Source organism: Azospirillum sp. SYSU D00513 (assembly GCF_017356015.1).
In the GTDB taxonomy this organism is placed as follows: Bacteria; Pseudomonadota; Alphaproteobacteria; order Azospirillales; family Azospirillaceae; genus Azospirillum.
The window spans coordinates 1-57671 of record NZ_JAFIQV010000031.1 but is presented as its reverse complement, the minus strand read 5'-3'; the positions used below and the strand labels follow the sequence as shown (position 1 = coordinate 57671).

The following is a 57671-nucleotide window of genomic DNA, read 5'->3' as shown; positions in this document are numbered from 1 at the left end:
GGCGCCGTGATGCACTTCGCCGGCAGCATCGTCGTGCCGGAGTCGGTCGTGAAGCCGCTCGACTACTACCGCAACAACACGATCAACGCCCAGACGCTGCTGGAAGCCTGCCTGTCGCGCGGCGTGGACCAGTTCATCTTCTCCTCCACCGCCGCCGTCTATGGCGCGCCGGAAACCCAGCCCATCGCCGAGGACACGCCGCTGGCGCCGATCAACCCCTATGGCTGGTCGAAGCGGATGTTCGAGCAGATCCTGGCCGATGCCTCCAACGCCCATGGGCTGCGCTACGTCGCGCTGCGCTATTTCAACGTCGCCGGCGCCGATCCGGCGGGCCGCGCCGGTCAATGCTCGCAGACGGCGACCCACCTCATCAAGATCGCCTCGCAGGTGGCCGTCGGCAGCCGGCCGGAGATCGCGGTCTACGGCGACGACTACCCGACGCAGGACGGCACCTGCGTGCGCGACTACGTCCATGTCACCGACCTCGCCGAGGCGCATGTCCGGGCGCTCGAACATCTGGAGCGCGGTGGTGCCAGCCGGGTCTTCAACTGCGGCTACGGGCGGGGCCGGTCGATCCTCGAGGTGCTGAAGGCCTTCGAGGAGGTGCTCGGCAAGCCGCTGCCGATGCGCTTCGCCCCGCGCCGCGCCGGGGATCCGCCGGAGCTGGTGGCCGCCGGCGACCGCATCCGCGCCGAGCTGGGCTGGACCCCCCGCCACGAGGACCTGCGGGGCATCGTCGAGACGGCGATGGCTTGGGAGCGACGCCTCCTGGAACAGGTGGACTGACCGCCCGCACTCCGTCGGCCGGGCCGTTTCCGCGGCCCCGAGCAGCGCCCCCGCCGATCCGGCGCCGGGGCGCTGTTTCGTTTTCAGCGTTCCGATTCTGCATGTTCCCGCTGCGTACTCTTGCGATCAGGCCCCACCGCCGGAGGCCGGGAGACCGGCCGGATGGAGCGGGCAGGGGTGCCGGCGTACTCTTGCGATGAGAATCCGCCGCAGGAATCGGAAACCGACTCATCGCAGGAATATGCTGGTCGAAAGGGCGGCGCGGCGGGAAGCCCGGACGGTGCAAAAAAAGCCGGCTCCGATTGGGGAGCCGGCGGATTCGTACTTTCGCGATGAGTCGTTTTGGCGCCCTTATCCCAACAGTACGCTGTGCCGCTCGGGCACCGGTGCGCGCGAGGGCAGCAGGGTGATGCCCGTCTCGTCCACCGTCACCTTGGCGTCGGGATAGACGGCCAGCGCCGCCTTCAGCGCGTCCAGGAAGCGCGGCTTGAACTGGAAGACGTTCTTGTAGCCGGCGCCGAACTGCCCATGCAGGGCCACCCAGGTGACCGGCGTGGCCGCCGACAGCACGTGCAGCCGGTAGGCCAGCCAGATGTAGAGGTCGATGGCCATGCTCTTGTTGCTGATGAGCTTGACCGCAGGCTCCCAGATCGGCACGGGATGCTCGCGCAAGGCCCGGAAGAAGCTGTCGCTGAGCCGCACCGTGTCCACCCACAGGCGGAGTTGCTGCTCGTCGTCCGTGTCGTAGAGCTGGATGCCGCCCTTGACAATGCTGTCCTTCGCGAACTCCGACTTCCGGTTGCCGCGGTCCCAGATGAAGGTCAGGTTGCAGGCGGAGATGCGGTTCGCCTGCTCCCGCACGTCCTTGTAGGATTTTCCGCCCGTGGACACGTTCATCCGGCTCATCCAGTCGCGCATGGATCCGCCTAGCTCGACCTCCGGGCTGCCGGTCTGAATCGCACGGGTCTGGAGATAAAGGAGAATCAGCCGCGCGCGGCTGCCGTAGGGCACGCCGTAGAGGCGTGTCCCGCCGTCGCTGTCGGGCAGCCGGCCGGGCTCGATCAGCAGCTTCACCTTGTGGCCGGCGCGCTCCCAATGCTGTTCGTCCGGCAAGGCCTTGTGCGGCAGGCTCGTCAGGCAGAATCCGGCATAGGTGATGCCCAGCGCCTTGCTTTCCGTGGCCAGGGCTTCCGCCGCCAGATCGACGAACGGCCGTTCCTGCTCGGGAACGAGCCGGCGTGCGTCTTCCAGACCGTGGGTCCGGATCAGCTCATGAAGGGTTCCCATGCGTCGCTCCTGCCGAATTCCTCCGGCGCATGCACCGCCGGAAGGCTTTCATCCAATGTGCCCGGAGTGTGAACGGGCCGGTCCGGGGATTCAACGCGTACTCTTGAGAGGAGGCCTAGTAGGTAAGCTAGTAGATTCTCTATTAGTTGATTCATCCCAAGAGTACGGGGGAAAACCCGAGTCGTTCCGAGTCGCTGATCCCAGGAGTACGAATCCTCATCGCAGGAGTTCGCGGGACAAATTCCGGGGCTCGGGGCGACTCATCGCAAGAGTGCGCGGAATCCGGGCGACTCCATTCAGGCCTTTCCCGAATCGGGGCGAATCGCGGCGACTCGGATTCTTGGCCGAATCCCTTTCCGGCGGCTTTTCATCGCAAGAGTACGCGGGATCCCTGGAAGATGCGACTCATCGCAAGAGTGCGAATGGCGGAAACCCTGGCGGACCGCGACTCATCGCAAGAGTACGAGATGGGTGGGGCGCGGGCCGCCATCGCAGGAGTTCGCGGTCCGCGGCGCCCCTTCGAAGCCCTCGCGGGCCGGGGACTCATCGCAAGAGTACGCGGAGAGCGGGACCGGTGGAGCGGACCGGGCCGTGTCGGGACACCGGCGGGAGCGCTTTGCGCCGGGGCGGAGGGGGGACGTCATCGCAAGAGTACGCGGGCGCCGGGATCCTCGAAGGGGCGTGAGCCGCGTCATGGGGCGGTTCACGGACGGCACCGTCCCTGCCTCAGGTGGCCGGGCGGAGGGCGGGCATGAAAAAGCCCCGGCAGCGCGGGGCTGCCGGGGCTTCTCCGGGTGTCCGGACGGACGGGGCTTACTTCGAGCGCTGGCCGGCCACGGAGGCCAGGAAGCCGTCGAAGGGAAGCTCGGCGACGCGGAACCAGGGCTGGGTCTCGTCCAGGAACGGACGCCAGCTCTCATAGACCGTCTTGAACTCGGGGTTCTTGGCGGCGGTCTCGTCGTACAGCTCGAAGGCAGCCTTGTGGGCGGCCTCCATGACCTCGCGCGGGAAGGCGCGCAGGAGCGCGCCCTTGCCGATCAGCCGCTTCAGCGCCTTCGGGTTCTCGGCGTCGTAGCGGGCCAGCATGTGGCCGTTCGCCTCGGCGCAGGCGACCTCGAAGGCGGCCTGGTAGGACTTGGGCAGGGCGTTCCACTGGTCCATGTTGACGTACATGGACACCTGCGGGCCGCCTTCCCACCAGCCCGGGTAATAGTAGTACTTGGCGACCTGGTGGAAGCCGAGCTTCTCGTCGTCGTAGGGGCCGACGAACTCGGTCGCGTCGATGGTGCCCTTCTCCAGCGCCGGGTAGACGTCGGCGCCGGCGATCTGCTGGGCGGTGACGCCCATCTTGCCCATGATCTGCCCGGTGATGCCGGCGATGCGCATCTTCAGGCCGTTCATGTCGGCGAGCGACTTGATCTCCTTGCGGTACCAGCCGCCCATCTGGGCGCCGGTGTTGCCCGCCGGGAAGGCCTTGACCCTGTGCTTGGCGAAGAAGGCGCCCATGACCTCGCGGCCGCCGCCCGCCTGGTACCAGGCGTTCATCTGGCGCGCGTTCGGGCCGAAGGGCAGGGCCGTGTCGAAGGCGAAGGTCGGATCCTTGCCCACATAATAATAGCCGCAGGTGTGGCCGACCGGGATCGTGCCGTTCTGGACGGCGTCGAGCACCTGAAGGCCGGGCACCAGCTCGCCGCCGGCGTGGGGGCGGATCTGGAACTTGCCGTCGGTCAGCTCGGAGACGCGGCGGGCCACCAGCTCGGACGTGCCGAACAGGATGTCCGTGCTCTTCGGGAAGCTCGACGCCAGCTGCCAGCGGACTTCCGGCTGCGACTGTGCGACGGCCGGCGCTGCGATGGTCGCGGCGGCCAGCCCGGTGCCCGCCGACGTCAGGAACGCTCTTCTCTTCACAACCCTTCTCCTCCGGATGCGGCACGACGGCCGTGGCGTCACCCGGCTGTCTTTTTTCATGAGGTGGGAGAAGTTAGCCCCGTCCCGGCCATTCGAGCAAGATTTGTTTGTTAAACCCGCCAAGCTTTGCCGAACATGTCAGGATTGCTGCCCTTCTTTGCGGAAAAGATCGCTGCTGGCGAGCAGCGAGCCGCCGGCGATCAGCAGGCAGGCGGCCCACACCGTCCAATGGCCGGCCGCCAGCCCGAAGACGACCAGAAGGATGGTGGAGAGCAGGGGCGCCGCGTAGGACAGGGCACCCAGCGCGCGGATGTCGCCGTGCCGCACCCCATAGTCCCAGACGAAGAAGGCGGCCCCCACCGGCCCGATGCCGAGTGCGGCCAGCGCCGCCCAGCCTCCGGCCGTGTCCGGCCAGACCGTCGTCTCCCAGGCCAGATGGCACAGCGCCGCCAGCGCGGAGGTGGCGAGGCAGAAGCCGGTCACCGCCTCGGTCGGCGCCTCGCCCAACCGGCGGCGCAGCACCGAATAGCCGGCCCAGGTGAAGGCGCTCGCCAGCGCCAGCGCGTAACCGGGCAAATGTTCGAGGCTGACCGTCAGGCCGGCGCCCCGCGTGATCAGCAGCATCGTGCCCCCCAGCCCGAGCAGCGCACCGACGACATGCCGCGCCTTCAGCCGCTCCCCCGGCAGCAGCGCCGAGAAGAGAACGATCAGCAGCGGCCACAGATAGTTGATGAGGTTCGCCTCGACCGGCGGAGCCAGGCGCAGGGACAGGAAATAGAGGAAGTGAAAGCCGAACAGCCCCCCGACGCTGATGCCCCATAGCGCTGCGGGCTGCCGGAAATGGCGAAACGGGCTCTCCCCATGCGCCAGCGACCAGAGGGATCCGATCAGGAAGGCGATGCCGAAGGACAGGGCGACCATCTGGAAGGGCGGCACCATGCGCGCCAGCGTCGCGAGCGGCGCCAGCGTCGCCCACATCAGGATGGCCACGGTCCCGATGGCCGTGGCGCGCAGGACGGAGGAGCGGGCGGGGGAGAGGACGGCGGTCATGGCGGCGGGTGCTTTCCGGGACGGGTGACGTTTCGCTTGACGGCGCCGCTCTACCACGCGCCGTGCCACGCCGTCTTGACCCGTTCTCCGGCGCGCTTTGACCGGAACTGCGGCCGCTTTGCAGATGCGCCACACCCGGCGACCCCGGATCCGCCGCTCCGGCTTCACGGGCGCGGTCCGGCATGGATCGTGGAGAAGGCGCGCAAAAGCAAGGATTCCTTCTAAGATATTGACAGAATTGATGTTGTGCCTTCATGCTCGCTAAAGGCCATAGCAAGGCACAACGCCATGAGTTTCAGTGACTTAACCTCGGAACAGACACGTCAGCTGATCGACACCGAACAGATCTTTGGAACGTGGCGGACCACCGAGGCGGAGCTGAAGAGCCGGTATGCGGGCTCGATGCACTGGCAAACGGCCCGTGGTCGGGAGTACCTGTACCGGAAGATCGGCCGGGTTCGGCACAGTCTGGGCCCGCGCTCGCCGGAGACGGAAAAGGCCTATGCCGCCCACACCGAGGGGCGGGAGCGTCTGCAACGTGTCCTGCGGGGCACGGCGGCGCGTCTGAACAGGATGGCACCAGTCAACAAGGCGCTTGGCCTGGGCCGCGTGCCGACGATCGTGTCGCGCATCGTTCGCCGGCTCGACGAGGCCGGACTCCTGGGCCGGAACGTCCGGATTGCCGGCACTCACGCTCTGTTTGCCTACGAGCGGCTCTGCGGTGTCCATGTCGCCCGCGACCTCGTTGCGACCGACGATGTCGATCTGCTCTATGATCATCGCACGAGATTGCGCCTCACCATTCAGGACCTGCGTATCGAGGGCATCATGGGCGTGCTGCGGCAGGTGGACGACACCTTCACCGTCATCGCCAACCGACCCTATGCCGCCGCGAATAGGGACGGGTTCATGGTGGACCTGATCACCCCTCCGGAAAGCAATGACCTGATCGCCTCGAAACCGAGATCGCGCATCGGCAAGAACGCCGAGGACCTTGCTGCCGCCGAGGTTGGCGGGCTGGCGTGGCTCGTGAACAGCCCTTCCTTCGAAGGCACCGCCATCGCCGCGAATGGCTTTCCCGTGCGCATGGTCTGCCCCGATCCAAGGGCATGGGCCGTTCACAAGCTTTGGCTCAGCGAGCGGGATGATCGCGACGCCCTGAAGAGGGGGCGAGACCGGGCGCAGGGGCTCCTGCTTGTCGGGTTGATGCGCGAACGACGGCCCGACATGCCGTTTGAGAGCTTGGAATTGTCGGCACTTCCCAGAATGCTTTTTTCCTATGTATTGGGCGAACCGGAGAGCGGCGACCACAAGGACGATGACCGCCTGGAGCCCGACTGGTGAAGCATCGCTGTTTGGTGTCGGGCGGAAGAGCCGGAAGCGGCCCGGTTCCAATAGCGTTCGCGAAGGAGGACGGACATGGCGGATGAGCGGGCGAGGGTGTCGCTGCGGTCCTATGACGGGCGCGAGACGCTGCACGCGCACGGCTTCCACCAGGTCGTGCTGCCGGTGGCTGGCTGCCTGGAGATGCAGGTCGGGGCGGTCGGGGGTTGTGTCGCGGCGGGGCGGGGAGTGCTGGTCGCCGGGGGCGTGGAGCACAGCTTCCGGGCGGCTGGCGACAACCGCTTCGTCGTGCTCGACCTGCCGGACGGCGGGGACGCCCTGCTGCGGAGTGCTGCGGCCCGGCCCTTCTTCGCGATGGACGGCGCGCTCGACTCCCTCGCCGGCTATCTGGCCTTCGAGGCGGGCGCGGCCCCGCTCGACGCTGCGGCGGCGCACCACGCGGTGCATCTTTTGCGCCGCTCGCTGGAACGGCGGCTGGCCTTGCCCGAACGCACGGAACCGGCCGGCCCGGTCGGGGCGGCCCTGGCGATCATGCGCGCGCGGCTGGACGAACCCTTGAGGGTGGAGGAACTGGCGCGCGCCGCTGGCCTCGCGCCGAGCCGCTTCCACGAGCTGTTCCGGCTGGAAACCGGCGAAAGTCCTGCCCGGCGGCTCGCCGAGCTGCGGCTCGACCGCGCCGAGGAACTCCTGCGCGACGGACGCCTTCCCATCGCCGAGGTGGCGCTCGCCACCGGCTTCTCGGACCAGAGCGCCCTGACGCGCAGCCTGCGCCGCGCCCGCGGAACGACGCCCGCCGCCCTGCGCCGACGGGCCGCTATGCGCAGGGATTAGGCAATTCGAGAGCTGCGGAAAAAACAAGCAGGGCGCTGTCGCAATTCGTGGGTTGACTGTCGCAAATCACACGTGTTGGGTATTGATTGGGCGTACGATCAAAAAAATAGGGACCCCAGCGCGGGTCCGGAATGCCGACGCGCAATGTGACCCACGACGCGACAGGGGGCGAGCCATGGTACCGGTGACTTCTGGGACGGAAACGATCGGTTTCCTGCTGGTGCCGAAATTCTCGATGATCGCCTTCACGGCGGCGATCGAGCCCCTGCGCCTCGCCAACCATCTCAGCGGGAAGGAGCTTTACCGCTGGGTGCTGATCTCGCCACTCGGCGTGTCCGAGCAGGCGAGCAACGGCATCAAGGTCGCGGTGGACCATGGGCTAGCCGACGCTCCCGCCCTGTCCACCATCCTCGTGTGCAGCGGCATCGACGGCCACTGGTACGACGACAAGCCGGTGCTGAGCTGGCTGCGCCGCCGGGCGACGCAGGGCACCGCCTTCGGGTCGGTCTGCACCGCCAGCCACATACTGGCGCGGGCCGGGCTGCTGAACGGCTACCGCTGCACGATCCATTGGGAGAACATGGCGGGCTTCTCCGAAAGCTTCCCGGACATCGAGGCGACGGGCGAGCTGTTCACCATCGACCGCAACCGCTTCACCTGCGCGGGCGGCACGGCGGCGACCGACATGATGCTCCACCGCATCGCCACGGCCCACGGCGAGCAGCTGGCGCTCGACATCGCCGAGCAGATGCTGCACGACAAGATCCGCCCCGGCGCCGTGCGCCAGCACGCGGCGGTCCAGCACATGCCCGGCTTCGAGCGGGAGGAGCTGCACGCCGCCATCCTGATGATGCAGGAGAACATCGAGGAGCCGCTCGATCTGCTGACGCTCTCCTCGCGGCTCGGCCAGTCGCGCCGCAACGTGGAGCGGCTGTTCCGCAAGTTCATGAACTGCTCGCCCGCCCGCTATTACCTGGGGCTGAGGCTGAAGCGGGCGCGGCAGCTGCTGTTCCAGACGCGCATGTCGATCACCGAGGTAACGGTCTGCTGCGGCTTCGTCTCGGCCACCCATTTCAGCAAATGCTACCGCGATTATTTCGGCGTGCCGCCGCGCGTCGACCAGACCCGCCACCGCACCCAGCCGATCGGCCTGTCCGAGGGCTTCGGCGCGCCGGCCCGGCGCCGGCCGTCGCGCGGCAACGGTGCCGTGGGCACGGAACTTCTGGAGGAGGTGGCGGGTGGAGCGGAGGATGGCGAGCGTGACGGTCTCGGCGCGTTCTGACGGCGCCCCCGCCAGGGCCGGCCTGTCGGTCGGCTTCATCCTGACCAACAACTTCACGCTGACGGCGCTGTCCAGCTTCCTGGACGCGCTGCGGCTGGCCGCCGACGACGGCGACGGCAGCCGCCCGATCCGCTGCCGCTGGACCATCATGGGCACGAAGCCGGAGCCGGTGATGTCGAGCTGCGGCGTGCCGGTCGCCCGCTGGACCGGGTTCGAGGACCCGAAGGGCTTCGACTACATCGTGGTGGTCGGCGGTCTGCTGAACCGCGGGCCGCAGCTCGACGCCGAGGCCGTCGCCTATCTGCGGCGGGCGGACGAGGCGGGGGTCACGCTCGTCGGCGTCTGCACGGGCAGCTTCGTGCTGAGCCGCGTCGGGCTCATGAAGGGGCGGCGCTGCTGCGTCAGCTGGTACCATTACCGCGACTTCGTGGAGGAGTTCCCCGACCTGACGCCGGTCGCCGACCAGCTCTACGCCGTGGACCGCGACCGCATCACCTGTTCCGGCGGGTCGGGCGTGGTGGACCTCGCCGCCTATCTCATCGAACGGCATCTGGGCCGCGCCGCCGCCCAGAAGTCCATGCACATCATGCAGATCGAGCGCGCCCGCCCCGCCAGCGAGCCGCAGCCCCAGCCTGCCGTGGCCGCCGTCGCCGGCGAGACCGGCCGGGGCGAGATCACCGACGAGCGGGTGCGCCGGGCGGCGCTGCTCATGGAACAGCACCTGAACGACCCGCTGGCCATCGAGGAGATCGCCCGCCGGCTCAACGTCAGCAGCCGCCAGTTCGAGCGGCTGTTCCACGCCTCCACCGGCATGAGCCCCGCCGCCTTCTACAGGGCGCTGAGGCTGCGCTACGGCCTGTGGATGCTGAAGAACTCCTCGCGCTCCGTCACCGCCATCGCGCTGGAGGCGGGCTTCGCCGACTGCGCCCATTTCTCCCGCCAGTTCCGGGATTTCTACGGCTTCAGTCCGTCCGACGCGCGCCAGCCCGGCGGCGGCGGCGTGGAGACCCCGCCGGTCGAGGCGCTGTGGCTGGCCCGCGATGTGCTGCCGCCGGACCGCCGCCTCTTCGACTGACGGAAAGCGTGGCCTCTGCCGTGGTGGACCGCGCCAAGGAGTGCTAAAAGAGGCGCCTTCGGCGGGAAAAAGAGGTTGGTCGTGAAGATCGCGCACAAGCTGGGCGCCGGCTTCGGCGTCATGTGTCTCCTGGTTCTTCTTCCCCTGTTCTATGAATCGCGCAAGGTGGACGACGCCCTGACCCTCGTCACCGTCGTTTCCCAGCACGACGTGCAAGCCACCGAGCTGCTGAAGGAAATCGCCGTCCTTCAGTCGGACCTGCGCAGCAGCCGCGAGCGCGCCATCACCGAGACGGTCATCGCGCGGGCGGAAGGGCGCTCCGCCGACATTGAACCCTTCCGCCGCGCTTATCTGGAGGAGGCCGAACGGGTGAGGGTGGCGGTGACGCGGCTTCATTCCCTCGCGCAGGAAAGCGCCGACCTGCGTGTCTCGGAGGAGCGGGCGGGGCTCTGGACGGAGCTGGTCCGGCGCGCCGGCACCCTCGGCGATGCCTTCCAGAGCGTCCAGCGGGAGGCCGCCACTCTGTTCGACCTCCTCCTGCAGGGGCGCGACGCCGAGGCGCGCGGGCTCCAGCCCCGGCTCGACTCCCTGCGCGAGATCATCGATGCGAACATCGAGGCCGGCAGCGCCATCACCCGGCAGCTCGCACGGGCCGGCGAGGAGAACATCCGCCGGATCCATGACGAGGTGATCCGCTCCGCCATCCTCGCGAGCCTCGTGGCGGTCGCGGTCGCCACCCTGATCGCGGTCCTCACCAGCCGCTCGATCACAGCGCGGCTGCGCGAAGCCGTCAGCCTCGCGGCCCGTGTGAAGGAGGGCGACCTGACCCGGAGCCTCGAGGTGGACGGCGACGACGAGCTGGCGATGCTCGGCCGCGACCTCAACGACATGACCGCCAAGCTGCGCGCCGTCGCCACCACCACACGGGCGACCGCGGAAAGCATGCACGCGGCCACCGCGCAGATCCGCGCCTCCACCCAGCAGCAGGCGGCCAGCGTGTCGCAGCAGCTCGCCGCCGTGGAGGAGACGACGGCGACCTTGAGCGAGATCACGGAGTCCGGCGCGCAGATCAGCCGCCGCGCCCGCGAGGTGTCGGCGAGCGCGCAGACGGCGTCGGCGACAAGCGAGACGGGGCTGAAGGCGGTGGAGGACACCAACACGGCCATGGACGCGATCCGCGAGCAGGCGGAAGCCGTGGCGGAGAACATCGTGATCCTGTCCGAGCGCACCCAGGCCATCGGCGAGATCATCGTGACGGTCAACGACATCGCCGAGCGCTGCCACCTGCTGGCGCTCAACGCCGCCATTGAGGCGGCGGCCGCCGGCGAGCATGGCCGGACCTTCGCCATCGTGGCGGCCGAGATCAAGAGCCTGGCCGACCAGTCCAAGGAGGCCACGGTCCAGGTCCGCTCCAACCTCAGCGAGATCCAGCACGGCATCAACAGCTCGGTCATGCTGACCGAGGAAGCGGTCAAGCGCGTGGCCGCCGGCAAGCGCCAGACCGACGCCGCCCAGGGCACCATCCGCGACATGGCCGGAAGCATCCAGGAAAGCGTCATCGCCTTCCAGCAGATCGTCACCGGAACCAACCAGCAGCAGATCGGGCTGGAGCAGGTCACCCAGGCGCTCCAGAACATCCGCTCCGCCGGCAGCCAGACCGCCGCAGGCACCCGGCAGCTCGAGGGTGCGGCCACCAGTCTCAACGACCTCGGCCAGGGGCTTGTCGAGGCGGTGCGCTACTACCGCGTGTGACCGACATCCGGCAACGGCTGCTCGCACGACCTGTCGCCCGTACGAGCTTTCGTCCACGGCTCGCGCCCTCCCGCCGGACCGCTCCGGCGGGAGGGCGCTTCTTTTTGTTCCAACAGCGCTGAACCGATCCGCCATAGGCCTGTCCCGGCGGAAACGGGGCCATGCCTTGACCTGACGGAAGCTCGGCCGTTCGGCGATGTCGGATTCGTTCAATCACAAAGGCTGTTGCGTTCTATGCAGGCCCCGCCCTCCGCAGGCACTCTGATCCCATCAGAAGGGCGAGGCTGTCATGTCGACCTATTCCGTATTTTCCCTGATCAAGAACGCCTTCTCGAACCACCAGGAGTGGGACCGGGCCTGGCGCGACGCGGCGCCGAAGGCGTCCTACGACGTGATCGTCATCGGCGGCGGCGGGCACGGCCTCGCGACGGCCTACTATCTCGCCAAGGAACACGGCATCACCAACGTGGCCGTGATCGAGAAGGGCTGGCTCGGCGGCGGCAACACCGGCCGCAACACGACCATCATCCGCTCCAACTACCTGTGGGACGAGAGTTCGGCGCTCTATGAGAAGTCGCTCAAGCTCTATGAGGGGCTGAGCCAGGAGCTGAACTACAACATCATGTTCAGCCAGCGCGGCGTCATGAACCTCGCCCACAATCTCCATGACGTGCGCGAGGGCATGCGCCGCGTCAACGCGCTGCGCCTGAACGGCATCGACAGCGAGTGGATGACGAAGGAGCAGGTGAAGGAGTTCGTTCCGGCCATCAACATCGACCAGAACGTCCGCTACCCGATCATGGGCGCCACGCTCCAGCGCCGCGGCGGCACCGCCCGTCACGACGCGGTGGCCTGGGGCTACGCCCGCGCCGCCAGCGCGCGCGGCGTGGACATCATCCAGAACTGCGAGGTCACGGGCATCCGCCGGCTGGGCGGCCGCGTGGTCGGCGTCGAGACGACCAAGGGCTTCATCGGCGCCAAAAAGGTCGGCATCGTCACCGCCGGCCATTCCAGCGTGCTCGCCGCCATGGCCGACTTCCGCCTGCCGGTGGAGAGCCACCCGCTCCAGGCGCTCGTGTCGGAGCCGGTGAAGCCGATCCTCGACACGGTCGTCATGTCAAACGCCGTCCACGTCTATGTCAGCCAGTCCGACAAGGGCGAGCTGGTGATCGGCGCCGGCATCGATGCCTTCCACAGCTACGGCCAGCGCGGCAGCTTCCACATGATCGAGCACCAGATGGGCGCGCTTCTGGAGCTGTTCCCGATGTTCAGCCGCCTGCGCATGCTGCGCCAGTGGGGCGGCATCGTGGACGTCTGCCCGGACGCCAGCCCGATCATCGGCAAGACCCCGGTGGAGAACCTCTTCATCAACTGCGGCTGGGGCACCGGCGGCTTCAAGGCGACGCCGGGCTCGGGCTGGGTCTTCGCCCACACCATCGCGACCGGCCAGCCGCACGCGCTGAACGCACCCTTCGCGCTCGACCGCTTCACGTCGGGCAACCTGATCGACGAGCATGGCGCCGCCGCCGTTGCTCACTGAAACCTTCGCCCACTAAGACATTCGGCCCAGTCCCGGAGTACTCGGCATGCTTCTCATCAATTGCCCCTGGTGCGGTCCCCGCGACGAGACCGAATTCTCCTACGGCGGCGAGGCCCACCGCGTCCGCCCGGCCGACCCCTCGGCCCTGACCGACGAGCAGTGGGCCGATTTCCTCTTCATGCGCACCAACCCGAAGGGCGCGCACAAGGAGCGCTGGGTGCACAGCCACGGCTGCCGCCGCTGGTTCAACGTCGAGCGGCACACCGTCACCCACCAGATCCTGAACGTCTATCCGCCGGCCTCGGCGCCGCAGCCCGTGCAAGACATCGAGGCCGCGAACGGTGACGCCGCGCCGGCTTCCAGCCAGAAGGGCGCCCGGTCATGACCAACACGCACCGCACCCCCACCGGCGGCACGGTCGACCGCTCCAAGACCATCAGCTTCACCTTCAACGGCAAGAGCTACCAGGGGCATGCCGGCGACACGCTGGCCTCGGCGCTGCTCGCCAACGGCGTCCATCTGGTCGGCCGCAGCTTCAAGTACCATCGGCCGCGCGGCATCCTGTCCGCCGGCTCGGAGGAGCCGAACGCGCTGATCCAGCTGGAGCGCGGCGCCCACACCGAGCCGAACCTGCGCGCCACCCAGATCGAGATCTACGAGGGACTGACGGCGTCGAGCCAGAACGCCTGGCCGAGCGTCGAGTTCGACGTCGGGGCCGTCAACAACCTGTTCTCGAAGATCTTCGTCGCCGGCTTCTACTACAAGACCTTCATGCACCCGCAGAGCATGTGGATGCGGGTCTACGAGCCGATCATCCGCCGCGCCGCCGGCCTCGGCAAGTCGCCGCAGGAGGCCGACCCGGACATCTACGACAAGATGCACGCCCACTGCGAGGTGCTGGTGGTCGGCGCCGGCCCGGCCGGCCTGGCCGCGGCGCTGGAGGCGGCGCGCGGCGGCGCCCGCGTGATCCTGGCGGACGAGCAGCCCCGCTTCGGCGGCTCGCTGCTCGGCAGCCGGGGCGAGACCATCGACGGCATGCCGGCGCTGGAATGGGTCGCCAAGGCGGAAGCCGAGCTGCGCTCCCATCCCGAGGTCACGCTGCTGCCGCGCACCACGGTGACCGGCTACTTCGACCACAATTACCTCGTCATGGCCGAGCGCCGCACCGACCACCTCCCGCGCGGTTCCAAGCCGGGCGTTTCCCGCCAGCGGCTGTGGAAGGTGCGCGCGGCGCAGGTCGTCCTGGCGACCGGCTCGCACGAGCGTCCGCTGGTCTTCGCCGACAACGACCGTCCGGGCGTGATGCTGGCGGGTGCTGCCCGGACCTACGTCAACCAGTTTGGCGTCCTGCCGGGCCGCCGCGTCGTGGTCTTCACCAACAACGACAGCGCCTACCAGGCGGCCCTCGACCTGCATGATTCCGGCGCCGCCGTCCCGGCCATCATCGACCTGCGCAAGTCGGTCGACGGGCCGCTGGCGCGCAAGGCCCGCGCGCAGGGCATCCGCATCATCACCAACTCGGCCATCTCCGAGGTGGAGGGCGGCAAGAAGGTGCGCGGCGTCCAGGTGCAGGCGCTGGCCGCCGACGGCGAGACGGTCACCGGCCCGGCGGAGAGCATCGCCTGCGACCTGATCGCCATGTCCGGCGGCTGGAATCCGGCGGTCCATCTCTTCTCCCAGTCCATGGGCAAGCTGCGCTACGACGAGGCGCTCGCCGCCTTCGTGCCGAACCTGTCGGTCCAGGCCGAGCGGTCGGCCGGCGCCTGCAAGGGCAGCTTCGCCCTGCCGGCCTGCCTCGCCGAGGGGGCCGAGGCCGGGCGCGCCGCCCTGGCCGCCGCCGGGCTGGATGCCGCCGAGCCGGCCCGTGTCCCGACGGCCGAGGCGCTGGAGGAGCAGCCGCTCCGCCCGCTGTGGATCGTGCCGGGCAAGAAGCCGGTCGGCCAGAAGGGCAAGCATTTCGTCGATTACCAGAACGACGTGACCGCCGCCGACGTGCTGCTGGCGTCCCGCGAGGGCTACCAGTCGGTCGAGCATCTGAAGCGCTACACCACGACCGGCATGGGCACCGACCAGGGCAAGACGTCCAACGTCAATGCCCTGGCCATCCTCGCCAAGTCGCTGGCCTCGCCGATCCCGCAGGTCGGCACCACGACTTTCCGCCCGCCCTACACGCCGCTGACCTACGGCACCATCGCCGGCCGCGACGTGGGCGAGCTGGCCGACGTGGCCCGCGTCACCCCGATCCACGCCTGGCACGTCGAGCAGGGCGCGGTGTTCGAGGATGTCGGCCAGTGGAAGCGCCCCTGGTACTTCCCGCGCGGGGCCGAGACCATGGAGGAGGCCGTCCGCCGCGAGTGCCGCGCCGTGCGGACGAGCGTCGGCGTGCTGGACGCCAGCACGCTCGGCAAGATCGACATCCAGGGTCCCGACGCCGCGACCTTCCTGAACCGCATGTACACCAATGCCTGGCTGAAGCTGGACATCGGCCGCTGCCGCTACGGCGTCATGTGCAAGGAAGACGGGATGATCATGGACGACGGCGTGACCACGCGCCTCGGCCCCAACCACTTCATCATGACCACCACCACCGGCAACGCCGCCAAGGTGCTGGACTGGCTGGAGGAGTATCTCCAGACCGAATGGCCGGAGCTGAAGGTCTACCTGACCTCGGTGACGGAGCAGTGGTCCACCGCCTCCATCGCCGGCCCGAAGGCCCGCGAGGTGGTGGCGGCACTCGCCCCGGATCTGGACCTGTCGGCGGAGGCCTTCCCCTTCATGTCCATGAAGGAGGCCGTGGTGGCCGGCGTCCCGGCGCGCATCTTCCGCATCAGCTTCACGGGCGAACTGTCCTACGAGATCAACGTCCCCTCGCACCAGGCCCTGCATGTCTGGCGCGAGATGATGCGGGTCGGCGCCAGGTACGACATCACCCCCTACGGCACCGAGACGATGCACGTGCTGCGCGCCGAGAAGGGCTACATCATCGTCGGGCAGGAGACGGACGGCACGGTCACGCCCTTCGATCTGGGCATGGACTGGATCGTCTCCAAGCAGAAGAAGGACTTCGTCGGCAAGCGCTCCTACGCGCGCCCCGGCGCCGTGGACGACGGCCGCAAGCAGCTCGTCGGGCTGCTGCCGGAGGATCCGGCCTTCGTCCTGCAGGAGGGCGCGCAGATCGTCGAGGATGCGGACAACCGCACGCCCATCCCGATGCTGGGCCACGTCACGTCGAGCTACTACAGCGAGACGCTCGGCCGGTCCTTCGCGCTGGCGCTGATCAAGAACGGCACCAACCGTCTCGACCAGGCCGTTTACGCCCCGCTCGACGGCGGGCGCATCGTCAAGTGCACCGTCACCAAGCCCGTGTTCTTCGACCCCGAGGGAGTGCGTCTCCATGGCTAATGCCCTGCCCCGCGCCGGCGCGGTCGCCCGCTTCGCGCCCGCCGTCACAGCACTGGCCTCCTCGGCGGGGCTGGTGCTGGCGGAGATGGTCCCGCCCGGCCAGGTGAACCTGCGCGGCAACCCGTCCGACCCGCGCTTCCTGCGCGCCGCCGGATCGGTGCTGAACTGCCTGCTGCCGGTCGGCGCCAACACGGTGCAGTCCACCGACGACATCACCGTCCTCTGGCTCGGCCCCGACGAGTGGCTGATCCTGACCGCCCCCGGCGGCGAGACGGAGTTGATCGAGCGGCTGCGCGCGGCCCTCGGCGACGTTCACGCGGCCGTCACCGACGTCAGCGGCAACCGCGCCCGCCTGCGCCTCTCCGGGCCGGAGGCCCGGATGGTCCTCGCCAAGGGCTGCGGGCTCGACCTGCACCCGCAGCGCTTCAAGGCGGGCCAGTGCGCCCAGACGACCATGGCGCGGGTCGGCATCATCCTGCACCAGCTGGACGACCGCCCGACCTACGACATCCTCGTCCGCCGCTCCTTCGCGGAATACACATGGATGTGGCTGAAGGACGCGATGGCCGAGTATGGCGGGACGATCGCCGCCGGCTGACCGCCGGTGGAGCTTACAAAGTGAAGGCCCCTCTCCCACGTCAGGGAGAGGGGATGGTGGGAGGAAAACCGGCAAAAGCCGGAATAAGAACAAGAAGCAAAAAAGCTTCTTCCGGGAAAGAGAACCTCACGCCGGCGCATGCGGGTCGGCAGGGAACGGACACTTACCGTCATCCCCGCGAAGGCGGGGATCCGGAACTCCGGGCGGCGCGCCTTCATCGCAAAGCCTGGATCCCCGCTTCCGCGGGGATGACGGGGGAGTGGTCGTTCTTCCGGCAGCGCCGCGCGGCGAACCGGTGTGAGAGGCAAGTTCCGGGAAAGAAGCCGCCTCGCGGCCGGTGGGCCGCCCTTTGCCGACACCTTTGAAAATGCCGGAGCCCGTCACGAGACCGCGCGGAGCGCGGCGGGGCGGCCGGTACCCGGAACACACGAAACAGGGGCTGGGATCGTCATGTCGGTGAGCGTCTTCGACATCTTCAAGATCGGGATCGGGCCGTCCAGCTCCCACACGGTCGGGCCGATGAAGGCCGCGCACGCCTTCGTCGCGCAGATCGCCGAGCGCGGGCTGCTGGGCGGCGTGCGGCGGGTGCAGGCGGAACTGTTCGGCTCGCTGGCGCTGACCGGCATCGGCCACGCCACGGACACCGCCGTGCTGCTCGGCCTGTCGGGCGAACTGCCGGAGAGCATCGACCCGGACAGCGTGCCGGGCCGCCTCGCCGAAATCCGGCAGACGCGGACCCTACGGCTGGGCGGTGCGGCTCCGGTCCCCTTCGACGAGCCGGAGGACCTGCGCCTGCACAAGGGGGAGATGCTGACCGGCCACCCCAACGGCATGCGCTTCACCGCCTACGACATCACCGGCGCGATGCTCGACCAGCGCATCTACTACTCCATCGGCGGCGGCTTCGTCGTGACAGAGGAGGAGATGTACCGGAACGAGCCCCTGCCGGCCGCCGCCCCGGCCCCCTACGACTTCAACAGCGGCGAGGAGATGCTGGCGCTGGCGGCCCGGACCGGCATGACCATCGCCGAGATCGTGCGCGAGAACGAGCGCGCCTGGCGCAGCGACGCGGAGATCGACGCCGGCCTGCGCAGCCTCTGGTCCGCCATGCAGGCCTGCGTGGCGCGCGGCATCGTCCAGGACGGCATCCTGCCCGGCGGGCTGAAGGTCAAGCGGCGCGCCAAGGCACTGCACACCGACCTGTCGAGCCGGCCCGAGGCGATGCTGCGCGACCCCATGGCGATCCTCGACTGGGTCAGCCTCTACGCCATCGCGGTGAACGAGGAGAACGCATCGGGCGGGCGGGTGGTGACGGCGCCGACCAACGGGGCGGCGGGCATCGTGCCGGCGGTCCTGCACTATTACGACCGCTTCTGCAACAACGTCACCGAGAAGGGCATCTTCGACTTCCTTCTGACGGCGGCGGCCATCGGTGGGCTCTACAAGAAGAACGCCTCGATCTCCGGCGCCGAGGTCGGTTGCCAGGGCGAGGTGGGGGTGGCCTGCTCCATGGCGTCCGCCGGCCTCGCCGCGGCCCTCGGCGGCACGCCGGAGCAGATCGAGAACGCCGCCGAGATCGCCATGGAGCACAATCTCGGCCTGACCTGCGATCCGATCGGCGGGCTGGTGCAGATCCCCTGCATCGAGCGCAACGCCATCGGCGCCAACAAGGCGATCAACGCCGCGCGGCTGGCGCTGCGCAGCGACGGAACCCATCACGTGTCGCTCGACAAGGTCATCCGCACCATGCGCGAAACCGGGGCCGACATGCAGTCGAAATACAAGGAAACCTCGCTCGGCGGCCTCGCGGTGAACTTCACCGAATGCTGACCGGCGCCATGAAGAACGGGAGATCACGACCATGACCATCCATTCCCCGCACATGACCTTCGTTCCGGCCGGCGGCGCCTCCGTCCTGAGCAAGGGCGACCCGGCGCTGTTCAGCGCGCTGACCCGCGAGTTGCACCGCCAGCAGGACCAGATCGAGCTGATCGCGTCGGAGAACATCGTGTCGGCCGGCGTGCTGGAGGCCCAGGGCTCGGTCCTGACCAACAAATACGCCGAGGGCTATCCCGGCAAGCGCTACTACGGCGGCTGCGAGGAGGTGGACGTGGCCGAACGGCTCGCCATCGAGCGCGCCTGCCAGCTCTACGGCTGCAGCTACGCCAACGTGCAGCCCAGCTCCGGCTCCCAGGCGAACCAGGCGGTGCTGCTGGCGCTGCTCCAGCCGGGCGACACCATCCTCGGCATGTCTCTGGCGGCCGGCGGCCACCTGACTCACGGCGCGCCCCCGAACCTGTCGGGCAAGTGGTTCAAGGCCATCGGCTACGGCGTGCGCCGCGAGGACGGGCTGATCGACTATGACGAGGTCGCCTCGCTCGCCCGCGAGCACAAGCCGAAGATGATCATCGCCGGCGGCTCCGCCTACCCGCGCGCCATCGACTTCGCCCGCTTCCGCGCCATCGCCGACGAGGTCGGGGCTTATCTGATGGTGGACATGGCCCATTACGCCGGGCTGATCGCCGGCGGCGTCTACCCCGACCCGCTGCCGCACGCCCATGTCGTGACCACCACCACCCACAAGACCCTGCGCGGCCCGCGCGGCGGCATGGTGCTGTCGAACGACGCGGAGATCGGCAAGAAGATCAACTCCGCCGTCTTCCCCGGCCTCCAGGGCGGGCCGCTGATGCACGTCGTCGCCGCAAAGGCCGTGGCCTTCGGCGAGGCGCTCCAGCCGGAGTTCAAGGCCTACGCCCGGGCCGTGGTGGACAACGCCCGGGCGCTGGCCGGGCGGCTGGTCGCCGGGGGGCTCGACATCGTGTCGGGCGGTACGGACAGCCACATCGTGCTGGTGGACCTGCGGCCCAAGAAGCTGACCGGCAAGATCGCCGAGGCGGCCATGGAGCGCGCCGGCATGACCTGCAACAAGAACGGCGTGCCCTTCGACCCGGAGAAGCCGATGGTCACCTCCGGCGTCCGGCTCGGCACCCCGGCAGCGACCACGCGCGGCTTCGGCACCGCCGAGTTCGAGCAGGTCGGCGACCTGATCGTCGAGGTGCTCGACGGCCTCGCCGCCAACGGCCCGGACGGCAACGCCGAGGTCGAGCAGCGCGTCGCCGCCAAGGTGCGGGCACTGACCAAGCGCTTCCCGATCTACGAGGGGCTGTACGAGGAGGAGAAGGTTTCCGCCTGATTTTCAGGCAGATCTCCCGCTCCGCCCGGCTGGCGCCCCGCCTCCGTCCCACCGGCTGGAGGGGCGCCAACTGCAACAAAGTATTAGTGCCGACCTTGCCTTATCGTGATACGGCAAGGGGCCGATAAGTAAAACGGGGACGTTTCCCCAATCGAGAGGCCCGCGCGGGGTGCATGGCATTTTGGGTGCCATGCGCTCCGCGCGGGCATGCTGCTTGTTTTTCGTGCTCTCTGTTTTTGCAGTCCTTGGCGCCTTTGTGCGCTTTTCGAGGGACTGTCGCAAAAAAGCGGATGGCTGTCGCGAAACTGAATGCGACCCTCGTAACAGCCCTGCAACATTCTCATGGGATCGAGAATAGGACTGTACCGATGACCTCCCCCGTGGACGCTCTGCTTCGACCGCTCAAGATCAAGAACCTGACGATCCGCAACCGGATCATGAGCACCAGCCACGCGCCCTCCTACGGTTCGGACGGCAAGCCGAAGGAGCGCTACCAGCTCTACCACGAGGAGAAGGCCAAGGGTGGAATCGGGCTGACGATGTTCGGCGGCTCCTCCTCGGTCGCGGTGGACAGCCCGGCGGCTCCCTGGAACCAGATCTCCGTCGCCGACGACAGCGTCATCGACCATTTCCGGGAATTCTCCGACCGCGTGCACCAGCACGGCGCCGCCCTGATGGTGCAGCTCACCCACATGGGCCGGCGCACCAAGTGGGACACCGAGAACTGGCTGCCGACCGTCTCGGCCTCGTCCAAGCGCGAGCCGGCCAGCCGCTCCATCCCCAAGGAGATGGAGGATTACGATTTCAAGCGCATCATCGGCGACTATGCCGCCGCCGCGCGCCGCTGCAAGCTCGGCGGACTGGACGGCTGCGAGCTGTCGGCCGCGCACGGCCATCTGATCGACCAGTTCTGGAGCCCGTCGGTCAACCGGCGCAGCGACAAGTACGGCGGCAGCCTGGAGAACCGCATGCGCTTCGGCATCGAGGTGCTGGAGGCGATGCGGGCCGAGGTCGGCGACGACTACGTCATCGGCATGCGCATGTCGGCGGACGAGCTGATCGACGACGGGCTGACGCACGAGGACTGCCTGACCATCGCCCGCACCTACGCGGAGCGCGGGCTGGTGGACTTCATCAACATCCTGGGCGGGCAGGCGCGCGACCATCTGGCGCACGCCATCGTGCTGCCGAACATGAGCTTCCCGGTCGCCCCCTTCCTGGCGCTGGCGAGTGCGGTGAAGCGGGAGGTCGGGGTGCCGGTCTTCCACGCCCAGCGCGTCACCGACCTGAACACCGCCGGCCGCGCCGTGGCGGAGGGCCATGTGGACATGGTCGCCATGACCCGCGCCCACATCGCCGACCCGCATCTCGTGCGCAAGCTGATGGAGGGCCGGGTGGACGACATCCGGCAATGCGTCGGCGCCGGCTACTGCATCGACCGCATCTACGCGGGCGGCGACGCGCTCTGCATCCAGAACGCCGCCACCGGGCGCGAGCGGACGATGCCGCACATCATCCCGAAGACCACCGGTCCCAAGCGCCGCTTCGTCGTCATTGGCGGCGGCCCGGCAGGCCTCGAGGCGGCGCGCGTCGCCGCCGAGCGCGGCCATTCGGTCGTGCTGTTCGAGCGCAACGCCGCCACCGGCGGGCAGGTGACCATCGCTGCCAAGGCGACCTGGCGCGAGGCGCTGACCGGCATCACCCGCTGGCTGACCCAGCAGGTGGTGAAGCTCGGCGTCGATCTGCGGCTGGGGGTGGAGGCGACGGAGGCGCTGGTCGCCGCGGAGAAGCCGGACGTGGTGATCGTCGCCACCGGCGGCACGGCGACGCGCGGCGACGTCAAGGGCACGGAGCACGCCGTCACCGTCACCGACATGCTGACGGGCGCGGTCGAGCCGGCCGAGAGCATCCTGATCTACGACGGCACCGGCCAGCACCACGCCTCCTCCTGCGCGGAGTATCTCGCCAAGCGCGGGGCGTCGGTGGAGATCGCCACGCTCGACCGCATGGTCGGAGAGGAGATCGGCGCCACCAACCAGCCGATCCACCTGCGCGAGCTGTACAAGCTGGGCGTCGTCCTGTCGCCGAACCTCCAGCTCGTCGAGATCTACCCGGAGGGCAACAAGCGCGTCGCCGTCCTGCGCAACGAGTTCACGCACGAGGAGGAGGAGCGGCTGGTCGACCAGGTGGTGGTCGAGTTCGGCACGCTGCCCAACGACGGCCTCTACTTCAACCTGAAGGACCGGGCGGTCAACCGCGGCCAGACCGACCTGCCGGCCCTGCTGGAGGGGCGCGCCCAGCCCGCCGTGGTGAAGACGGCGGAGAGCGGCGACTACGCCCTCTTCCGCATCGGCGACGCGGTGGCGGGGCGCAACATCCACGCCGCCATCTACGACGCCGCCCGTCTGGTCAAGGATCTGTGAGGCCGGCATGATCGCGACCGCCCTTTCCAGCCTCATCCTCGCCACGCTCGCCGCCGGCGCCGTCCTGGCGCTCCAGCACGCGCGGCGCTGGCGGGCCGGGCAGCCGGCGGGGGTGGACATCGTCGCCGGGCTGAAGGCGCTGCCCGGCCGCTATCTGGTGGACGTCCACCATGTGGTCGCGCGCAAGTCCTTCAACGCCCGCTTCCATGCCCTGACGGCGGGCGGCTTCCTCGCCTCCCTGCCGCTGCTGGTCCTGGCTGCGGTGCCGGCCCTGCGGGGCTGGCTCCTGTGGGGGCTGCTGGCGCTGGCGCTGGCCGTCATGCTCGGCGGCGCGCTGATGGTCGGCTACCGCCGCCGGGTGGAGAAGCCCGCCGAGCTGTCGCAGGGCCGCTTCAAGCGGCTTCCCTACGCGCTGCTGGCCTATGCGGCCGCCTTCCTCGTGGTGGCGCTGGACCAGCTCGCGGGCGGCGTCCTGCCCTGGCCGCTCGCGCTGGCCTTCGTGCTGGCCGGGGCCTGGGGCGGGGCCGAGCTGATCCTCGGCGTCGGGCGCGGGCCGCTGAAGCACGCGCTGAACGGCGCCCTGCACCTCGTCGCCCACCCGCGGCCGGCGCGCTTCCACGACCGCGCGGGGCGCGACACGGGCTTGCGCCCGGCCGACCTGGAGGCGCCGAAGCTCGGCAGCGAGCGCCCGCTGGACTTCGCCTGGAACCGCCTGCTCGGCTTCGACGCCTGCGTCCAGTGCGGCCGTTGCGAGGTGGCCTGCCCGGCCTACGCCGCCGACCTGCCGCTGAACCCCAAGAAGCTGATCCAGGATCTCGTCACCGCGATGGACACCGCCGCGGACGGGGAGCGCCGGACCGACGCCTCCTACGCCGGCCACAACCACCCGGGCCGGCCGATCGGGCTGGCGCAGGGCGGGGCGGCGCTGCCGCTGGTCGGGCCGGGGGCGATGATCCACCCCGACACGCTCTGGGCCTGCACGACCTGCCGCGCCTGCGTCCAGGAATGCCCGATGATGATCGAGCATGTGGACGCGGTGATCGACCTGCGCCGCTTCCAGACCCTGGAACTCGGCGCCACCCCGGCCAAGGCAGCCGCCGTGCTGGAGGAGCTGCGCGTCACCGACAACCCCGGCGGCAAGCCGCTGGCCCGCCGCACCGACTGGGCGGTGGACCTGAACCTGCCGCTGCTGGCCGAGAAGGGGCAGTGCGACGTGCTGCTCTGGCTTGGCGACGGCGCCTTCGACCTGCGCGTCCAGCGGTCCTTGCGGGCGCTGGTCGGGCTGATGCGCCGCGCCGGCATTGATTTTGCCGTGCTGGGGGAGGAGGAGCTGGACTCCGGCGACGTGGCCCGCCGGCTCGGCGACGAGGCGACCTTCCAGGATCTCGCGCGGCGCAACATCGCGACCCTCTCCCGTTACCGCTTCGGCCGGATCGTCACCGCCGACCCGCACGCCCTGCACGTCATCCGCAACGAATACCCGTCCTTCGGCGGCCACTGGACCGTCACCCACCACACCGCCTTCCTGCTGGAGCTGGTGGAATCCGGCAAGCTGACGCTGAAGGGCCCGACGGGCGGCAGCGTCACCTATCACGACCCCTGCTATCTCGGCCGCTACAACGGGGAGATCGAGGCGCCGCGCCGGCTGCTCGACGCCATCGGGCTCCAGCGGGTGGAGATGGAGCGTTCCGGCCTGCGGTCGAGCTGCTGTGGCGGGGGCGGCGGCGCGCCGCTGACCGACGTGGCCGGCAAGCGCCGCATCCCCGACGTCCGCATGGACCATGCCCGCGCCACGGGGGCGGAGCGGGTGGCCGTGGCCTGCCCGACCTGCACCCTGATGCTGGAGGGCGTCGTCGGCCAGCGCCCGGCGGTGGCCGAGATCTCCGAACTCGTGCTGGAGGCCGTGGCATGAGGACCCGCCGCGATCCCCGCGCCGAGCGTCAGGCCAAGCTGGTCCCCGGCACCGCGCGCCCGCGCTTCCTCGTCGGCGCGGCTCCGGCGGGCTTTGCCAACGCCGGAGCCGCCACCGGCCCGACCGGCCGGCCGCGCCGGGATCCGCGCGCATCCCGCGCTGCGGCGGTGGTGCGGACCGCCCCGCGCCTGCGGCTGGACTGGACCAACAAGGGCCAAGCCTCGCTGGCCATCGGCACCGCCCAGGCCGCGGCCGCAGTCAAGGCCGCGGTCCGCGTCATCGAGGAGCCGGCCTTCCTGGTGCTGGCCGTGCTGGACCAGCCGGGCGGCGCCCCTTCCGACCATGACCGGCAGCTGATCGCCGGGGCGCGGCTGCTCGCCGACGCCGGCGGCGGCGCCGTGGTTGCGGTAACCGTCGAGGGCGTGTCCGGGCTGGGCGAGGCCGGGGCCGACCGTCTGCTCGCCCTGCCGGCCGATCTGGCCGAAGGCTACGAGCCGGAGCGCCACGCCGCCGCCGTGCTCGCCGCCATCGAAACCCTCAAGCCGCGCCATGTGCTGTTCGCGGAGAGTGCCGACGGCGGCGCCGACCTCGCCCGCCGGGTCGCGGCGGCGCTGGGCGAGCGGCTCTTCGCGGGGGTGGAGGCCCTGTCCCCGGACCGCGCCTCCCGCCGGGCGCGCGGCGGTGCCGCGGAGATGGCCCGCGCGCCGGCCCGTCTGATGTCCGTCGCTGCCGACGCGCTGCCCCCGCACGAGGGCACGGTCCACGAGGCGCGGACCATCCCGGCACCCGCCTTCGAGGCCGAGCGGCGCATCGGCGCGGTCCGGCCGCTGGCCGTCGATCCCGACCTGATCCCGCTGACCGAGACCGACTTCATCCTCTCCGCCGGCAACGGCGTCACCGACTGGGAGGGCTTCGCGGAGCTGGCCCGGGTGCTGGGCGCCACCCGCGGCGGCAGTCGCGTGGTTTGCGACGAGGGCCATCTCCCGCGCGAGCGGCAGGTGGGCGCGTCGGGCAGCCTCGTGCGGGCGGGCTGCTACGTCGCCTACGGCATCGCCGGGGCGCCGCAGCATCTCCAGGGCATCACCGAGGTGAAGCGGGTCGTCGCCATCAACACCGACCTGCACGCCGAGATGATCAAGCGCGCCGACCTCGCCATCGTCGCGGACGCGCAGGAGGTCATGCCGGCCCTGATCCGCCATGCTCTCGAACGCCGTGCCGAACGTCAGGGAAAGGAGCGCCGGAATGCTTAAGGTCGCCGTCCTTCTCTCCATCGGGCGCCATCCCGCCTCCGGGCGGCCGCGCCGCGCCCCGCTCGACGCCCGCGCGCTGGAGCTGGCCCTGCGGCTGCCGGGTGCCGAGATCCACGCCGTCCACGCCGGCGACCCGGCCGAGCCGGTCTTGCGCGACTATCTGGGCATGGGGCTGGACCGGCTGACCGTGCTGGAGATTCCCGCCGGATCCGACCCGGTCCCGGCGCTGGTCGCCCACCTGAAGGCCCTGTCGCCTGACCTGATCCTCGCCGGCCGCTGCGCCGAGGGCGGGGAGGACAGCGGCATGCTGCCCTATCTCGTCGCGCAGGGGCTGGGGGCGGCGCTCCTGCCGGACGTCGCCGACCTGTCGGCAGGGGAGGGGACGGCGACGCTGACCCAGGCCCTGCCGCGCGGGCGCCGCCGCCAGGCGGAGGCGCGCTTCCCCCTGGTGGTGTCGGTCCATCCGGCGGCGCCCGAACCGCGCCAGAGCGCCTTCGCCCGCGCGCGCCGGGGCCTGGTCGAGGCGGTTGCGGCCTCGGCCCCGCAGGACGGCTTCATCGGGGAATGCGAGATCCGCCCCTGGCGCCCGCGTCCCAAGCGGCTGCGGCTCGCGGCGGGCGGCAGCGCGCTGGAGCGGCTGAAGGCCGCCACCGAGACGAAATCCGGCCAGGGCCAGGTCCTGGTGCGCCCGACGGCGGACGAAGCGGCGCGCGCGATCTACGAATATCTTGTCGAGCAGAGGGTGATCGGAACATCGTAATCGCTGGTGCGTCGTCACTGGAGCGCGATTTGAGGGACCTTGCCGAAAACGCCTGAACGGCCGGGCCATAAAAAGGGCGAACGAACGGGATTGGATGGAGCGATGAAATCAACATTCGAGGGCCTGTCGCAGCAGCAGAACATCCAGATGTTCGGTTCCCCCGCGGCCGTGGGGCAGGCCGCCGCCCCCGCCGGCGCCGCGAAGCTGGCCGGCGGCCCCATCCGGCTCGAGGTCAGCAACGTCTACAAGGTCTTCGACAAGGACCCCAAGCCGGCCTTGAAGATGCTGGCCGATGGCGCCGACAAGGACGAGGTGTTCAAGAAGCTGGGCGCCGTCGTCGGCGTGCAGGACGCGAGCTTCCAGGTCCGCGCCGGTGAGATCTTCGTCATCATGGGCCTGTCGGGCTCCGGCAAATCGACGATGATCCGCCTGCTGAACCGGCTGATCGACCCGAGCTCCGGCTCCATCGTGCTGGACGGCCGCGACCTGACGAAGATGTCCAACCGCGAACTGATCGAGGTGCGGCGGCGCGACATGGGCATGGTCTTCCAGTCCTTTGCCCTGCTGCCGCACCTGACGGCGCTCGACAACGCCGCCTTCGGGCTGGAGGTGTCCGGTGTCGCCAAGACCACCCGCCGCGACGCCGCCATGAAGGCGCTGGAGGCGGTCGGGCTCGGCGCCTACGCCCACCGCTACCCGCGCGAGATGTCGGGCGGCATGCAGCAGCGCGTCGGCCTTGCCCGCGCCCTCGCCAACGACCCGACCATCCTGCTGATGGACGAGGCCTTCTCCGCGCTCGACCCGCTGATCCGCACGGAGATGCAGGACGAGCTGCTGCGCCTCCAGCGCGAGCATTCCCGCACCATCGTCTTCATCTCCCACGACCTGGACGAGGCGATGCGCATCGGCGACCGCATCGCCATCATGCAGGGCGGGCGCGTGGTCCAGGTGGGCACGCCCTACGAGATCCTGCGCGACCCGGCCGACGATTACGTGCGCTCCTTCTTCCGCAACGTGGACACCTCCAAGGTGCTGCGTGCCGGCGACGTGGCGCGCTACGAGGCGGCCAACACGGTGGTCCGCGTGCCGGGCGAGTTGCTTCCGGCGCTGGCCCAGCTCGACGAGGGCGGGCACGAATACGGCTATGTGCGCGACGGCGGCCACGCCTACCAGGGGATCGTCTCGCGCGCCTCGCTGCGCCGGGCGCTCGACATGCCGCAGCCGCGCTTCGTCCACGCCTTCCTGTCCGGCGTCGATCCGGTGCGCAGCGACACGCCGCTGAACCGCATCCTGGACATCGTCGCCGACGCCGAATGCCCCGTGCCCGTCGTGGACGAGCAGGGAACCTACCTGGGCGCGATCTCGCGCTCGATTCTGCTTCGCACCCTGCAGCGGGGGGACTGATCCATGGACATCGACAGCCTGATCAACGACAGCCTCGAAGGCACGATCAACTTCATCACCGACACCTTCCAGCCGCAGCTCGACGCCATCTCCGCGGGCATCGACGCCTTCGGCGGCGCCATCGACGCGGTGCTGCTGGGCATGCCGGTGTGGCTGCTGATCGGCCTGCTGGCGGCACTGGCCCTGTGGCGGGTGGGGGTGCGCTTCGCGGTCTTCACCGTGCTGTCCCTGCTGCTGGTGAACACGATGGGGCTGTGGGAGGCGACGGCCTCCACGCTCGGCCTCGTCCTCTCCTCCACCGCGATCTGCCTGCTGCTGGGCATCCCGCTCGGCGTCTGGATGGCGCGCAACAAGGTGGTCGAGGCGATCCTGAAGACCTCGCTGGACTTCATGCAGACGATGCCCGCCTTCGTCTACCTGATCCCGGCCGTCATGTTCTTCGGGCTGGGCCGCGTGCCGGGCATCATCGCCACCGTCATCTTCGCCATGCCGCCGGCCGTGCGCCTGACGGCACTCGGCATCAAGCAGGTGCCGGTGGAGCTGGTCGAGGCCGGCCGCGCCTTCGGCTGCCTGGACCGCCAGCTTCTCTTCAAGGTGCAGCTCCCCAACGCGCTGCCCTCGATCATGGCCGGCGTCAACCAGACCATGATGATGGCGCTGTCGATGATCGTCATCGCCTCGATGATCGGCGCCGGCGGCCTCGGCAACGTGGTGCTCCAGGGCATCCAGCGGCTGGACATCGGGCTCGGCTTCAAGAGCGGCCTCAGCGTCGTGCTGCTGGCGATCATCCTCGACCGCATCACCCAGAGCTTCGGAGCCCCGGCCGGCGCGCCGGCGCCCTTCCGTCCCTTCGCTTTCCTGTCGCGGCTCCGTCCCGCCGCGGCGCACTGAGCGTAGAGCGTAATAATAAAACAGAAGAGGCAGAGCGAGACATGAAGACCATTTGGAAGACGCTGGCGGCCCTGTCCGTCGCGGCCGCCGTCCTGGCCCCCGTCTCGGGCGCCAGCGCCGACGACAAGAAGATCAACATCGGCTGGACCGCCTGGTCCGACGCCGAGGCGGTGACGAAGCTCGCCAAAAAGGTCCTGGAAGACCGCATGGGCTACAAGGTCGAGCTGACCATGGCCGACATCGGCGTCCAGTATCAGGGTGTGGCCACCGGCAAGCTCGACGGCATGCTGATGTCCTGGCAGCCGGCGACCCACAAGTCCTACATCGACAAGGTCGGCAAGGACCTGGTGGACCTCGGCCCGATGTACACCCAGGCCAAGCTCGGCTGGGTCATCCCCGACAGCATCCCGGCCAGTGAGCTGAAGACCATCGAGGACCTGAAGAAGCCCGAGGTGAAGGCGAAGCTGAAGGGCCGCATCCAGGGCATCGACCCCGGCTCGGGGCTGATGCAGCTGTCGGAAAAGGCGATGAAGGCCTACGATCTGGACGGCTACCAGCTCGTCTCGGCCAGCGACGCCGCGATGCTCGCGGGCCTCACCCAGGCGGTGAAGCGCGACGACTGGATCGTGGTGACGAGCTGGAGCCCGCACTGGATGTTCTCCAAGTGGAAGCTGCGCTACCTGGAGGACCCGAAGGGCGCGCTGGGCGGCGAGGAGCACATCAACAAGCTCGTCCGCAAGGGCTTCGAGAAGGACCACCCGGAGGCCCACGCCTTCCTGACCCGCATGGTTCTGCCGATCGGCGACGTGGAGTCCATCATGGCCGAGGCCCAGGACAGCAGCTACGAGGCCGCCGTCGACAACTACATCAAGAAGAACCCGGACCGCATCGAGTCCTGGGTGACCGGCAAGAAGTAAGCCGGGCAGGGCGCCCCCTCCCTCCGGGGAGGGGGCGCTGTCGCGGCCATCATCCTCGTTCTTTTTGCAATTTCCTCCAAGGCGCGCTCACCCATGACCCCGAACGAAAAGCTCACCGCCCTCTTCGGCCAGCTCGGCATCACCCCGCAGGCCATCGAGCACCCGCCGGTCCACACGGTGGAGGAGGCGCTGGAGCATTGGGAGCGTCTGGAGGGCACCCACACCAAGAACCTCATGCTGAAGGGCGCCAAGGGCGACCTGTGGCTGGTGACGGTGCCGACCGACCGGCGGCTCGACCTCAAGGCGCTGGCCCGCCATGTCGGCGCCAAGCGCTTCTCATTCGCCAGCGCGGAGACGCTGGACGCGGCACTCGGCGTGAAGCAGGGGGCGGTCAGCCCGCTGGCGTTGGTCAACGACGCCGAGGGCAAGGTGCGGCTGGTGCTGGACGCCGCGATGATGCGCGCCGGGCGCGTGACCTTCCACCCGCTGGTCAACACGGCGACCCTGTCCCTGACCGTCGAGGAGGTCACGGCCTTCCTCGGCGCGCTCGGCCGCACGGCGGAGCTGGTGGACTTCGACGCCATCGCGGACAACGAGGCCGCCTGACGCCGTTCCGGCCCGGCTCCGGTTACGCGTGCTGCCCGGCCGCGTAGCCGGACGACCAGGCCCATTGGAAATTGTAGCCGCCGAGGTGGCCGGTGACGTCCACCACCTCGCCGATGAAATAGAGGCCGGGCACGGACTTCGCCTCCAGCGTCTTGGAGGACAGCTCGTCCGTGTCAACCCCGCCCAGCGTGACCTCCGCCGTGCGGTAGCCCTCCGTGCCGCTGGGCAGGACGCGCCAGCCGTTCACCGCCTCGCCCACGCGCTGAAGCTTGTCGTGCGAATAGTCGGCCAGCCGGCCCGTGTAGCCCAGCGTCTCGTAAAGGGCCTGCGCCAGCCGCTTCGGCAGGACGTCCGCCAGGACGGTCTGGAGTTCCTGGCGGGGGCTGGCGGCCTTCTTCTCCTTCAGACGGGCGAACAGGTCCGTGCCCGGCAGCAGGTCGATCCGCACTTCCTCGCCTTCCCGCCAATAGGACGAGATCTGCAGGATGGCCGGGCCACTGAGGCCGCGGTGGGTGAAGAGGATCGCCTCCTCGAAGCGCGCCTTGCGCAGCTCCACCCGCGCGTCCACGGCCACCCCGGCCAGCGACTGCGCCCGCTCCAGCAGCTCGCCCGACAGGGTGAAGGGCACCAGCGCCGGGCGCGTCGGCACCAGCTTCAGCCCGAACCGCGCCGCCAGCTCATAGCCCCAGCCCGTCGCCCCCATCTTCGGGATCGACGGCCCGCCGGTCGCCACCACCAGTGATTCACAGAAGATCTCGCCGGCGCTCGTGGCGAGGCGGAAGCCGGATTCGGTCTTCCCGACTTCCGTGACGCTGGTGCCGAGCTGGATGCGCACCCCGGCGTCGCGGCATTCCGCCAGCAGCATGTCCACGATCTGCCGGGACGATCCGTCGCAGAAAAGCTGGCCCAGCTTCTTCTCGTGGTAGGCGATGCCGTGCTTTTGCACCAGCGCGATGAAATCATGCTGGGTGTAGCGCCGCAACGCCGACAGGCAGAAGCGCGGGTTCCGCGACAGGAAGCGGTCCGGGGCGGTGTGCAGGTTGGTGAAGTTGCAGCGCCCGCCGCCGGAGATGCGTATCTTCTCGCCCGGTGCGGCGGCGTGGTCGATCACCAGCACCCGGCGCCCGCGCTTGCCCGCCTCCATCGCGCACATCAGCCCGGCGGCACCCGCGCCCACGATGACGACGTCCTGCCGCGATCCGCTCTCCGCCCCGCTCTCAACCATGCCCAAACGCCTCTCCGTCCTCGACCGCGCCGTCTCCGGGCGAGCGCCCTTCTACCCGATGGGATCCGGGAGTCCCACCCCAAAGTCTTTGCTCAAACAAAGCACCTGCCTTTTTCTTAACCTTGGCCTCTGCCGGTCTTCGGCGTCCAAGACAAGATTCGGCTCTGTCGGGCTTTGCAAAGTCGTTGTCGCATTCACAGAAGCGACACACAGCGCGCGGTGGGAGGATCGTGGCGTTGGCTGACGGCCCGAGCGAGCGCCGTCCAGCTTCCACCGACTTCCGCGATGGAGCGCACACCATGTCGAGCCCGGTTCCTGTGGAGACGTTGATCCGCCGGCGCAAGCCCGGCCACAGCCTCGAGGCCCCGTTCTACACGAGCCGCGAGATCTTCGATCTCGACATGGACGTCATCTTCGGCCGCCACTGGATCTTCGTCGGCGTCGATCCGGACGTGCCGGAGCCGGGCGACGTGATGACGGTGGACATCGGCAAGTCGCCGATCCTCATCGTGCGCGGCGACGACATGGAACTGCGCGCCTTCCACAACGTCTGCCGCCACCGCGGCGCCCGCATCGTGCTGGACGAGAAGGCCACCGTCGGCAACCTCGTCTGCCGCTACCACCAGTGGACCTACGGGCTGGAAGGCGACCTGATGTTCGCCGAGCACATGGGCAAGGATTTCGACACCAAGTGCCACGGGCTGAAGCCCGTGCATGTGCGCAGCGTCTCCGGCCTGCTGTTCGTCTGCCTCGCGGAGAACCCGCCCAAGGACATCGACGACCTCGCCGCCGAGATGGCCCCCTATCTTGCGCCGCACGACATCCGCAACTGCAAGGTCGTGGCGACCACCAGCCTCATCGAGGAGGGCAACTGGAAGATCACGATGGAGAACAACCGGGAATGCTACCACTGCGTCGGCAACCACCCGGAACTGACCATCCCGCTCTTCGAGTACGGCTTCGGCTTCTCCCCCGACGAGCTTGACGACGAGCGCCGGGCGCACGCGGAGCGGTACGAGCAGCTCCGCCGCGACTCCGTCGCCCGCTGGGAGGCCTGCGGCCTGCCGTCCGGCGAGATCGACCATCTGGCCGACCGGGTGACCGGCTACCGCACCGAGCGGCTGGTGCTGGACGGCGAGGGCGAATCCCACACGATGGACACCAAGGTCGCCAGCAAGAAACTGCTGGGCAACCTCACCGACCGCAAGCTGGGCGGGCTGCATTTCTGGACGCAGCCGAACAGCTGGCATCATTTCATGAGCGACCACATCGTCACCTTCTCCGTCCTGCCGCTGGACGAGGGGCGGACGCTGCTGCGCACCAAGTGGCTGGTCCACAAGGACGCGGTCGAGGGCGTCGATTACGACCTGGAAAACCTGACCAGCGTCTGGATCGCCACCAACCAGCAGGACGCCGACCTCGTCGAGATGGCCCACAAGGGCGCCGAGAGCCCGGCCTACGAGCCCGGCCCCTACTCGCCCTTCACCGAGGGGCTCGTGGAGAAGTTCTGCGAGTGGTACATCGGCCGCCTCACCGAGCATCATCTCGGCGAGAAGAAGGACGCGCCGGTCCGCGTCGCCGCCGAGTAAGGCCGAAGGGGCAGGGGAGGGATGGCGATGCCGTTGGACGAGGCAAGCAAGGGGACGGGACCGATGAGCACCGGCTTGGGCACGATCACCGGCGGGGCCGGCCTGCCGGACTGGAACCCGGAGCTGGACGACGTGCTCGTCTGCCGGCAGGTGCGGCAGGAGACGGCGGACGTGAAGACCTTCGTCTTCTCGGCGCGCAAGCCCTGCCTGTTCCGCTTCAAGCCGGGCCAGTTCCTGACCCTGGAGCTGTCCATCGGCGGCGAGACGATCCACCGCAGCTACACCATCTCCTCCTCCGCGGCGCGGCCCTACCGGCTGTCCATCACGGTGAAGCGGGTGCCGGGCGGCCCGGTGTCGAACTGGCTGCACGACACCCTCAAGCCCGGCGATGAGATCCGCGCCGTCGGGCCGATGGGCGACTTCACGCTGCCGGAGACGGGCGCCGCCTCCACCAAGTACCTGTTCCTGTCCGGTGGTAGCGGCATCACCCCGTCCATGTCGATGACCCGCACCCTGGCGGACCTGGGGGAGGACACGGACATCGTCTTCATCCACGCCGCCCGCTCGCCGTCCGACGTCATTTTCCGGCATGAGCTGGACCTGATGGCGCGCCACGCGCAGCGGCTGCGCGTCGCCCACACCTGCGAGGCGCTGACCGGCGAGCCGGGCTGGCCGGGCTTCACCGGGCGGGTGTCCCTGGCCATGCTCCAGCTCATGGCGCCGGACCTGATGGAGCGCACGGTCTATGTCTGCGGCCCCTCGCCCTTCATGGCCGCCGTGCGGTCCATGCTGGAGGGGGCGGGCTTCGACATGGCGCGCTACAATCAGGAAAGCTTCAACTTCGAGGAGCTGGGGCTGGACGCCCAGCCGTCCGCCCCGGAGGCCGCCCCGGCCGAGGCCGCGCCGGTTCCGGAAGCTGCAGCTCCGGTTGCCGCCGCGACCTTCAAGGTGGCCTTCGCCAAGACCGGCAAGACCATCGATTGCAGCGCCGACACCACCATCCTGGACGCCGCCCGCCGCTCCGGCGTTCGGCTGCCCGCCTCCTGCGCGCGGGGCCTGTGCGGCACCTGCAAGAGCAAGAAGGTCTCCGGCGAGGTGACGATGAAGCACGCCGGCGGCATCCGCCAGCGCGAGATCGACCAGGGCCAGATCCTGCTCTGCTGCAGCAAGCCGACCAGCGACCTCGTCATCGACCGCTGACGGGCGGCGGGGTCGGAGGATGGGGCCGGAAGAGTTCCTGCGCTGGATCGTCACCCAGGACCGCCGGCACGAACTGGTCGATGGCGAACCGGTGATGATGGCGGGCGCCAACCGCCGGCATGACCGGATCGCTTCCACCGCCCTGCGGCTGGTCGGAAACCAGCTCGAAGGGCGGGATTGCCAGCCCTTCACCAGCGACATCGCCCTTCTCATTCCGGCCGGGAACATCCGCTATCCGGACCTCGGGGTGGACTGCGGTCCCTTCGACGATCATGCCATGACCGCAAGCGAGCCGAGGCTCGTCGTCGAAATCCTCTCTCCCACGACCCGCAGCTTCGACCTGAATGACAAGCTGGAAGAGTATAAAACCGTCGAGTCGCTGGACTTCATTCTGCTCGTGGATCCGGATGTGCCCCAGGCACGGCTGTACCGCCTGACCGCGGATCGCGGCTGGGCGAGCGAAAGGCTGGGGGGCCTGGACGCCGTCGCGGCCATGCCTGAACTCGGCCTGAGGTTGCGTCTGGCGGACCTCTATGCGGGGCTTGAATTCCGGTCGCGGCCGACGCCCGTCGAGGATCGGAAGACGGGATCGAAGTTTTCGATATGAGATCGTCTGCGATCAGGGCCTGCTGAGCGGCCCAGGCCCGGTGCCGCGCCATGTTCCCCGCACGTCAGAAAACCGGCACCGAAATCCCGTGGTCGCGCGGTACGCCCTTTCGTGGTGTGCCATGGTCGAAAATCAGACTTTTTCCGACAATGGGATTCACATACGATACAGCTCAGTTCTCCATCGGCGCGCTTTCGGCCCGCCGGATGGAGGAAAGATTTTGCGCCTGCCGGTCTTCTTGACCCTGGGTTGTGCCATCGTGTCCGTCTGAGTGCCTTCCGATCCCGCGTCAGCGTTGAGGAGCTTGTATGTCGGCCGATGCTGCTCGCTTTCTGGGGTTCGCCTTCGCCAACGCCGACGTCCTGGTCGAGGTGACCACCGCCGGGACGATCAGCTTCGTGGCGGGCGCCTTGGGCACGATCTGCAACCTTCGCGAACAGGACGTCATCGGAAAGCCTCTCGACCGGCTGGTCGGCACCGCCGATGTGGGGCTTGTCCGCCGCCTGCTCGGCACGCTCAAGCCCAACAGCCGGCTTGAGACGCGCCGGGTCGGGCTGCGGCGCGGCGACCAGACGGTGACGGCGACCATGTCCGGCTACCGGCTCGGCGCGTCGCCCACGCTGCATCTCACCTTCACGATGGTCAGCGGCATCGCCGCGGTGGTGCCCGAGGTTCCGCGCGACCAGGAGACCGGTCTGGTCGAGGCCGACGCCTTCCAGGCCGAGCTGTGCGAGAAGTTCGGAATCGAGAGCGACGGTGGGCCGCCGAAGCTCACCCTGCTGAAGATCGCCGGGCTGGGCGAGGTGCGGTCGCGGCTTGGGCCGGAGGTCACGGCGCGGCTGCTGGAGGAGGTCGGCGGCCTGCTGCGCGTCCACGCCGCCAGCGACACGCTCGCCACCCGCCTGGGCGACGACCGCTTCGGCATCGTCCACGGCAAGGACACCGACGGCAAGGCCATCGCCGCCGACATCGAGGCGGCCGGGCAGCGCATCGCGCCGGGCGGCCCCAGCCTGCGGGCGCAGCAGACCAGCCTCGACCTGGCGAGCCCCGGGCTCGGCCGCGAGGATGCCGGACGCGTGCTGCTCTTCGCGGTCCGGCGCTTCGCCGAGGACGAGAGCGGACACAGCATCGCCACCATCGGCGAGGCCTTGCGCGACCTCGTGGACCAGACGGTCACGAAGGTGACCAACCTGCGCTCCACCCTGGTCAACCAGCACCTCCGCCTGCAATTCCAGCCCATCGTCTTCCTGCCGCACCGGGGCCTCCACCATTACGAGGCGCTGGCCCGTTTCCCCGACGCGGCCCCCGGCCCGACCATCGCCTTCGCCGAGGAGATCGGCATGGTGCAGGAGGTGGACCTGCTGGTCTGCCATAAGGCCTTGAGCATCCTGATGGCCGACAGCGGCCAGCCGCCGCTGCAGATCGCCATCAACCTGTCGGCGGTGTCGCTGGGCAGCGACATCTTCATGGCGACCTTCGCCCGCATCCTGCAGAAGCATCCGCAGCTGCGCCAGCGGATGCTGATCGAGATCACGGAGTCCTCCGAAATCAAGGACCTGGAGCGGGCGGCGCGCATCATCAACGATCTGCGCGCGGCCGGGCACAGCGTCTGCCTGGACGATTTCGGCGCGGGTGCCGCCTCCTTCCCTTACATCCAGGCGCTGAAGGTCGATTTCGTGAAGATCGACGGCAGCTACGTGAAGTCGGTCGGCCGGAATCCGCGCAACGACGCCATCCTGCGAGCCATCGTCAACCTGTGCGACGACATCGGCGTCCAGGTCATCGCCGAAATGGTCGAGACGCAGGAGCAGGCCACGCAGCTCGCCAACTGGGGCGTGAAGCTCGCGCAGGGCTACCTGTTCGGGCGCCCCGTCGACCAGCCCGACTACCAGGTCACGGCCCTGGCCGCCGCCGGTGCCGCACCCCGGCCGCGCTGAAGGGCGGCGCCATCCGGCACCATCATTTGCCCCCATCCTATGGCAGTGACACTCCGCCTGCCCCGTTGACGGGCCGCGCCGGCCGCTCCAACCATGCAGGTCCCTGTTTCCATTCACCAGGAGGCGCCTTGTCGCCGTCTGTCCCCCTCCGATACGGCTGGCACGCCGAGAGCTACAGCCCCAAGATGGCGAGCATCCGCCTCCGGCTTCTGGAGCCGGCCGCCGCGCTGCGCCGGCGGGGGCTGGACATCGGTCCTTACCGCGGCGACCTCGGGCCGGTGGGCTATGCGGCGATCCTGTTCTCGAAGTCTCTCTCGCAGGACGCGCTCGGCATCGCGCGGGAGGCGCGGTCGCTCGGGCGGGCGGTGATCTACGACCTCTCCGACAACCTGTTCGCGGGAAAACTCGCCCGGAAGGACAAGCAGGACAAGCTGGCGAGGCTGCGCGAGATGCTGGCCCTGGCGACCTGCGTCACCTTCCCGACGCCCACCCTGATGGAACAGGTCCAGGCGGCCGTTCCGGAGATCGCGGGCAAGGGCCGCGTCGTTCCCGACGTCATCGATTGCGCCCGGGAAGGGGCGGAAGGACGGTCGTTGCTGGAGCGCTATCACCTCGCCCGGCTGAAGCGCTTCCTCGCGGCTCACGGCGATGCCCTGCATTGCGTGTGGTTCGGGAAGAGCCAGGGCAGCGTCTCCGGCTTCGCGCATCTCGATTCGGCCGTGAGGCAGCTGGAGCGCTTCTCGCTCCGCCATCCGGTCACCCTCACGGTGATCAGCAACAGGCGGCTGCGCTACTGGAAGTCCGCGGCGAACTGGCGGCTGCCGACCCACTACATGCCCTGGGCCATCGGCAGCTTCCACGAGGCGCTGGCGCTGCACCGGGTTGCCGTCATCCCGGTCGAGCGGAACGGCTACACCGTCGGCAAGAGCGTGAACCGGCCCGCGACGGCGATCGCGGCCGGTCTGGGAGTCGTGGCGGACGCCATCGATTCCTACGAGGAGCTTCGGCCCTTCATTCCCCTGGACGATTGGCAGGGGGGCCTGCAGCGCTATCTCGCCCGCCCGCCCGCGGAGGACCCCGACCTCCTGGCGGCGGCAGGGCTGCTTCGCCAGCGTTACAGCCCGGACGCGGTCGCGGCGCGGTGGGAGGGGCTGCTGGCCGAAGCGTCCGCGCTGTGCGGGGCGGCGCCGCCCCAGGCGGCCAGGAACGCTCCTCATCGCGCCATGTTGGTCCCCTGACGAGGACGGGCCGGGAAGCCCTCCTGGAGGGCGGTCCCGAAAAGGGCCTTGACCTTCCAGCGATGGGAAGCCTCAGGCTCTGTCTCCCGAAACCCTGAGTAGGAGAACAGGATGCTGACGTTGAAGGTGGAAGGGATGACCTGCGGGCACTGCGCCCAGACCGTCACCAAGGCGGTCGAGGCGCTGCCGGCGGTCGAACGGGCGCTCGTGGACCTCACGGCCGGCGAGGTCACGGTCGAGGGAAGCGCCGAGGAGAGCGCCGTCCGCAAGGCGATCGAGGACGCCGGCTACGACGTGAAGGACGCCGCCTGAAGCTTGCCGTCCCGGCCGCGCCACCCGCGCGACGGCCGGGGCTGCGCGTTTCCCTTATTCCGCTGGGATCTCCCTGGGGCGGCGATCCTCGTCGATGGCGACGAAGGTGAAGTCCGCCTCGGTCACCATGAACTGCTCGTCGCCGTTGCGGCTGCGCCGCCAGGCCTCGACATGGATCTTCATCGAGGTGCGGCCGACCTTGACGATGTCGGCGTAGAGGCTGACCTCGTCCCCGACCAGGACCGGCCGGTGGAAGACCATCGCGTCGGCCGCCACCGTCGCGCAGCGCCCGCGGGCACGCCGGGCCGCCGCGTTGCCGGCCGCAAGGTCCATCTGCGCCATCAGCCAGCCGCCGAAGATGTCGCCCGCCGGGTTGGTGTCCGCCGGCATGGCGATGGTGCGGATGACGGGAATGCGATGGTCCATGGGCAGGGCTCCGGGGTCGGCGATGCCCCGACTATAACCCGTCCTTTTGTGCGGTGCAGCAACGGAAGGGCTTCCGCGCAGGCGTCGCGTTTTTAGCGATGACACCCATTCCGTTCACCGCGCGCAAAGCCCACAATGTCATCGGCAAGCTATGGGGGCTCCGATGGAAAAGCCGCCGCCGCGCCCGATGAGCCGGGAGGAGTTCCGCCGGTGGCTCGCCGGCCAGACCGGCGAACGCCGCTACGAACGCGTCGCCGGCGAACCCGTCGCCATGGCGCCCGAGCGCGTCGCCCATGCGCGGCTGAAGGCGAGGATGTGGCGGGCGCTGGACGACGCCCTGCGCGCGGCCGGGGCGGACTGCGAGGCCCTGCCGGACGGGGTGACGGTCGAAATCGGTGAGGATACCGATTACGAGCCCGACGCGGTCGTCGATTGCGGCGACCGGCTGCCCGGCGACGCCGTCGCGGCCACGAACCCGGTGATCGTGGTCGAGGTGCTGAGCCCGGGAACCAGGGGTGTCGATACGGGCGCGAAGCTGACAGACTATTTCCGTGTCCCGAGCATCCGCCACTATCTGATCGTCCGGACGGACCGCAAGAGCGTGGTGCATTACCGCCGCGCCGAGGGGGGCGGCGTCTCCGCCCAATTCCACCAGGGCGGCGTCCTGGACCTCGACCCGCCGGGCATCCGGCTCGACCTGGACGCGGTCTACGGCGCTTGAATGGGAGCCAACACGACGGCGTGTGCCGCCGGGGTCTCGCGCAACCAGAAAAGGTTTGTCGCGCGCACGATATTCGACCAAAACAAGGAGGCGGGCTCCGGGCAACCGGCCGATGGGCCGAATTGCCCCATGGCGGTCCTTGGCCCGATAGTGCGTGCGTGGCTTTCCCCTGGCCGAGGCGGACATGGCGTTGCGGATTCTCGTTGCGGATGACCATCCCCTGATGCGGACGGCGTTGCGCCAGACGGTCGCGCAGGCGATGGACGGCGCCGAGATCGTCGAGGCGTCGCGCTTCGAGCAGATCGGCCCGCTTCTGGCGGAGGCGGACACGACCGACGTGATCCTGCTCGACCTCCACATGCCGGGAATGAACGGCTTCATCGGTCTGATGCTGCTGCGCGCCGAGCATCCCGCCATTCCGGTCCTGGTGGTCTCCGCCTCGGAGGACGCGGCCACGATCCAGCGGGCGCTGGACTGCGGCGCTTCGGGGTTCGTGCCGAAATCGGCGCCCAACAGCAGGATCGGGGAGGCGATCCGCGCCGTGCTCGACGGCGAGATCTGGATGCCGGAGGTCGAGGCCTCCGACGGCGGCCCCGGCCTCGCCCAGCGGGCGGCGAGCCTCACCCCGCAGCAGCTCCGCGTCCTGGCGGGCATCGCCGAGGGCAAGCTGAACAAGCAGATCGCCTACGAGATGAACGTCGCCGAAACGACGGTGAAGGCGCACATCACCACCATCCTGCGCAAGCTGGGCGTGCTGACCCGGACCCAGGCCGCGCTGGTCGCCAACCAGCTGGCGCTCACCCCGCCCAACCCGAACGAGCCCGGCAACGGGGCGTAGCCCCCGGCCACGCGGATCCGCCCCGATTCCGGTGCCGCGGCACCCCCGACCTTGGTCGGGGGTGACCGGGATGGTTCGCGGGGCTAACAATGCGACCCATAGAGCATCGGATGTACCTGACGTGCGAACGGCTTAACGCCGCCCGCAAGGTGTGGTCTGTGCGAACAGGGGAGGAAAAAACGAATGGCATACGCTGCTGCCGGGAACGAGGCCGCACGGCCCATGACCGCCGAGGAAAGGAAGGTGATCTTCGCCTCCTCGCTCGGCACGGTCTTCGAATGGTATGACTTCTATCTGTACGGCTCCCTCAGCGCCGTCATCGCCGCTCAGTTCTTCTCGGGCGTCAACCCGACCGCGGCCTTTATCTTCGCGCTGATGGCCTTCGCGGCGGGCTTCGCCGTGCGCCCCTTCGGCGCGATCTTCTTCGGCCGCCTCGGTGACATGATCGGCCGCAAGTACACCTTCCTCGTCACCATCCTCATCATGGGCGTTTCGACCTTCATCGTCGGCATCCTGCCCAACTACGCCACCATCGGCATCGCGGCCCCGATCATTCTGATCGGCCTGCGCCTGCTGCAGGGCCTAGCGCTGGGCGGCGAGTACGGCGGTGCGGCGACCTACGTCGCCGAGCACGCCCCGCACGGCCGCCGCGGCCTCTACACCTCCTGGATCCAGACCACCGCGACGCTGGGCCTGTTCCTGTCGCTGCTGGTGATCCTGGGCTGCCGCATGTCCATGTCGCCGGAGGACTTCAACGCCTGGGGCTGGCGCATTCCGTTCCTGCTCTCCATCGCGCTGCTGGCCATCTCGGTCTGGATCCGCCTGATGCTCAGCGAGTCGCCGGCCTTCCAGCGCATGAAGTCCGAGGGCAAGACCTCCAAGGCCCCGCTGAAGGAATCCTTCGGTGAGTGGAAGAACCTGAAGGTCGTCCTGCTCGCCCTGTTCGGCATCGTCGCCGGCCAGGCGGTGGTCTGGTACACGGGCCAGTTCTACGCGCTGTTCTTCCTGACCCAGACGCTGAAGGTCGACGCCTACACGGCCAACCTGCTGATCGCCGCGGCGCTGCTGCTGGCCACGCCCTTCTTCGTGATCTTCGGCTCGCTGTCCGACCGCATCGGCCGCAAGCCGATCATCATGGCCGGCCTGGCGCTCGCCTGCCTGACCTACTTCCCGATCTTCAAGAGCATCACCCACTACGCCAACCCGGCCCTGGAACAGGCGGTCGCCACCTCGCCGGTCGTCGTCGCCGCCGACCCGAACGAGTGCTCCTTCCAGTTCAACCCGGTCGGCACCAGCCAGTTCACCAGCTCCTGCGACATCGCCAAGGCCGCCCTGGTGAAGCGCGGCATCCCCTACTCCAACGAGGCCGCGCCGGCCGGCACCGTCGCCCAGATCCGCGTCGGCAGCACGGTCATCCCGTCCTACAGCGCGCAGCCCTCGACCGCCGCGGCAAGCGTGAACCTGGGCCATGGCCCGAGCACCAGCCACGCCGCCCCGGTCGACGCCAAGGCCGCCGGCGCCGCCTTCGACACCAGCGTCGCCGCCGCCCTGAAGACCGCCGGCTACCCGCCCTCGGCGGACCCCGCGCAGATCAACTACGTCATGGTCACGGTTCTGCTGACCATCCTCGTCATCTATGTGACGATGGTCTACGGCCCGATCGCCGCGATGCTGGTCGAGATGTTCCCGACCAAGATCCGCTACACTTCCATGTCGCTGCCCTACCACATCGGCAACGGTTGGTTCGGCGGCTTCCTGCCCACGACCTCCTTCGCCATCGTGGCGGCCACCGGCGACATCTACTCGGGCCTCTGGTACCCGATCGTCATCGCCGCCGCGACGCTGGTGATCGGCCTGCTCTTCGTCCGCGAGACGAAGGACATCGACATCTACGCCAAGGACTGACGGCGGGCTTAGGCTTCCGCATCACGCCGACCATTTCTTTCCGAAGAGCCGACTTGAGGGCGGGGAGCAATCCCCGCCCTTTTTTCATGGCTGCACAGCGCAAGCATGAACGTTTGCCCAATGGCGGCGGTAGGGTGCAATCGCCCGAAACAGTCCCGCATCCAAAGAAATCGGCGGGTACCGGCGGCACTGGTTGAAATACTATATTGCTCTAAGTGTAATAAAATTATTGAAGCGCCGATCCCTTGTCTTCATGGTTCTTTCCTGTTCGGCAGAGCCTGAACCCGCTGTCGGCCTGTTGTCGAAGGAAAGCCAGATGGACAGCTTCAGCATCCCGTTTTATGCGGTTGCCGCGGCAACTCTGTTCCTGATCGCGCTGATGAAGGGGGCGTTCGGCGGGGGCTTCGCCCTGATCGGCGTCCCGCTTCTATCCCTGTTCATTCCCCCGCTCCAGGCCGCCGTGATCATCGCGCCGCTCGTCTGCCTGATGGATGTGTTCGCGTTGATGGCCTACCCGCCGCGGACCTGGGACGGCCGGCAATTGAGGGTCCTCCTTCCGGGCGCGCTCGCAGGCATGGCGGTCGGCGCGCTGCTTCTTGGACGCGCGCCGGAGCAGCTGGTCGGGATGATGGTCGGTGTGATCGCCGTACTCTTTGCCGGGCAGTGGCTCGCCAGGCGCCACGGTCTGCTCCGGGGCAGGGCCGAGATGGCGCCCGGACGTCTGGCCGGCTGTTTCTGGGGCGGCGTTTCCGGCTTCACGAGCCTGCTTGCCCACTCGGGTGGCCCGCTGCTTTCCGTCTACCTGCTGCCGCAGCAGCTGCCCAAGACGGCGCTGGCGGGTACCCAGACGATCTTTTTCACGGTCGGCAACCTCGCCAAGCTCCTGCCCTATCTTTTCCTCGGGCAGCTGGACCGCCCGGCGGTGATCGCCGCGGCCCTGATCTCGCCCACCGTTCCGCTCGGCGTCCTGATCGGCCGCAGGCTTCACGGCATTCTTGACCAGGACCGCATCTACATCGTCTGCTATGGCCTCGTCTTCGTCACGGGATGTAAGATGCTGCTCGACGCCGGACTCCATCTTGGCGGCTGATCCGGGGGCGGCCGAGCCGGGGGAAGCGGCGCGCTCATGGTAGCCGCGCGCTTCCCGGACGTAGTCGAGCGCCTTGCCGCGGACATCCTCGACGGCACCCTGGCACCCGGCAGCCGGTTGCCGACCCATCGCGAACTCGCCGACCGGTTCGGCTTGGCACCGGCCACGGCGAGCCGCGTGTATCGGGAACTGCGCCGCCGTGGGCTCACGATGGGCGAGGTCGGGCGGGGAACCTTCGTGCGGGGACCGGCCCGGCACAACATGGACGACCTGAACGAGTCCGGCATCGCGGCCCCGCTGATCGATCTTAGCCTCAACTATCCGATCCTCGACATTCAGGGCGACCTGATGGAGAAGACGCTTGGGCAGGTCGCCCTCGAAGGCGGTTGGTCCAGCCTGCTCGGCTATCATTCGCCAGCGGGCCGGCTCCGGGACCGTCAGGCCGCCGGCGCCTGGTTCGCGAGCCGCGGGCTGCATGCCGACCCGGACGAGGTCTTCATCACCGCCGGCTCTCAGCACGGGCTCGCCGTCGCGACGGCGGCGGTCTGCGGTCCCGGCGACACGGTGGCCGTCGAAAGCCTGACCTATCCCGGCTTCAAGATCCTGGCCGGTCTCCAGCAGATCCATCTGGCGCCGGTGGAGATGGACGGAGAGGGCCTCCTGCCGGAGCGGTTGGAGGAGTTGTGCCGGTCGCGCAAACTGCGCGCGCTCTATCTCATGCCGACGGTCCACAATCCGCTCGGCACGGTGATGCCGCCGGAACGGCGCGAGCGCGTGGCGGCGATCTGCCGCAAGCACGCGGTCCACATCCTGGAAGACGAGGCCTACGGCTTTCTCGACGACCGGATCCTCCCGTCGCTTCGCAGCCTGGCGCCGGGCCTCGGCTTCAACATCCAAAGCATGGGCAAGCTCTTCGCGCCGGGATTGCGCATCGGTTTCATGGCCGCGCCCCGGCATCTCCGGGACCGCATCGAGACGGTGATCCGCAGCACGACCTGGGCGGCGAGCCCCATCGCCGCGGAACTCGCATCCCGCTGGATCGAGGACGGCAGCGCCGGAACCGTGCTCGGCCGCAAGCGGCGGGACGCAGCGGAACGGCAGCGGCTCGCTGCGTCCTTGCTGCCGGGGGACGCGATCCGGTCACACCCCACGAGCTATCACCTGTGGCTAAGCCTGCCGCAACGCGTCCGGGCGGATGATTTCGTCCGCCACCTCCATGCGCTGGGGGTGGTCGTTTCGCCCGCCGCCGCCTTCACGCCGTCCAGCGTGCCGGCACCACCGGCCCTGCGCCTCGCGCTCGGAAGCCCGCCGGTCGAGAGGTTGCGCGAGGGTCTGCGGATCGTCGCGGCTGCCTATGAGCGGTTCTGCCGCTGACCCCGGCCGGGGCATCCGTCGCGCCCGCATCGCTTCGCCGGTCATTCGCGGCTCCTATTTCCCCGCCCTTTTTTCATGGCTGCCATTTCCGGCTGCGGATGGGCCGTGGTTCCGGCATACCGGCGGGGCCGCGCTCCACGAATGGCAAGGGGCGGCCTTCCGGAGCATGACCGTCCCTTGTACGCCTTCGACCCGCAGTTTTATCTCGTGGCCTCGGCCACCCTGTTCCTGATCGCGCTGATGAAGGGGGCTTCGGGCGGCGGGCTCGCCGTGATCGGCGTGCCGGTGCTGTCGCTCTTCATCCCGCCGCTCCAGGCCGCCGCCGTCCTGGCGCCGCTGGTCTGCCTCATGGACGTGTTCGCCATGATGGCTTACCCGCCGCGGACCTGGAACGCGGGGCATCTGAAGCTTCTGATCCCCGGCACGCTCGTGGGCATGGCGGTCGGCACGCTGCTGATCGGCCGCGCGCCGGGCTGGCTGGTCGGACCCTTGATCGGGCTCATCGCCGTGGTCTTCGCCGGGCAATGGCTGCTGCGGCGCGTCGGCCTGCTGCGGACCGGGGCCGGGGCCGCGCCCGGCCCGGTGGCCGGCTACGTCTGGGGCGGCGTGTCGGGCTTCACCAGCCTGCTCGCCCATGCCGGCGGGCCGCCGCTGGCGGTCTACATCCTGCCGCAGAACCTCCCGAAGACGGAGCTGGCCGGCACCCAGACGGTCTATTTCACCGTCGTGAACTACGCCAAGATCGTCCCCTACATGCTGCTCGGGCAGTTCGACGGCCCGACGCTGCTCGCGGCCGCACTCCTGTCGCCCTCCATCCCCCTGGGCGTCTGGATCGGCCGGCGGCTGCATGGGCGGCTCGATCAGGATCTCATCTACATCGTCTCCTACACGCTGGTCTTCCTCACGGGCTGCAAGATGCTGCTCGATGCCGGCCGCCATCTCGCGGGCTGAAGGCCGCTGGCACTCCCGGCGTCCATGCCTTACGGCCGAGTTGTGCTAAGCTCGGGCCGGGTGGAAACGCGGCCGCGCGGGACGCGCGGCGGGGCATGCGGCGGGGCTTATGGAAAGCTGGTTCATTCTCGTCGTCTCGCTGGCCTATCTGCTGTCGCTCTTCGCCATCGCCTGGTACGGCGACCGGACGGCGGGGGCCGCTGCGGCGCGGCGCACCCCGCTGCTCTACGGCCTGAGCCTCGGGGTCTACTGCACCTCCTGGACCTTCTACGGGGCGGTCGGGCGCGCGGCGGTGGACGGCTTCGATTTCCTGCCGATCTATGTCGGACCGATCCTGATGATCGGGCTGGGCTGGCCGCTGCTGGCCCGCATCGTCCGCGTCGCCAAGGCGGAGAACGTCGTCTCCATCTCCGACTTCCTGTCGGCGCGCTACGGCAAGAGCCAGGGGCTGGCGGCGCTGGTCACCGTGACGGCGGTGATCGGGCTGCTGCCCTACATCGCCTTGCAGCTCAAGGCCATCACCATCAGCTTCGAGGTGCTGGCGGTGGACAGTTTCGGCCAGGGCTTCGAGGCGGCCCAGCTTCCGGGCGGGACGACGCTTCTGGTGGCGCTGCTGATGGCGATCTTCGCGATCCTGTTCGGGGTGCGCGGCATCAGCAGCAACGAGCATCACCGCGGGCTGATGATGGCCATCGCCGCCGAATCGGTGGTGAAGCTCGGCGCCGCCCTGGCGGTCGGGCTGATCGTCGCCGTGTCCTGGTTCGGCAGCCCGGACGGCTTCCTGCGGTCGGTGGCGGCGCATCCGGACTTCGCCGCGACGCTCACGCTGGAGGCCATCGGGCCGGACTGGTGGGCGGCCTCGCTGCTGTCGGGGCTGGCGATCCTCTGCCTGCCGCGGCAGTTCCACGTCGCGGTGGTCGAGAACACCCACGCCGGCGACATCCGCACGCTGGCCGCCTTCTTCCCCGTCTATCTCATCGCCATCAACCTCTTCGTCCTTCCGGTGGCGCTGGCCGGGCTGACGCTCTTCGACGGGACGGGCGTGAACGCCGACACCTTCATGGTGTCCATCCCGCTTCAGGCGGGCTGGCCCTGGCTGGCGCTGATCGCCTTCATCGGCGGGCTGTCGGCGGCGACCAGCATGGTGCTGGTGGAGATGGTGGCGCTCAGCACCATGATCTGCAACGACGTGATCGTGCCCCTGCTGATGGCCTCCCGTCCGGCCGCGCGGAAGCTGCGCCAGGACCCGGCACCCGTCCTGCTGGCGGTGCGGCGCTCGGCCGTGATCGTCATCCTGATCCTGGCCTACGGCTGCTATCTGCTGATCGGGCCGGCCTTCCCGCTTGCCACCATCGGTCTGATGTCCTTCACCGCCGTGGCCCAGTTCGCGCCGGCGCTGCTGATCGGGCTGTTCTGGACCGGCGCCAACCGGGCCGGCGCCTTCGGCGGCATCTGCGCGGGTTTCCTGGGCTGGGCCTACACCATGCTGCTGCCCTCCTTCGCCGACGCCGGCTGGCTGGCCGAGGGGGTGCTGTCCGCCGGCCCCTTCGGGATGGCCGCGCTGAGCCCGGTGGCGCTGGCCGGGGTGACCGGGCTCGACCCGCTGTCGCACGCCGTGTTGTGGAGCCTGGGGCCGAACGTCGCGATCCTCGTCGGGCTGTCGCTGCTGACCCGGCCGTCGCCGCTGGAAACGCGGCAGGCGGCGCGCTTCGTCTTCCCGCGCCGGGGCGGCGAGGGGGCCTCCTCCGCCGCCAAGGCGACGACGCTGGCCGACCTGCACGACCTGGCGACGCGCTATGTCGGCAAGGACAAGGCGGACGCCGCCTTCCGCCACCTCATGCCCCCGGCGGGAAGTGCCGCGGACGGTGCCTTCGGCGAGATCCTGGGCGGGCAGATCGTGCGCAGCGGGGCCGAGGCGATCCAGATCACCGAGAGGCTGCTGGCGGGTGCGGTCGGCTCGGCGTCGGCGCGGGTGGTGGTGGCCGGGCTGCTGTCCGACCGCCGGCTGTCGCGCACCGACGCCCGCACCATCATCGACGAGGCCTCCCGCGCGATCCTGAAGCAGCACGAGCTGCTGCGCGCCACCGTCGAGAATGTGGGGCAGGGCATCTGCGTGTTCGACGGGGAGTTCCGGGTGGCGACCTGGAACCGCCGCTTCCTGGCCCTGCTCGACCTGCCGGAGGAGTTCGTCCAGGTCGGCACCCCGCTCGCGGAGATCGTCGCCTTCATCGGCGAACGCGGCGAATACGGCCGCAACGGTGAGATCGAGACCCTGCTGGCGCGCCGCTCCGACCCGCGCCGCCAGGGCAAGCCGGACGTCTATGTCCGTCAGCGCCCCGAAGGCACGGTGCTGGAGATCGCCACCAACCCCATGCCGGACGGCGGCTTCGTCGCGGTCTACACCGACGTGACCGAGCGCCACCGGGCCGCCGAGGCCCTGCGCGAGGCGAACGAGAGCCTGGAGCGCCGCATCGCCGAGCGCACCCAGGCCCTGTCCGAGGCCAAGGGGGAGGCCGAGCGGGCCAACCGCGACAAGACGCGCTTCCTCGCCGCCGCCAGCCACGACCTGCTCCAGCCGCTGCACGCCGCGCGCCTGTTCGTGACCGCGATGGCGGAGCGGGTGAGCGACCCGGCCATCGGCCAGATCGACGATTCCCTGCGCTCGGTGGACCAGATCCTCTCCGACCTGCTCGATGTGTCGAAAATCGACAGCGGCGTCGTCCAGCCGACGCCCAGGGCCTTGCGGATGGAGGAGCTTCTGAAGCCGCTGGGCGAGGAGTTCACGGTGCTGGCGCGCCAGCACGGGCTGGCCCTGCGCATCGTGCCCAGCCGGGCCGTGATCCGCAGCGACCCCACCCTGCTGCGCCGCATCCTCCAGAACTTCCTGGCGAACGCCGCGCGCTACACGGCGGAGGGGCGCATCCTGATCGGCTGCCGCCGGCGCGGCACCCACCTGTCGATCGAGGTGTGGGACACCGGCCCCGGCATCCCCGAACACCGGCTGCGCGACATCTTCCTGGAGTTCCGGCAGATCGACCAGGGCGGGAACGAGCGCGGCAAGGGGCTCGGCCTCGGGCTCGCCATCGTGGAGCGGCTGGCCGGCATCATGGGCCACCGGATCGGGGTGCGCTCGCGCGTCGGGCGGGGCAGCGTCTTCTCCGTGCTGGTGCCCCTGACCGACGAGCCGGCGCCCCTCGCCCCGGCGCTGGCCCGACCGCGCGCGCGCGGCTTCGACGGCGCCCTGGTGCTCTGCCTGGAGAACGAACCCTCCATCGCGCGGGCGATGGAGGACCTGCTGTCCGGCTGGGCCTGCCAGGTCGTGGTCGCCCCCACGGCGGAGCAGGCCCTGGCTCTCCTCGACGGTCGGATGCCGGAGATCCTGCTGACCGACTACCATCTCGACGACGGGCGGACGGGGGTCGAGGCGCTGGCCGTCCTGCGACGGGCGCTGGGTCCGCTGCCAGCGGCGCTGATTACCGCCGACCGCGACGCCGCCATCCGCGAGGAGGCGGAGGAGGCCGGCTGCCGCGTGCTGTACAAGCCGATCCGGCCGGGGGCCCTGCGCGCGCTGGTCGGCCAGATGCTGGCGGAGGGGCGGCACCCGGTGGTGAATTGACGCTTTTTGCAGCGTTATGGCTCTTGCCTCCGTTTTGGTCACATGCGACCGTCCGCCTCTGCGAAGACTAGACCCCTTCGATCCACCCTTCCGATCAGCCGTTCAGATCAGAGAGAGCCCACATGGATCATCGTTCGCGTTCCCTGGCCGCCCGTTTCACCCGGCGCGCGGTCCTGGGCGGCATCGCCGCCGCCACCTTGGCTGTCGGCGCCCTCGGCACCTTCGCCGGGGCCGGGCCGGCCTTCGCGCAGGACAAGCTGAAGGTCGCCGGCGTCTACACCGTGCCGGTCGAGCAGCAATGGGTCAGCCGCATCCACAAGGCGCTCCAGGCCGCCCAGCAGCGTGGCGAGATCGAGTATGTGTGGGCCGAATCGACCGCCAACACCGACTATGAGCGCGTCATGCGCCAGTACGCCGAGGCGGGCCAGCAGCTGATCGTCGGCGAGGTGTTCGGTGTCGAGCGCGCCGCGCGCGGCGTCGCCAAGGACTATCCGAAGACCGCCTTCCTGATGGGCTCCAGCTTCAAGCAGCAGGAGCCGAACTTCTCGGTCTTCGACAACTACATCCAGGAGCCGGCCTACCTCACGGGCATGATCGCGGGCGGCATGACCAAGTCGAACGTCATCGGCATGGTCGGTGGCTTCCCGATCCCCGAGGTGAACCGGCTGATGAACGCCTTCATGGCCGGCGCCCGGGAGGTCAACCCGAACGTCAAGTTCATGGTCAGCTTCATCGGTTCCTGGTTCGACCCGCCCAAGGCCAAGGAAGCCTCCTTCGCCATGATCGACCGCGGCGCCGACATCATGTACGCCGAGCGCTTCGGCGTCTCCGACGCCGCCAAGGAGCGCAAGGTCCTGGCGATCGGCAACGTGATCGACACCCAGGCCCAGTATCCCGAGACGGTCGTCGCCAGCGCGCTGTGGCACATGGAGCCCTCCATCGACCGCGCCATCAAGCAGGTCAAGGCCGGCAGCTTCAAGGCGGAGGAGTACGGCCCCTACAGCATGATGAAGCACGGCGGCTCCAGCCTCGCCCCGCTCGGCAGCTTCGAGGGCAAGGTGCCGGCCGACCTCGTCGCCAGGGTGCAGGCCAAGCAGAAGCAGATCCTCGACGGCGCCTTCACCGTCAAGGTGGACGACGGCGAGCCGAAGTCCTCGATGTGACGGCGGTCCGGCCCGGCATGACGGAACAGGCAGGCGGCGGGCCGAAGCGCGTGCTTCGGCTCGCCGGCATCACCAAGCGTTTCGGTCCTCTTCTCGCCAACGACGCCATCTCGCTCGACCTGCACGAGGGCGAGGTGCTGGCGCTGCTGGGCGAGAATGGCGCCGGCAAGACGACGCTGATGAACATCCTTTTCGGCCACTACATGGCCGACGAAGGGTATGTGGAGGCCTTCGGCCGCCGCTTGGCCCCGGCCTCGCCCAAGGCGGCGCTGGCCGCCGGCATCGGCATGGTGCACCAGCATTTCACCCTGGCCGACAACCTCTCGGTTCTCGACAACGTCGTCGTCGGGACCGAATCCCTGTGGCGGCCCTGGTCGGACCGGGGGGCGGGGCGGCGCCGGCTGCTGGAGCTGGGCACCCGCTTCGGGCTGAAGGTCGATCCCGACGCCCAGGTCGCGTCCCTGTCCGTCGGCGAGCGGCAGCGGGTGGAGATCCTGAAAGCGCTCTACCGCGACGCCCGCATCCTGATCCTGGACGAGCCGACGGCCGTGCTGACCCCGCAGGAGTCGGCCGGCCTGTTCGAGACCCTGCGCCGCCTGACGGCGGACGGGCTGGCGGTCGTCTTCATCAGCCACAAGATGCACGAGGTCTTCTCCGCCAGCGACACGGTCGCGGTCCTGCGCGGCGGCCGGCTGGTCGCCACGCGCCGCACGGCGGAGACCGACCGCGCCGAGCTGGCCGAGCTGATGGTCGGCCGCGCGGTCAAGCCGCCCACGTCCGCTCCCATGGCGGCGGGCGAGCCGGTGCTGGCGTTGTCCGGCGTCACCGTGCGGTCCGAGGACGGGCGGGCGCTGCTCGACCGGCTGGACCTGACCATCCTCCGCCATCAGGTGATCGGCATCGCCGGCGTGTCGGGCAACGGGCAGGCGGCGCTGGCCGAGCTGGTCAGCGGCCTCGTGGCGCCGGAGTCGGGCACCGTCACCCTACTGAACGCGCCGGTCGAGGGCGCCGACCCCGCCGGCATGGTCCGGCGCGGCGTCGCCCGCATCCCGGAGGACCGGCACGCCACCGGCCTCGTCGGCGGCATGGCGGTCTGGGAGAACCTGATCGCCGAGCGCTACCGCGACCCTGCCTTCTCCCGCTTCGGTGTGTTGAGGCGCGGTGTCGCCCGCCGCCACGCCGAGGAGGTGATCCGCGCCTTCGACGTGCGCGGCGCCGGCCCGGACACCCGCACCCAGCTGCTGTCCGGCGGCAACATGCAGAAGCTGATCCTGGGCCGCACGCTGGCCCACGGGCCGCACCTGATCCTGGCGAGCCAGCCGACACGGGGGCTCGACATCGGCGCCGTCTCCTACGTGCACGGCCGGCTGCTGGAGGCGCGCGCCGCCGGGGCCGGGGTGCTGCTGATCTCCGAGGATCTGGACGAGATCCTGGCCCTGTCGGACATGCTGGCCGTCATCCACCACGGCCGGCTGACGCCCCTGATGCCGCGCGAGTCCGTGTCGATCCAGCAGCTCGGCCTGTTGATGGCCGGCCAGTGGGAGGGCGTCCTGGACGGCGCGCCGCACGGCGCGCGGGAGACCGTATCGTGAGTTTGGCCCTTCATGCTTCTTGAACCCCGCACCCATGTCCCGGCCCTTGCCCGCATCCTCGCGCCGCTGGGAGCCGTGGCCGCGGCGCTGGCGCTCTGCGCCCTGCTGGTCGCCTGGGCCGGTGCGCCGGTCCTTCGCGCCTACGGGCTGCTGCTGGAGGGCGCCGTCGGGTCGCGCTTTGCCCTGACCGAGACGCTGACCCGTGCCACGCCGCTGATCCTGACCGGGCTGGCCGCCGCCGTCGCCTTCCGCGCGAAGCTGTGGAACATCGGCGCGGAGGGGCAGCTCTACATGGGGGCACTCGCCGCCGTGGCGCTCGGCGGCGGCCTGCTGGATCTGCCCGCCTGGCTGCTGCTTCCCCTGGTCCTGCTGGCGGGTGCGGCGGCCGGCGGCGTCACGCTGCTCGGGCCGGCCGTGCTGAAGGTCCGCTTCGGCGTGGACGAGGTGGTGACCACGCTGCTGCTGAACTTCGTGATCCTGCTCTTCGTGTCCATGCTGCTGGAGGGGGCTTTGAAGGACCCCATGGGCATGGGCTGGCCGCAGTCCGCCCCGGTCCTGCCGGAGGCGGAACTGCCCAAGCTGCTGGAGCGCACGCGGCTGCACGCCGGTCTCGCCATCGCGCTGGTGCTGGCGCTGGCCCTCTGGCTGATCGACGCGCGCACCGTCTGGGGCTACGAGAACCGGGCGGTCGGCGCCAACCCGCGCGCCGCGGCCTTCGCCGGCATCTCCGTGACGCGGGTCATGCTGCGCACGGCGCTGCTGTCCGGCGGCCTCGCCGGGCTGGCCGGTGCGGCGGAGGTGACGGGCCTGCGCGGCTACCTGACGCTCGACCTCTCGCCGGGCTTCGGCTATGCGGGGATCGTCGTCGCCATGCTGGCGCAGCTCCATCCCGTCGGCGCCGTGGGGGCCGCCGTCTTCATCGCCGGCCTTTTCGTCGGCGCGGACGCCATGAGCCGCGCCATGCCGGTGCCCAACTACATCGCCGACGTGCTCGTCGCCGCCAGCCTGCTCTGCATGCTGGTCGCCGGGCTGCTGACGCGCTACCGGCTGCGGCGGGGCTGATCCCATGGCGGAAATCTTCGACCTTCTCGTGTCCGCCGCTTTCTGGACGGCGACGCTGCGCATCGCCACCCCCTACATTCTCGGCACGCTGGGCGAACTGGTGTGCGAGCGGGCGGGCGTGCTGAACCTCGGCATCGAGGGCATCATGACGCTCGGCGCCATGGCCGGCTGGATGGCCGTCTACCAGGGCGCCGACCTCTGGACGGGGGTCGCCGTGGCGGCCCTGTGCGGCGGGCTGCTTGGGCTGCTGCACGCCGGGCTGACCGTGCCGCTCGGCCTGTCGCAGCATGTCGCGGGCATCGGGGTGACGCTGCTCGGCACTAGCCTGTCCTATTTCGTCTACCGGCTGGTGCTGCCCCAGGCATCCACCCCGCCGACCATCGAGCCCTTCCAGCCCCTGCCCATCCCGGGCCTGTCGGACATCCCCGTGCTCGGCCCGGCGCTGTTCAGCCAGACCGCGCTGACCTACCTCGCCCTCCTGCTGGTGGGGCTGGTCGCCTATGTGCTCTACCGCACACCGGTGGGGCTCGCCCTGCGCATGGTGGGCGAGAACCCGGCGGCGGCCGAGGCGCAGGGGCTCAGTGTCACGGGCCTGCGCGTGGGCGCGGTCGTGGCGGGCAGCGCGCTGATGGGGCTGGCCGGGTCCTTCCTGACCCTGTCGGCCTTCAACGCCTTCTTCTTCAACATGGTCAACGGGCGCGGCTGGATCTGCATCGCGCTGGTCGTCTTCGCCTCCTGGCAGCCCGGCAAGGCGCTGCTGGGCGCGCTGCTCTTCGCGGCCTTCGACGCCTTCCAGCTCCGCCTCCAGCAGATCACCGGCGGGGTGCTGCCCTACCAGCTCTTCCTGATGCTGCCCTATCTGCTCAGCATCCTGGCGCTGGTGCTGATGTCGCGCCGTGCCGCCTACCCGCGAGCCCTCATGATTCCCTACCGCAAGGGTGAACGCTGATGTTCGACCTCATCCTCCGCCGTGCCACACTTCCCGACGGGCGCACCGGCATCGACATCGGCGTCCGGGACGGCCGCATCGCCGCCGTGGAGCCGGACCTCCAGGCCGAGGGGGGCGAGGAGATCGACGCCACCGGCCGGCTGGTCACGCCGCCCTTCGTGGACGCGCATTTCCACATGGACTCGACCCTCAGCTACGGGCTGCCGCGCATCAACCAGTCCGGCACGCTGCTGGAGGGGATCGCGCTGTGGGGCGAGCTGAAGCCGCAGCTGACGCAGGAGGCGATCGCCGAGCGCGCGCTGGCCTATTGCGACTGGGCGGTGGCGCGTGGCCTGCTGGCCATCCGCACGCATGTGGACGTCTGTGACCCCCGCCTGCTAGCGGTGGAGGCGCTGCTGGAGGTGAAGAAGCGGGTCAAGCCCTACCTCGACCTCCAGCTCGTCGCCTTCCCGCAGGACGGGGTGCTGCGCACGCCGGGCGGGCTGGAGCTGCTGACCCGCGCGCTCGACATGGGGGTGGACGTGGTCGGCGGCATCCCGCATTTCGAGCGGACCATGGCGGACGGTGCGGCGTCGGTGAAGCTGCTCTGCGAGCTGGCGGCCGAGCGCGGCCTGCTGGTGGACATGCATTGCGACGAGAGCGACGACCCCCTGTCGCGCCATGTCGAGACGCTCGCCTGCGAGGCGCAGCGGCTCGGGCTTCAGGGCAGGGTGGTCGGCTCGCACCTCACCTCCATGCATTCCATGGACAACTACTACGTCTCCAAGCTGATTCCGCTGATGGTGGAAGCGCAGCTCGGCGCCATCGCCAACCCGCTGATCAACATCACGCTCCAGGGGCGCCACGACAGCTACCCCAAGCGCCGTGGCATGACCCGCGTACCGGAGCTGATGGCCGCCGGGCTGACCGTGGCCTTCGGCCATGACTGCGTGATGGACCCCTGGTACCCGCTGGGCTCCGGCGATTTGCTGGAGGTGGCGCACATGGGGCTGCATGTCGGGCAGATGACCGGCCACGAGGCCATGAAGACCTGCTTCCACGCCGTGACGAGGGCGCCGGCCAAGCTGTTGCACCTGGAGGGCTATGGGCTGGAGCCGGGCTGCAACGCAGATCTGGTCGTGCTCCAGGCCGGCGACCCGGTGGAGGCGATCCGGCTGCGGGCGGCTCGGCTCTTCGTGCTGCGCCGGGGCAAGGTGATCAGCCGGGGCGCGCCGGTCGAATGCCGGCTTTCCCTTCCGGGCCGCCCGGAGACGGTGGACTTCACGCTGCCGCGACCGAAATTCCAATGACGCCCAAGCGCCTGGGCTGGACGAACAGCCTAGGCGTTCGGCTTATTGAATGTTGTTCGGTCGGCGCGCCATTCTGCCGCCGTGTTTTTCCAGAGCAAAGGTGCCGGCTGAACGTCATGGACGGATACGCGCATTGACCGATTCCCACTCGGATCCGGCGCTGGAGACGTTGCGCGCCCTGTCCGACGCCGCCTCCGACGCCGTCGCCATTCACGACGGCAGCCGGATCATGGCCGTGAACGCCGCCTTCTGCCGGATGCGCGGCAGCGCCGAGGAGGAGACCCTCGGGCGCGAGGTGCTGGACGTCTTCGCTCCCCAGGCGCGGGACGCCTTGCTGGACCAGGGCGCGGGAACGGACGCCGAACCGTTCGACAGCCTGGCGCTGCGCGCCGACGGCTCGGTTTTCCCGGTGGAATGCGTCATGCGCTCCATCCGCTTCCGGGGTGCTCCGGCCTGGGCGCTCAGCCTGCGTGACGTGACCCGCCAGAAGCAGGCGGAGGCCGGGCTGCTGCACAGCCAGGAACAGCTTTCCGCCATCTTCACCCAGGCGACGGTCGGGCTGTCCCAGTCGGACCTGTCCGGCCGGTTCGAGCTGGTCAATGACCGCTTTTGCGAGCTGGTCGGGAGGACGCGCGAGGAGCTGCTGACCCTGCGCATGCAGGACATCCTGCCGCCGAGCGAGCTTCCGACCCTGCTCCCTCTGCTGGAACGCGCCATCGAGGAGGGCGAGGCCTTCACCGCCGAGAGCGAGTTCGTCCGGCCGGACGGGCACGCTCTGTGGGTCAGCAACAGCGTCACGGCCTTGCGCGCCATGGGGGGGCAGCCCAGCGGGCTGCTCCAGATCATCGTGGACATTTCCGAGCGGCACAGCGCCGAGGAGCGGCAGAGGCTCCTGATGCGGGAGGTGGACCACCGCGCCAAGAACGCGCTGGCCGTCGTCCAGGCGCTCGTCCGGCTGACCCGCGCCGACACGCCCGCCGCCTTCGTCCTGGCGGTGGAGGGGCGCGTCAGCGCGCTGGCGCGGACCCACACGCTGCTCGCCAAGAACCGCTGGTCCAGCGTCGATCTCCGGCAGATCCTGGAGGGCGAGCTGGCGCCCTACCAGGCGCAGCGGCGCACCCGCGTGCACATCGACGGGCCGTCCGTCGCGCTGCTGGCCGACGCCGTGCAGCCGCTCGGCATGATCGTCCATGAACTCGCCACCAACGCGGCCAAGCATGGCGCCCTGTCGAACCCCAACGGCCGGCTGGAGTTGACCTGGACCATCGAGCCGGACGGCAAGAGCATGGAGCTGCGCTGGGCGGAGTCCGGCGGCCCGCCCGTGCGGACGCCGGGCCGCAGCGGCTTCGGCTCCACCCTGATCGAGCGCACCGCCAAGCACCAGCTCAGCGGCGTCATCCAGTATGACTGGCGGCCGGAGGGAATGAACTGCACGATCCGGATGCCGACGACGCAGCTTCTGCTCAGCCGCCCAGCCTCGGATTCCAAGTCGCCGCCGGTCAAGCGGATGCGGGTGGGCGCCGGGCTGGTCGGCCGGCGCGTGCTGGTGGTCGAGGACGACGCGCTGTTGGCGATGACGGTGGAGCTGACGCTCGCCAGCGAAGGCTGCGTGGTCGTCGGCCCGGCCTCCACCCTGACCGACACCATCCGGCTGGCCGCGGGTGACAGCATCGACGTGGCGATCCTGGACGTGAACCTGCGCGGCCGGTCCATCTTCCCGGTCATCGAGGTGCTGGAGGAGCGGGGCATCCCCTATCTCTTCACCACGGGCTACGAGAACCTGGAGGCGGCGCCGGCCGATGCGCCCATCCTGCGCAAGCCCTTCACCCGCGAGGAACTGGTCCGGGCGCTGCTCGGCCTGCTCGCGGCGGATCCGGCGGACGGCCCGTCAAAAAAATGAAACTCCTCTGAAAAAACGTCTTGCAGGGTAGGGCGAGGGAGGCATATAAAGCGCCTCCCGACGCGACGGACGCCAGACGGCGACGACGCAGCGGGCGCCAAGACAGACTGGCCGATGTTGCCCTGGCACGAGCTGCCCGGGGGCAGGCCGATGCGGCTCAGAATTTTGAGCCGCGGGATCTTTTAAAAGTGAAGACCGTGTTGTGAGAAGGGATGCGCAGGCGGCGGCTTTGTTGGGCGTCGACGCGGGTCCGGTTCCCGAGTGGGGATTGGGCCAGCGGTTGCCGTGACGCATCTCGACTAGGTTTTTAGAGACGATGCAGTTTCTGACGCTTAGGTGAGGTCGCTTCGGTGACCCGTTCAGTTGGATGCCGGCTTCTGGCTGGTTTCCAGATTGAACCTGAGAGTTTGATCCTGGCTCAGAACGAACGCTGGCGGCATGCCTAACACATGCAAGTCGAACGCACCTTTCGGGGT

Annotated in this window: 44 protein-coding genes and 1 rRNA gene (1 of these 45 running past the window's edge); 40 read left to right on the top strand and 5 right to left on the bottom strand. The window is 69.4% G+C overall.

Annotation, left to right across the window (positions count from 1 at the left end):
• Nucleotides 1-786, top strand: the 3' portion of a protein-coding gene (gene galE, locus JUB11_RS21640; protein ID WP_348771484.1) for a UDP-glucose 4-epimerase GalE. The gene continues 210 nt to the left of window position 1, outside the view; 786 of the gene's 996 nt are visible here — the last part of the coding sequence; the start codon falls outside the window, past its left edge; the stop codon is at nucleotides 784-786.
• A 351-nt stretch (nucleotides 787-1137) separates the two neighbouring features.
• Here galE and JUB11_RS21635 read toward each other — a convergent pair whose 3' ends face one another.
• The 3 genes from JUB11_RS21635 to JUB11_RS21625 all read right to left on the bottom strand — a co-directional run bounded on the left by JUB11_RS21635 (nucleotide 1138) and on the right by JUB11_RS21625 (nucleotide 5031).
• Complete coding sequence (locus JUB11_RS21635; RefSeq protein ID WP_207460738.1) at nucleotides 1138-2073, bottom strand: replication protein RepA; 936 nt, start codon at nucleotides 2071-2073, stop codon at nucleotides 1138-1140.
• Between the two features lie 813 nt (nucleotides 2074-2886).
• Entirely contained in the window at nucleotides 2887-3981 is a 1095-nt protein-coding gene (locus tag JUB11_RS21630; RefSeq protein ID WP_207460736.1) for a TRAP transporter substrate-binding protein DctP, read from the bottom strand.
• Between the two features lie 138 nt (nucleotides 3982-4119).
• Nucleotides 4120-5031: an EamA family transporter gene (locus JUB11_RS21625; RefSeq protein WP_207460734.1), complete on the bottom strand. Its 912-nt coding sequence runs from the start codon at nucleotides 5029-5031 to the stop codon at nucleotides 4120-4122.
• A 288-nt stretch (nucleotides 5032-5319) separates the two neighbouring features.
• On the opposite strand from JUB11_RS21625, the gene JUB11_RS21620 reads away from it, so the two are divergent.
• The 19 genes from JUB11_RS21620 (at nucleotide 5320) to JUB11_RS21530 (ending at nucleotide 30211) form a co-directional block, all read left to right on the top strand.
• Nucleotides 5320-6375 carry a nucleotidyltransferase domain-containing protein gene (locus JUB11_RS21620; RefSeq protein WP_207460732.1) on the top strand — a complete coding sequence of 352 codons (1056 nt, stop codon included), beginning with the start codon at nucleotides 5320-5322 and terminating at the stop codon, nucleotides 6373-6375.
• Between the two features lie 75 nt (nucleotides 6376-6450).
• Nucleotides 6451-7206, top strand: a complete 756-nt coding sequence (locus JUB11_RS21615; RefSeq protein ID WP_207460730.1) for an AraC family transcriptional regulator — start codon at nucleotides 6451-6453, stop codon at nucleotides 7204-7206.
• A gap of 175 nt (nucleotides 7207-7381) precedes the next feature.
• Nucleotides 7382-8488: a GlxA family transcriptional regulator gene (locus JUB11_RS21610; protein WP_207460728.1), complete on the top strand. Its 1107-nt coding sequence runs from the start codon at nucleotides 7382-7384 to the stop codon at nucleotides 8486-8488.
• Nucleotides 8457-9563 (top strand): GlxA family transcriptional regulator, encoded by a 1107-nt coding sequence (locus JUB11_RS21605; protein ID WP_207460726.1) that lies wholly within the window; start codon nucleotides 8457-8459, stop codon nucleotides 9561-9563. The genes JUB11_RS21610 and JUB11_RS21605 overlap by 32 nt, the downstream gene beginning before the upstream one ends.
• An 81-nt stretch (nucleotides 9564-9644) precedes the next feature.
• A complete protein-coding gene (locus JUB11_RS21600; RefSeq protein WP_348771483.1) occupies nucleotides 9645-11315 on the top strand; it encodes a methyl-accepting chemotaxis protein in 1671 nt (556 codons plus the stop codon).
• Nucleotides 11316-11604: 289 nt separating this feature from the next.
• A complete protein-coding gene (locus JUB11_RS21595) occupies nucleotides 11605-12855 on the top strand; it encodes a sarcosine oxidase subunit beta family protein (RefSeq protein ID WP_207460723.1) in 1251 nt (416 codons plus the stop codon).
• A 46-nt stretch (nucleotides 12856-12901) separates the two neighbouring features.
• Nucleotides 12902-13240: a sarcosine oxidase subunit delta gene (locus JUB11_RS21590; protein ID WP_207460721.1), complete on the top strand. Its 339-nt coding sequence runs from the start codon at nucleotides 12902-12904 to the stop codon at nucleotides 13238-13240.
• Nucleotides 13237-16257, top strand: a complete 3021-nt coding sequence (locus tag JUB11_RS21585) for a sarcosine oxidase subunit alpha (protein ID WP_207460720.1) — start codon at nucleotides 13237-13239, stop codon at nucleotides 16255-16257. Before JUB11_RS21590 ends, JUB11_RS21585 begins: the two co-directional genes overlap by 4 nt.
• Nucleotides 16250-16855, top strand: a complete 606-nt coding sequence (locus JUB11_RS21580) for a sarcosine oxidase subunit gamma family protein (protein ID WP_207460719.1) — start codon at nucleotides 16250-16252, stop codon at nucleotides 16853-16855. The genes JUB11_RS21585 and JUB11_RS21580 overlap by 8 nt, the downstream gene beginning before the upstream one ends.
• 450 nt (nucleotides 16856-17305) lie before the next feature.
• A complete protein-coding gene (locus tag JUB11_RS21575) occupies nucleotides 17306-18685 on the top strand; it encodes an L-serine ammonia-lyase (protein WP_207460718.1) in 1380 nt (459 codons plus the stop codon).
• Between the two features lie 52 nt (nucleotides 18686-18737).
• A complete protein-coding gene (glyA, locus tag JUB11_RS21570; protein ID WP_207460789.1) occupies nucleotides 18738-20048 on the top strand; it encodes a serine hydroxymethyltransferase in 1311 nt (436 codons plus the stop codon).
• A 368-nt stretch (nucleotides 20049-20416) separates the two neighbouring features.
• A complete protein-coding gene (locus JUB11_RS21565) occupies nucleotides 20417-22471 on the top strand; it encodes an NADH:flavin oxidoreductase (protein ID WP_207460717.1) in 2055 nt (684 codons plus the stop codon).
• Nucleotides 22472-22478: 7 nt separating this feature from the next.
• Complete coding sequence (locus tag JUB11_RS21560; RefSeq protein WP_207460716.1) at nucleotides 22479-24383, top strand: DUF3483 domain-containing protein; 1905 nt, start codon at nucleotides 22479-22481, stop codon at nucleotides 24381-24383.
• Entirely contained in the window at nucleotides 24380-25633 is a 1254-nt protein-coding gene (locus tag JUB11_RS21555) for an electron transfer flavoprotein subunit alpha/FixB family protein (RefSeq protein WP_207460715.1), read from the top strand. Before JUB11_RS21560 ends, JUB11_RS21555 begins: the two co-directional genes overlap by 4 nt.
• Nucleotides 25626-26393, top strand: coding sequence for an electron transfer flavoprotein subunit beta (locus tag JUB11_RS21550; RefSeq protein ID WP_207460714.1), 768 nt, complete (start codon nucleotides 25626-25628; stop codon nucleotides 26391-26393). The genes JUB11_RS21555 and JUB11_RS21550 overlap by 8 nt, the downstream gene beginning before the upstream one ends.
• 102 nt (nucleotides 26394-26495) lie before the next feature.
• Nucleotides 26496-27797: a glycine betaine/L-proline ABC transporter ATP-binding protein ProV gene (proV, locus tag JUB11_RS21545; protein ID WP_247887229.1), complete on the top strand. Its 1302-nt coding sequence runs from the start codon at nucleotides 26496-26498 to the stop codon at nucleotides 27795-27797.
• 3 nt (nucleotides 27798-27800) lie between these two features.
• Nucleotides 27801-28688 carry a proline/glycine betaine ABC transporter permease gene (locus tag JUB11_RS21540; RefSeq protein ID WP_207460712.1) on the top strand — a complete coding sequence of 296 codons (888 nt, stop codon included), beginning with the start codon at nucleotides 27801-27803 and terminating at the stop codon, nucleotides 28686-28688.
• Nucleotides 28689-28729: 41 nt separating this feature from the next.
• Nucleotides 28730-29605 carry a glycine betaine ABC transporter substrate-binding protein gene (locus JUB11_RS21535; RefSeq protein WP_207460710.1) on the top strand — a complete coding sequence of 292 codons (876 nt, stop codon included), beginning with the start codon at nucleotides 28730-28732 and terminating at the stop codon, nucleotides 29603-29605.
• A 93-nt stretch (nucleotides 29606-29698) separates the two neighbouring features.
• The gene (locus tag JUB11_RS21530; protein ID WP_207460708.1) at nucleotides 29699-30211 is read left to right on the top strand and encodes a prolyl-tRNA synthetase associated domain-containing protein; all 513 of its coding nucleotides are present in this window, start codon (nucleotides 29699-29701) and stop codon (nucleotides 30209-30211) included.
• A gap of 22 nt (nucleotides 30212-30233) precedes the next feature.
• On the opposite strand, the gene JUB11_RS21525 is transcribed toward JUB11_RS21530, so the two are convergent.
• Nucleotides 30234-31436, bottom strand: coding sequence for an NAD(P)/FAD-dependent oxidoreductase (locus JUB11_RS21525; RefSeq protein ID WP_207460706.1), 1203 nt, complete (start codon nucleotides 31434-31436; stop codon nucleotides 30234-30236).
• A 299-nt stretch (nucleotides 31437-31735) separates the two neighbouring features.
• Here JUB11_RS21525 and JUB11_RS21520 point away from each other — a divergent pair, with 299 nt between their 5' ends.
• From JUB11_RS21520 to JUB11_RS21495, 6 genes are all read left to right on the top strand, one after another.
• Nucleotides 31736-33025 carry an aromatic ring-hydroxylating dioxygenase subunit alpha gene (locus tag JUB11_RS21520; RefSeq protein ID WP_207460704.1) on the top strand — a complete coding sequence of 430 codons (1290 nt, stop codon included), beginning with the start codon at nucleotides 31736-31738 and terminating at the stop codon, nucleotides 33023-33025.
• 63 nt (nucleotides 33026-33088) lie between these two features.
• Nucleotides 33089-34225, top strand: a complete 1137-nt coding sequence (locus tag JUB11_RS21515; protein ID WP_207460702.1) for a hybrid-cluster NAD(P)-dependent oxidoreductase — start codon at nucleotides 33089-33091, stop codon at nucleotides 34223-34225.
• Nucleotides 34226-34244: 19 nt separating this feature from the next.
• A complete protein-coding gene (locus JUB11_RS21510) occupies nucleotides 34245-34832 on the top strand; it encodes a Uma2 family endonuclease (RefSeq protein ID WP_207460700.1) in 588 nt (195 codons plus the stop codon).
• 308 nt (nucleotides 34833-35140) lie between these two features.
• Complete coding sequence (locus tag JUB11_RS21505) at nucleotides 35141-36769, top strand: EAL domain-containing protein (protein WP_207460698.1); 1629 nt, start codon at nucleotides 35141-35143, stop codon at nucleotides 36767-36769.
• Between the two features lie 128 nt (nucleotides 36770-36897).
• On the top strand, nucleotides 36898-38007 hold the full coding sequence (locus JUB11_RS21500; protein WP_207460696.1) for a hypothetical protein: 1110 nt from the start codon (nucleotides 36898-36900) through the stop codon (nucleotides 38005-38007).
• 111 nt (nucleotides 38008-38118) lie between these two features.
• Complete coding sequence (locus JUB11_RS21495; protein ID WP_207460694.1) at nucleotides 38119-38319, top strand: cation transporter; 201 nt, start codon at nucleotides 38119-38121, stop codon at nucleotides 38317-38319.
• Between the two features lie 54 nt (nucleotides 38320-38373).
• On the opposite strand, the gene JUB11_RS21490 is transcribed toward JUB11_RS21495, so the two are convergent.
• Nucleotides 38374-38745: an acyl-CoA thioesterase gene (locus tag JUB11_RS21490; protein ID WP_207460692.1), complete on the bottom strand. Its 372-nt coding sequence runs from the start codon at nucleotides 38743-38745 to the stop codon at nucleotides 38374-38376.
• 163 nt (nucleotides 38746-38908) lie between these two features.
• Here JUB11_RS21490 and JUB11_RS21485 point away from each other — a divergent pair, with 163 nt between their 5' ends.
• The 14 genes from JUB11_RS21485 to JUB11_RS21420 all read left to right on the top strand — a co-directional run.
• Entirely contained in the window at nucleotides 38909-39466 is a 558-nt protein-coding gene (locus JUB11_RS21485; RefSeq protein WP_207460690.1) for a Uma2 family endonuclease, read from the top strand.
• A gap of 184 nt (nucleotides 39467-39650) precedes the next feature.
• Entirely contained in the window at nucleotides 39651-40304 is a 654-nt protein-coding gene (locus JUB11_RS21480; RefSeq protein WP_207460787.1) for a response regulator transcription factor, read from the top strand.
• 183 nt (nucleotides 40305-40487) lie between these two features.
• Nucleotides 40488-42209 carry an MFS transporter gene (locus tag JUB11_RS21475; protein ID WP_207460688.1) on the top strand — a complete coding sequence of 574 codons (1722 nt, stop codon included), beginning with the start codon at nucleotides 40488-40490 and terminating at the stop codon, nucleotides 42207-42209.
• Between the two features lie 316 nt (nucleotides 42210-42525).
• Nucleotides 42526-43299 carry a sulfite exporter TauE/SafE family protein gene (locus JUB11_RS21470; protein ID WP_207460687.1) on the top strand — a complete coding sequence of 258 codons (774 nt, stop codon included), beginning with the start codon at nucleotides 42526-42528 and terminating at the stop codon, nucleotides 43297-43299.
• Nucleotides 43300-43335: 36 nt separating this feature from the next.
• Nucleotides 43336-44673 carry a PLP-dependent aminotransferase family protein gene (locus JUB11_RS21465; RefSeq protein ID WP_207460685.1) on the top strand — a complete coding sequence of 446 codons (1338 nt, stop codon included), beginning with the start codon at nucleotides 43336-43338 and terminating at the stop codon, nucleotides 44671-44673.
• Nucleotides 44674-44850: 177 nt separating this feature from the next.
• Nucleotides 44851-45624: a sulfite exporter TauE/SafE family protein gene (locus tag JUB11_RS21460; RefSeq protein WP_207460683.1), complete on the top strand. Its 774-nt coding sequence runs from the start codon at nucleotides 44851-44853 to the stop codon at nucleotides 45622-45624.
• 109 nt (nucleotides 45625-45733) lie between these two features.
• Complete coding sequence (locus JUB11_RS21455; protein WP_207460681.1) at nucleotides 45734-49240, top strand: NahK/ErcS family hybrid sensor histidine kinase/response regulator; 3507 nt, start codon at nucleotides 45734-45736, stop codon at nucleotides 49238-49240.
• Nucleotides 49241-49362: 122 nt separating this feature from the next.
• Nucleotides 49363-50403, top strand: a complete 1041-nt coding sequence (locus JUB11_RS21450; RefSeq protein WP_207460679.1) for a BMP family protein — start codon at nucleotides 49363-49365, stop codon at nucleotides 50401-50403.
• 17 nt (nucleotides 50404-50420) lie between these two features.
• Nucleotides 50421-51995, top strand: coding sequence for an ABC transporter ATP-binding protein (locus JUB11_RS21445; RefSeq protein WP_207460678.1), 1575 nt, complete (start codon nucleotides 50421-50423; stop codon nucleotides 51993-51995).
• 12 nt (nucleotides 51996-52007) lie between these two features.
• A complete protein-coding gene (locus tag JUB11_RS21440) occupies nucleotides 52008-53057 on the top strand; it encodes an ABC transporter permease (protein WP_207460676.1) in 1050 nt (349 codons plus the stop codon).
• Nucleotides 53058-53061: 4 nt separating this feature from the next.
• Nucleotides 53062-54006, top strand: coding sequence for an ABC transporter permease (locus JUB11_RS21435; RefSeq protein ID WP_207460674.1), 945 nt, complete (start codon nucleotides 53062-53064; stop codon nucleotides 54004-54006).
• A complete protein-coding gene (locus JUB11_RS21430) occupies nucleotides 54006-55295 on the top strand; it encodes an amidohydrolase family protein (protein ID WP_207460673.1) in 1290 nt (429 codons plus the stop codon). The genes JUB11_RS21435 and JUB11_RS21430 overlap by 1 nt, the downstream gene beginning before the upstream one ends.
• Before the next feature lie 133 nt (nucleotides 55296-55428).
• Complete coding sequence (locus tag JUB11_RS21425) at nucleotides 55429-57195, top strand: PAS domain S-box protein (RefSeq protein ID WP_207460671.1); 1767 nt, start codon at nucleotides 55429-55431, stop codon at nucleotides 57193-57195.
• Between the two features lie 395 nt (nucleotides 57196-57590).
• Nucleotides 57591-57671: ribosomal RNA gene (locus JUB11_RS21420) — 16S ribosomal RNA — on the top strand; the annotation flags it as partial.

Bases quoted from the DNA above. Each gene is read 5' to 3' on its own strand.
- JUB11_RS21635 (WP_207460738.1), bottom strand. From the start codon at position 2,073: ATGGGAACCCTTCATGAGCTGATCCGGACCCACGGTCTGGAAGACGCA.
- JUB11_RS21475 (WP_207460688.1), top strand. From the start codon at position 40,488: ATGGCATACGCTGCTGCCGGGAACGAGGCCGCACGGCCCATGACCGCC.
- JUB11_RS21550 (WP_207460714.1), top strand. From the start codon at position 25,626: ATGCTTAAGGTCGCCGTCCTTCTCTCCATCGGGCGCCATCCCGCCTCC.
- JUB11_RS21615 (WP_207460730.1), top strand. From the start codon at position 6,451: ATGGCGGATGAGCGGGCGAGGGTGTCGCTGCGGTCCTATGACGGGCGC.
- JUB11_RS21435 (WP_207460674.1), top strand. From the start codon at position 53,062: ATGGCGGAAATCTTCGACCTTCTCGTGTCCGCCGCTTTCTGGACGGCG.
- JUB11_RS21580 (WP_207460719.1), top strand. From the start codon at position 16,250: ATGGCTAATGCCCTGCCCCGCGCCGGCGCGGTCGCCCGCTTCGCGCCC.
- JUB11_RS21470 (WP_207460687.1), top strand. From the start codon at position 42,526: ATGGACAGCTTCAGCATCCCGTTTTATGCGGTTGCCGCGGCAACTCTG.
- JUB11_RS21520 (WP_207460704.1), top strand. From the start codon at position 31,736: ATGTCGAGCCCGGTTCCTGTGGAGACGTTGATCCGCCGGCGCAAGCCC.
- JUB11_RS21510 (WP_207460700.1), top strand. From the start codon at position 34,245: ATGGGGCCGGAAGAGTTCCTGCGCTGGATCGTCACCCAGGACCGCCGG.
- JUB11_RS21540 (WP_207460712.1), top strand. From the start codon at position 27,801: ATGGACATCGACAGCCTGATCAACGACAGCCTCGAAGGCACGATCAAC.
- JUB11_RS21450 (WP_207460679.1), top strand. From the start codon at position 49,363: ATGGATCATCGTTCGCGTTCCCTGGCCGCCCGTTTCACCCGGCGCGCG.
- JUB11_RS21625 (WP_207460734.1), bottom strand. From the start codon at position 5,031: ATGACCGCCGTCCTCTCCCCCGCCCGCTCCTCCGTCCTGCGCGCCACG.
- JUB11_RS21430 (WP_207460673.1), top strand. From the start codon at position 54,006: ATGTTCGACCTCATCCTCCGCCGTGCCACACTTCCCGACGGGCGCACC.
- JUB11_RS21530 (WP_207460708.1), top strand. From the start codon at position 29,699: ATGACCCCGAACGAAAAGCTCACCGCCCTCTTCGGCCAGCTCGGCATC.
- proV (WP_247887229.1), top strand. From the start codon at position 26,496: ATGAAATCAACATTCGAGGGCCTGTCGCAGCAGCAGAACATCCAGATG.
- JUB11_RS21525 (WP_207460706.1), bottom strand. From the start codon at position 31,436: ATGGTTGAGAGCGGGGCGGAGAGCGGATCGCGGCAGGACGTCGTCATC.
- JUB11_RS21595 (WP_207460723.1), top strand. From the start codon at position 11,605: ATGTCGACCTATTCCGTATTTTCCCTGATCAAGAACGCCTTCTCGAAC.
- JUB11_RS21440 (WP_207460676.1), top strand. From the start codon at position 52,008: ATGCTTCTTGAACCCCGCACCCATGTCCCGGCCCTTGCCCGCATCCTC.
- JUB11_RS21585 (WP_207460720.1), top strand. From the start codon at position 13,237: ATGACCAACACGCACCGCACCCCCACCGGCGGCACGGTCGACCGCTCC.
- JUB11_RS21485 (WP_207460690.1), top strand. From the start codon at position 38,909: ATGGAAAAGCCGCCGCCGCGCCCGATGAGCCGGGAGGAGTTCCGCCGG.
- JUB11_RS21610 (WP_207460728.1), top strand. From the start codon at position 7,382: ATGGTACCGGTGACTTCTGGGACGGAAACGATCGGTTTCCTGCTGGTG.
- JUB11_RS21605 (WP_207460726.1), top strand. From the start codon at position 8,457: ATGGCGAGCGTGACGGTCTCGGCGCGTTCTGACGGCGCCCCCGCCAGG.
- JUB11_RS21575 (WP_207460718.1), top strand. From the start codon at position 17,306: ATGTCGGTGAGCGTCTTCGACATCTTCAAGATCGGGATCGGGCCGTCC.
- JUB11_RS21490 (WP_207460692.1), bottom strand. From the start codon at position 38,745: ATGGACCATCGCATTCCCGTCATCCGCACCATCGCCATGCCGGCGGAC.
- JUB11_RS21445 (WP_207460678.1), top strand. From the start codon at position 50,421: ATGACGGAACAGGCAGGCGGCGGGCCGAAGCGCGTGCTTCGGCTCGCC.
- JUB11_RS21480 (WP_207460787.1), top strand. From the start codon at position 39,651: ATGGCGTTGCGGATTCTCGTTGCGGATGACCATCCCCTGATGCGGACG.
- JUB11_RS21555 (WP_207460715.1), top strand. From the start codon at position 24,380: ATGAGGACCCGCCGCGATCCCCGCGCCGAGCGTCAGGCCAAGCTGGTC.
- JUB11_RS21495 (WP_207460694.1), top strand. From the start codon at position 38,119: ATGCTGACGTTGAAGGTGGAAGGGATGACCTGCGGGCACTGCGCCCAG.
- JUB11_RS21565 (WP_207460717.1), top strand. From the start codon at position 20,417: ATGACCTCCCCCGTGGACGCTCTGCTTCGACCGCTCAAGATCAAGAAC.
- JUB11_RS21560 (WP_207460716.1), top strand. From the start codon at position 22,479: ATGATCGCGACCGCCCTTTCCAGCCTCATCCTCGCCACGCTCGCCGCC.
- JUB11_RS21455 (WP_207460681.1), top strand. From the start codon at position 45,734: ATGGAAAGCTGGTTCATTCTCGTCGTCTCGCTGGCCTATCTGCTGTCG.
- JUB11_RS21505 (WP_207460698.1), top strand. From the start codon at position 35,141: ATGTCGGCCGATGCTGCTCGCTTTCTGGGGTTCGCCTTCGCCAACGCC.
- glyA (WP_207460789.1), top strand. From the start codon at position 18,738: ATGACCTTCGTTCCGGCCGGCGGCGCCTCCGTCCTGAGCAAGGGCGAC.
- JUB11_RS21590 (WP_207460721.1), top strand. From the start codon at position 12,902: ATGCTTCTCATCAATTGCCCCTGGTGCGGTCCCCGCGACGAGACCGAA.
- JUB11_RS21620 (WP_207460732.1), top strand. From the start codon at position 5,320: ATGAGTTTCAGTGACTTAACCTCGGAACAGACACGTCAGCTGATCGAC.
- JUB11_RS21465 (WP_207460685.1), top strand. From the start codon at position 43,336: ATGGTAGCCGCGCGCTTCCCGGACGTAGTCGAGCGCCTTGCCGCGGAC.
- JUB11_RS21515 (WP_207460702.1), top strand. From the start codon at position 33,089: ATGAGCACCGGCTTGGGCACGATCACCGGCGGGGCCGGCCTGCCGGAC.
- JUB11_RS21535 (WP_207460710.1), top strand. From the start codon at position 28,730: ATGAAGACCATTTGGAAGACGCTGGCGGCCCTGTCCGTCGCGGCCGCC.